Genomic DNA, 57007 nt, shown 5'->3' with positions numbered 1-57007 from the left:
TTCCCGGCAGCCGCAGCCTGACCATCGGCTACTGGGTCGCGGTCGGCTCCCGCGACGAGGAGCCCGGCCACTTCGGGTCCACCCACTTTCTGGAACACCTTCTGTTCAAGGGCACCGCCAAGCGCACCGCCCTCGACATCGCGATCGCCTTCGACTCGGTCGGCGGTGAGCACAACGCGATGACGGCCAAGGAATACACCTGCTACTACGCCAAGGTGCAAGACCGAGACCTGCCGATGGCGGTCGAGGTGCTCACCGACATGCTCACGTCGTCGCTGCTCGACCCGGTTGAGTTCGAGAACGAGCGGGGCGTCATCCTCGAAGAGCTGGCCATGGCCGACGACGACCCGGCCGACGTCGCCAATGAGCGCTTCTTCGAGGCGGTCATGGGAGATCACGCGCTCGGGCGCCCGATCGGCGGCAGTCCCGACACGATCCGTGCGGCCACCCATGCCGCCGTTCTAGAGCACTACCGGGCGAACTACCGCCCACAAGACTTGGTCGTCACCGTGGCCGGCGCGGTCGACCACGACGTGCTGGTCGCAGCAGTCACCCGGTCCCTCGCCCTCGCCGGCTGGGACCTCAGTGTTTTCGCGCCCCCGGTCGGCCGCCGGTCCGGTGCCCCCGCCGCCCTCAGCCAGGGTGATCCGGTCACCATCGTGCGCCGCCCGCTCGAACAGGCGAACATCCTGATGGGCTTCCCCGGCCTCCTGGCCACCGACGAGCGGCGCGTGACCATGAGCGTGCTCACCTCGATCTTCGGCGGGGGCATGTCCTCGCGCCTGTTCCAGGAGATCCGCGAGAAGCGCGGTCTGGCCTACTCGGTCTACTCCTTCGCGCCCGGCTACTCGGATGCGGGACTGTTCGGCATGTACGCGGGCTGCACCCCGGCGAAGTCCGGCCAGGTGGCCGAGCTGATGCTGGGCGAGCTGCACCGACTCGCCGACAACGGCGTCACGGCCGACGAGATGAAGCGGGCCGCGGGTCAGTTGTCCGGCGCATCCGCTCTCGCCCTTGAAGACTCCGATACCCGGATGTCCCGGTTGGGCCGCGCCGAGATCACCCTCGGCGAGTTCATCGACCTCGACGAGGCCCTCCGCCGGCTCGCGCGCGTCACGGCCGACGACGTTCAGAACCTCGCCGCCGAACTGGCCGCCGGCTCGCTCTCCATCTCCGCGGTCGGCGCGCTCGACGACGACGTCTTCGCCGCGATCCTGCCGACCTTCGTGCCCTCCTGAGCAGAACTGTCGAGCCCAGAAACTCGGTGCCCAGAAACTCGGAGCCCAAAAACTCAGTGCCCAGATACTCAGTGCCCAGATACTGAATGCCCAAAACCACCGAGACCCAAAGCCGGGGCCACACGCTGATGTGCGGCTCCTGACTGAGAGAGATCCCCTTGCACCATTACATTTACCTCGTTCGTCACGGTGAACAGCAGGATGCCGAGCACGGCATGCCCGACGGGCCTCTGTCCGCGCGCGGCACCCGGCAGTCTCAGCTGATCGCCGAGCGTCTCGGCGGCGTGCCGTTCACGGACGCCTGGCACTCCCCGCTGCAGCGCGCCGCCGACACGGCGAAAATCATCGCGCAGCGACTGCCGGCCCTGACCTCGGTGCCCAGCCCGCTGCTCTTCGACTGCATCCCCTCCGGCAGGGCGCCGGAGACGCCGTCGGCCTATGCGCCGTTCTTCGGTGGGGTCACTGAGGCCGACATCGAGGCCGGCAGCGCGCAGATGGGCGACGCAGTGGCCGAGTTCCTCCAGCCGCGCCGCGGCGAACGCCACGACCTGCTGATCACCCACAACTTCGTCATCGCCTGGTTCGTGCGGGAGGTACTGGGCGCCCCGGACTGGCGGTGGATCAGCATCAACCAGGCGAACTGCGGCCTCACCGTGCTGCACCAAAAACCGGGCCGCCCCTGGACGCTGCTGACCCACAACGACACCGGGCACCTCCCCGTGGAGCTGCGCACCGGTCTGCCGGACCCGCTCCTGTTCTAAATGGATAGGCGGGTTCCGGGCGGCCGGCTCTCGGCTGGCCCGGCTTCGTCCGTTTTCCGGGTGAGGCTCTTGCGATACCAGGTCGTGGCATTCGGGTTGTCGTTATACGGCGCGCAGGACTCGTAGCCCGACCGCGCGTAGAGCGCTCCGGCCGCGGTCAGGCTCGCGTTGGTGTCGAGCACGACGTCGTCGGCGCCGAACTCCCGAGCGCGTCGTTCGAGCTCGGTCAGCAGCGACTGCCCCCAGCCGCGCCCGCGCACCTGCGACTGCAGCCAGAGATGCTTGATCTCGAACCGCACATTTCCGGCCGGGGAATCCTCGAGACGACGGATGCCGCCACACCCCACAAACGCACGTTCGGCCGGTCCCATTTCCTCGCTGACCAACAGGAACACCCCGGACGGCGGCAGGAACTGGATCGGATCGGGGAACGTGGTGCGGTACCGGCCCTGCGCGGCCGGGAAGCCCGACTCCCGATCGCTGAAGTACTGGGTGAGCAGCACGATGGAGCCGGCATCCGTCACCGACACAGCGGTGAAGGCAAGGGCGGGAGAGTCAGGCATGGCCCAAGGCTAACTCGATGCCCCGCGATTGATAGATTGGACCCATGAAAACACGGGTGGCCATCGTCGGCGTATCGGGAACGATGGGCCGCTTGGTCTCGGGTCTCGTCGAGCAGTCCGAGGAGTACGATCTCGTCGCCGGCCTGAACTCGAAGAGCGACCTGTCCGAGATGATCGGCGCGGAGATCGTGATCGACCTGACCCTGCCCGGGGTCAGTCAAAGCGTGGTCGACTTCGCGGTGGACCACGGCCTGCGCGTGCTCGTGGGCACCTCCGGCTGGTCGCAGTACCGCATCGACGCCCTCTCCGCCCGCCTCGCCGGGCAGAATGAGATCGGCGTCGTCATCATCCCCAACTTCTCGATGGCGTCGGTCATCGCGACCGGCCTGTCGGTGCTCGTCGCCCGCTTCTTCGACTCGATCGAGATCGTCGAGGCCCACCGGGCCGGCAAGGTGGACTCTCCGTCGGGCACGGCCGTGCGCACCGCCGAACTGATCGGGCGGGCCAGGGCCGAAATCGGGCCGGTGTCGGCGCCGCACACCGACCAGCGCGCCCGTGGCCAGCAGGTGTCGAGCATCCCCGTGCACAGCCTGCGCCTCGACGGCATGCTCGCCCGCCAGGACGTGTTCTTCGGCGGTGCGGGGGAGACCCTCACGATCAGCCACAACACTCTGTCGGCCGCATCCTACGAACGTGGCATCCTGCTGGCCCTGGCGGCCACCCGCACGGCCGTCGGCGTCACCGTCGGGCTCGACCAGATCATCGATCTCGGACTGGGTGCGCCGACGACGGCCACAACTGCCCACCCGGGTGAGGCCGCCGTATGAAGGGCCGGCTTGCCGCCGGCCTGATGGCCCTGCTGCTGGTCTTCTACCTGGTCCTCGTCGGCTGGCGAGCGGTGTTGTTCCTGCAGAGCGGCGAAATCATCGGCATCGTGATCGGGGTGGCGCTTCTCGTGCTCCCGTTGGTCGGAGTCTGGGCGCTGGTCGCCGAACTCCGGTTCGGGCGCAACTCCGAGCGGCTTGTGCGCCGGCTGGAGGCCGAGGGCGGGCTCCCCGTCGAAGAACTGCCGATCCGGCCGAGCGGACGCCCCATGCGGGACGAGGCCGACGCCGAATTCCCGATCTTCCGGGCGGCCGTCGATGCCGCCCCCGACGACTGGCGCGCCTGGTTCAGGCTTGGCCTGGCCTACAACTCCTCGGGGGACCGCCGTCGCGCCCGCGGCGCCATCCGTACCGCGATCGCCCTCGAGCGCGCCTAGCCTCCACCGGTGCGTGAGCCCGCCGAAATGCGGTGACCCGGCCCTCGAACCAGCTCACCGGCATCCATCACCGCGCGCTAAATGTGGAGTTTTTCGCGACACGCCGCCGAAGCAACCGAAAAATGCGGCGTGTCCCGATTTTCTCCGAGTTTACGTCGCGACGGATGCCTTCGGCCCGCTGCGACCGCGCCCGAATCCCCGACCGCGCCCGAACCCCGGGCGGGGTGGTGCCTCGGCCGTCCAAGGCCGCGAACCGTCAGAACTACGGGCGGCTGAGCATCCAGGCCACGGCCTCGGCCGCGGTTTTGTGGGTGAAGACGAAACCGTCTTTGTGCAGCCTCTCCGGCACGATCTGCTGGTCGGCGAGCAGCAGTGCGCGAGCGGCATCCTGCAGTGCGAGCGTCAGCACGAATTCCGGCACCGGCACCAGGAACGGGCGGTGCAGCCCGGCTGAGACGGCCCGGATGACGTCGTTCGCGGTGGCCGGTTTCGGGCCGACCAGGTTGACCGGACCCGACAGCGTCGAGGTGAGCAGGTGCACGACGGCCGCGGCCTCGTCGTGCAGGCTGATCCACGGCCAGTGCTGGGTGCCGCGGCCGAGCGGGCCGCCCAGGCCAAGCTTGACGATCGGCAGAAGCGGCTTCAGGGCGCCGCCGCGGGCGATGACCAGCCCGGTGCGGAGGGTGACGACACGGGTCGACTCCGGCGCACGTGCGGCCTCGGCCTCCCAGTCTCTGGTGACCTTCGCCAGAAAATCGTTGCCGGCCGGGGAGTTCTCGGTGAGCACCTCGCTCGGACGGTCGCCGTAGATGCCCACGGCCGACGCATTGAGCAGCACGGCTGGCGGTGTCGCCTGCCGGCCCATGGCATCCGTCAGCGTGCGTGTGGCCTGCACCCTCGAGTCACGGATCTCCCGGCGATAGGCCTTCGTCCACGGCAGACGGGCGATGGATGCCCCCGACAGGTTGATCACGGCGTCGACGCCGTCGAGGACGCCCTTGTCCATGCTCAGCGCGGCCGGGTCCCAGCGGAATTCGTCGGCCCCGCGCGGATCGCGGCGCACCAAGCGGGCCACGGTGTGGCCGGCCGCGCGCAACTGTGCGCTCAGCTCGGTGCCGATCAGTCCAGACGCGCCGGAGACGAGAACTCGCATTGTGTGCGGGCCGCGCCTACGCCAGCTCGGCTTCGATGGTGATCGGGATGCCCGCGAGCGCCTTCGAAATCGGGCAGTTGGCCTTGGCGTCCTCGGCGTAGACCGCGAACTCCTCTTCGGTCAGGCCGGGGATCTTGGCGCTGACCAGGAGGTGGCTGCCCACCACGCCGACGCCGGCTTCGAAGGTCACGGCCGCGGTGGTCTGGATGCTGTCGGGAGTGTGTCCGCCGGCGCTGAGGCCGTTGGCCAGGGCCATCGAGAAGCAGGCCGCGTGGGCGGCTCCGAGGAGCTCTTCCGGGTTGGTGGTGTTCGGGGTGCCGACGGACCGGGCCTGCCAGGTGACCGGGAACTCGGCAGTCTTGGAGGAGTCGAGGGTGACGATACCGCTGCCGGACTTCAGATCGCCGGTCCAGACAGTTGTTGCTTCGCTGGTGAGTGCCATGGTGTTGCCTCCTGAGGTGAAGCTTCAGCCTAACTGTCGCCTCGGCTCACATGGGGTTCACTCTCAGCCAATGATCAGGGATGGAGCCGCGGCGGCCGTCAGCTCCCGGCCACCGGCGTCGGCCCGCGTCCGAGGATGCCGGCACGCATCAGGAGCAGGTACAGCTGACAGCCGAGGCAGTAATCGAACACGGCGTTCAGGAACGCCGCGACGAACGCGACGGCGGCAGCGACGCCCACAGCGGGCGTCAGCCCGGCCAGACCGAGCACCACGCCGGTCACGGTGACCAGCAGCCCTACCCCCTGCGCAAACGTCGGCGGGGCCGCTTTCTCCAGTGCGGTGGGCGGGCCGAGCCGCGGCCGCATGACGGTCTTGAACAGCACGCCGTAAGGGTGCCGCCCGGCGCCGGCGAACGCACCCCAGGCAAAGAGGGCCGCGAGGATCGTGAGGAGGACGAAGGCGGCGACGGATGCCCCGGTCAGCGACAGGAACACCACCACCAGGAGCAGAACGGCCGTGATCGCGGCGCCGAAGCGTGGTCCGCGCGGGTCGAGGTCCGGGCGGGCCCGGCGCGCGGAGGGCTGCGGCCGGGGCTCAGCGGGCGAACTGGGCATGGCTGCTCCCGGTGAGGTCGTCGAGTTGCCGGAGGACGCCGGCCCGGTTCGGAACGCCGCCGATCCGGGCGCGCACCTGACCGGTTCCGTCGAGGATGAGTGTGGTCGGGGTCTGCAGGATCCCGAACCGGTTCGCGAGGTCGCGGCGGTGGGTCAGGTCGACGTCCAGGTGCGCGACGCCGGGACGGGACCGGGCCAGGCCGGCGAGAAGCACCTGGGTGCCGGGGCAGCGGGCGCAGTGACTGGTGGAGAACTGCACGAGCGTGGCGTTCGCGCCGAACGGAACCCGGCTGCTGACATCCGCCGGCGTGAGCGCGTCCGGCACACCGAGCGCCTCCGGAGCCGCCGGGGTGACCACGATGGGGCGCCCCTGGCGGGACCGCCAGAAGAGGCCCAGCACGGTGGTGCCCGAGACGAGAACCAGCACGAGAATCAGGGCGGAGATCGGACTCATGCTGTGACGTTACAAGGATCTCGGGCCGGGCGGGTCCGTGTGACGACAGGTTACGCGTGCAGCAGGTATCGTTTAGCCGTGTCTGAAATTGAGTTCCGCTCCGATGTAACCGTCGAACTGGTGCGCGCAAGCGCCCACGACTCCGATGTGCTGTTCGCCGCACGGGTGTCGACTCAGGGGGAGCAGACCCTGACCAAGGCCCTGCTCGAGGAATCGGACGGCGACGCCGCGAGCACGGGTGACGCCGGGCTGATCAACTACCTCATGCGCGACCGCCACGGCTCGCCGTTCGAGCACAACTCGATGACCTTTTACGTGCAGGCGCCGATCTTCGTATTCCGCGAGTTCATGCGGCACCGCATCGCCTCCTATAACGAGGAATCGGGCCGCTACCGCGAGCTGAACCCGGTCTTCTACGTTCCGGCCCCGACCCGCAACCTCGTGCAGGTCGGCAAGCCCGGCGCCTACGACTTCCTGCCCGGCACGGCCGAGCAGGCCGCGCTGGTCGACCAGCTGACCCGCGAGGCCTCCGCGCACGCCTACGCGTCGTATCAACGGATGCTCGAAGCCGGCGTGGCCCGCGAGGTTGCCCGCATCGTGTTGCCGCTCAACATCTTCTCCTCGATGTACGTGACCATGAACGCCCGGTCGCTGATGAACTTTCTCAGTCTGCGTACCAAGCGCGAGGGAACCCACTTCCCGTCGTTCCCGCAGCGCGAGATCGAGATGTGCGCCGAGAAGATGGAAGACCAGTTCGCGACCTTGATGCCCCTCACCTACGCCGCCTTCAACAAGAACGGTCGCGTCGCCCCGTAACGTGACGCCGCGGCGGTGCGCGGCCGCACACTGACCGGTAGCCTGTCCCTCGTGTCTATGTCTCAGAATCCCTTCGGCCAGGTCCTCGTTGCCCTGGTGACTCCCTTCACCGCCGACGGCGAAGTCGACTGGGCGGGCGTTGCCCAGCACATCGACGACGTCATCAACGCCGGAGCGGACGGCATCGTCGTCACCGGCACCACCGGTGAGACGTCTACCCTCACCGACGCGGAGAAAATCCGCCTGGTCGAGGTCGGCAAGGATATCTCGGGCGGACGCGCGAAGATCATCACCGGCGGCGGGTCCAACGAGACCGCCCATGCCATGCAGCTTGCCAAGCAGAGCGAGAAGGCGGGCGCCGACGGCAACATGATCGTCACCCCGTACTACAACAAGCCCACCCAGGCCGGCGTGCTCACCCACTTCCGCATGATCGCGGATGCCACGGATCTGCCCGTGATCCTCTACGACATCCCCGGACGCACCGGTATCCCGATCGAATACAAGACGATCCTGCGGGCCGCGAAGCACCCGAACATCCTCGCCGTCAAAGACGCCAAGGGTGACCTGGCCCAGGTCAGCCGCGTGCTCAACCAGACCGACCTGATGTACTTCTCCGGCGACGACCCCAACGTTCTGCCGCACCTCTCGATCGGGGCGACCGGCCTGATCGGGGTCACGGCGAACATCGCCGCCACCCCGTATCGCCAGATGGTCGACGCCGTGAATGCGGGCGACCTGAAGGCGGCCACCGCCGCGCATCAGCAGCTCGAACCGCTGGTGCGGGCCTGCATGACGCACGTTCCGGGTACGGTCGCGGTCAAGTACATCCTGCACGGCCTCGGTCGAATCAACAGCCCGCGCGTGCGCCTGCCCCTCGTCGGCCCGGAGGAGTGGGAAGCCGCCCAGATCGAAGACGAAATAGACCTGGTCAAGAACATCCCCGGGGTCAACTTTTCCAACTTCCGCCCGGACCGCAATGCCGCGGCCGGCGGCGCCCTGCCGAAGGTCGCCGGAACGACACGCTAACCGCTCCACCGAACCCCGAGGAGGGCCTGTGCCCATCGATGTGTACGACCCGGCCCCGCTCACGGCGGGAACCCTCCGCATCACGCCGATCGGTGGCCTCGGCGAAATCGGCCGCAACATGACCACGTTCGAGATCGACGGCAAGCTGCTGATCGTCGACTGCGGGGTGCTGTTTCCCGAGGAGCACCAGCCGGGCGTGGACCTGATCCTCCCCGACTTCAGCCCCATCCGGAACCGCCTCGACGACATCCTCGCGGTCGTGCTCACGCACGGCCACGAGGACCACATCGGCGCCGTCCCCTACCTTCTGAAGCTGCGTGCGGACATCCCGCTGATCGGTTCGGGCCTGACCCTCGCCTTTATCGAGGCAAAGCTCAAGGAACACAAGATCACGCCGTACACGCTGCAGGTCAAAGAGGGCCAGACGGAACGGCTCGGCCCGTTCAACCTCGAGTTCGTCGCCGTCAACCACTCCATCCCCGACGCCCTGGCTGTGGCCATCAAGACCGCCGGCGGCACCGTGCTGCACACCGGCGACTTCAAGATGGACCAGCTGCCGCTCGACAACCGCCTCACCGACCTGCGCGAATTCGCGCGCCTCGGCACCGAGGGCGTCGACCTGTTCCTGGTCGATTCCACCAACGCGGATGTCCCGGGCTTCACACCCACGGAACGCTCCATCGGCCCCGTCCTCGACGACGTCATCGCCCGGGCTCCCCGACGGGTGATCGTGGCCAGCTTCTCCAGCCACGTGCACCGGGTGCAGCAGGTGCTCGACGCCGCCCACGCGAACGGTCGCCGCGTCGCGCTCCTGGGCCGCTCGATGGTGCGCAACATGACCATCGCCGCCGACCTCGGCCACCTGCGGGTGCCGGAGGGTGTGCTGGTGGACTTCAAGAAGGCCGGCAACATCCAGGGCGACAAGATCGTCTACATGTCCACGGGCTCGCAGGGGGAGCCGATGGCCGTGCTCAGCCGGATGGTCAACCAGGACCACCAGATCGAAGTCGGCCACGGCGACACCGTCATCCTGGCGTCCAGCCTGATTCCCGGCAACGAGAACGCGGTCTACCGGATCATCGACGGCCTGACCAAGCTGGGCGCCACAGTGGTGCACAAAGGTAATGCGAAGGTGCACGTCTCCGGGCACGCCGCCGCCGGGGAACTGACCTACTGTTACAACATCCTGAAGCCGAAGAATGTGCTGCCCGTGCACGGCGAATACCGGCACCTGGTCGCCAATGCCAAGCTCGCGGTGCAGACCGGCGTGCCGGAGGCGAACGTGCTCCTTGCCGAGGACGGCACGGTCATCGACCTGCGGGACGGTGTGGCCACCAAGGTCGGCCAGCTGGACCTCGGCTACGTCTACGTCGACGGCTCCACCGTCGGCGAGATCACCGAGGCCGACCTCAAGGACCGCCGAACCCTCGCCGAGGAGGGATTCATCTCGATTATCATCGTGGTCGACGCCGCCACCGGCAAGGTGATCGTCGGGCCCGAGATCCACGCGAAGGGCTTCGCCGAAGACGCCTCGGTGTTCGACGCCGTGCGCCCGAAAATCGAGGCGGCCCTGGCGGAAGCCGCCGAGCACGGGGTGCGCGACCCGTTCGCGCTGCAGCAGATCGTGCGCCGCACGGTCGGCCGCTGGGTGAATACCGCCTTCCGTCGCCGCCCGATGATCGTCCCTCTGGTGATCGAGGCCTGATCCCGCCGAGGGCGACGGATGCCGCGCGTCCGCCCAGCCCTGATGTCGCGGTCGCTGATCGCCGCCCGCAGGCGTTTTGGCGTGCCTAAGCCCCAATGTCGGGGGATCGAAGTACCGTGGTTGCATGGCTACGAGCACTAAGTCGAACGGTCGCGCCCGCAGCACGCCTGCGCGCGGCACCCCGGCGCGCAAGCCCGCAGCCCGCACCGCCGCTCAGAAGACGGTCAAGTTCACCGCGGTCGAGGTCAAGCCGAGCCTGTTCGTGCGGTCGTGGATGGCCCTGGCCCACGTGACCGGCGGGGCTGCCCGCGCGCTCGGCCCGGAGAAGCTCTCCAAAGAAGAGCGCCGCGACGGCCTGCCCTTCTTCCTCGTGCTGCTGTCGGTCGCCGGAGCCGTGATCGAGTGGTTCCTGATCAACAACGCGGTCGCCCAGACCCTCGACGCCTGGACCTTCGGCGGACTGTTCGGCCGCGTCGCGTTCGCCCTGCCCGTGATCATGCTGCTCTTCTCCGTCTGGCTGTTCCGCAAACCCAGTTCGGTGCACGACAACGGCCGCATCGGCATCGGACTATCCGTGCTACTCGTTTCGGTGTCGGGTCTCTGCCACATCTTCGGTGGCCAGCCTGCCCCCAGCGACGGCATGGAGACCCTCGCACTGGCCGGCGGCGTCATCGGCTGGATGATCGCTGCCCCCCTGATCTACCTGACCACGGCGATCGGCGCCACCATCGTCGTCATCCTGCTTCTCGCCCTGAGCCTCTTCATCATCACCAAGACCCCGCCCAACCGCATTGGTGAACGCAGCCGGGAGCTCTATGCCTGGCTGTTCGGGGCCCAGCTCCCCGATCCCGAGGAGCGCGCCGCCGCCCGGGAAGCGAAGCATGAGAAGGCCGTTCAGGTCGAACTGGACGGGGTCGACGATGACGACGGAGATGCCGGAGCGCTGCCCTGGTGGCGGCGCAACACGAGCAAGCGCGAGGAGGACCCTGACTTTGGCGGGCCGCTCGGCCCGAACGGCGCCGGTACCCCCGCCGACGATCCGAACGCCGCAGGCCCGCACGGCGCCGACCCGCTGCGCACCCTGCTCGGCGGCGACAAACGAGGCAGCTTCGACACCGCGCTGGAGACGACGCCGACGACCCCTGGTCCCAACCAGGACCATTACGGCACCGAGGTGCTCGAAGACCTGCTCCGAGCCGAAGACGCCCTCAAACGTTTCACGGGCGCGATCGACCTGCCGCAGGGCTCGTCGACCGGGCTCCAGGCCGACGACCAGACGGGCCTGACCGAGGTTCTTCCCGGTTTGACCGGAACAGGATTCGACGCGCTCGACCCGGCCGCGGCCGGTGGGGCCGCCGGTTCCGCCGACACGCCCCTGTCCCTGGTGCCGGGCCCGGTTCCGCCGGCATCAGACCAGCCCGCCGCGCCCTACCTGCTGCCCTCGGACACGACCCTCACCAAGGGCCCGCCGGCCAAGGCCCGCTCGGCGGCCAACGACGAGATCGTCAAGTCCATCACCGAGGTGCTCCGCCAGTTCCAGGTCGACGCGAAGGTGACCGGGTTCTCCCGCGGCCCCACCGTCACCCAGTACGAGATCCAGCTCGGCCCCGGAGTCAAGGTGGAGCGCGTCACCGCGCTGAGCAAAAACCTCTCCTACGCCGTCGCCTCAAACGAGGTGCGCATCCTGTCGCCGATCCCGGGCAAGAGCGCGATCGGCATCGAGATCCCCAACACCGACCGCGAAATCGTCACCCTCGGTGACGTGCTCCGCTCCCCGGCGGCCTCGAACAGCACCCACCCGATGACCATCGGCGTCGGGAAAGACGTCGGCGGCGGCTTCGTGCTCGCCAACCTCGCCAAGATGCCTCACCTCCTGGTCGCCGGTTCCACCGGTTCCGGCAAGTCCAGCTTCGTCAACTCCATGATCACGAGCCTGCTCATGCGGGCCAAGCCGAGCGACGTGCGCATGGTGCTGATCGACCCGAAGCGGGTCGAGCTGGCTGCCTACGCGGGGGTTCCACACCTGATCACGCCCATCATCACCAGTCCGAAAAAGGCCGCCGAGGCGCTGCAGTGGGTGGTGAAGGAGATGGACATGCGTTACGACGACCTGGCCAGCTTCGGATTCCGCCACATCGACGACTTCAACAAGGCCGTCGTCAACGACGAGATCGTGCTGCCCGCCGGCAGCCTGCGCAGCCTCAAGCCGTACCCCTACCTCCTGGTCGTCGTCGACGAGCTCGCCGACCTGATGATGGTCGCACCGCGCGACGTCGAAGACTCGATCGTGCGCATCACCCAGCTGGCCCGCGCGTCGGGCATCCATCTCGTGCTCGCCACCCAGCGCCCCAGCGTCGACGTCGTCACGGGCCTGATCAAAGCCAACGTGCCCTCCCGCCTCGCCTTCGCCGTGACCAGCGTCACCGATTCCCGGGTCATCCTCGACCAGCCGGGCGCCGACAAGCTGATCGGGCAGGGCGACGCCCTGTTCCTGCCGATGGGAGCCTCCAAGGCCATCCGCGTTCAGGGGGCCTGGGTGAACGAGGCCGAGATCGAACGCGTCGTCAAGCACGTCACTCTGCAGGCCCGCCCCGACTACCGGCCGGATGTCTCCATGGTCGCCCCCCGCAAAGAAATCGACTCCGACATCGGAGACGACCTCGAGGTGCTCCTCGCAGCGGCGGAACTGGTCGTGTCGACCCAGTTCGGGTCCACGTCGATGCTGCAGCGCAAGCTCCGGGTCGGCTTCGCCAAGGCGGGCCGCCTGATGGACCTGCTCGAGTCCCGCGAAATCGTCGGTCCCTCCGAGGGATCGAAAGCGCGCGACGTGCTCGTCTCCGTGGAGCAGCTGCCCGGCGTGCTGGCCCTGCTGCGCGGCTCCGACGCCGAACACCACGCCGCCACGGCCACCGCTCAGGCCGCCGCAGCTCACCAGTCCGCGGCCCAGCACACGCCCGGCCCGCCCGATCCGCGCTACGCCGACGACCCGGTCGCCAAAATGTCGGAGGGGTACCGTGAAGAAGACGCATCTCCCGATGAAGACGCCTGGCAACTGACCGACAGGGACTGACCCATGGCCACACCATCCACGCCGGTCGTCCGGCCCAGCAACTGGAATCTCCCGAATCTGATCACGATCGTGCGCATCCTGCTCGCGCCTGTGTTCATCTATATGCTCCTCGCCGACGCCGGCCAGGACGGCGCGCTGCGCTGGTGGGCGGCCGCCCTATTCATCGTGGCCATCGCCACCGACGGGATCGACGGGGCCATCGCCCGTCGGCACAACCTGGTCACCGACCTCGGCAAGATCCTCGATCCGATCGCCGACAAGGTGCTCACCGGCGGAGCCCTGGTCTGCCTCTCCATCCTCGGCGAACTGTGGTGGTGGGTGACCATCGTCATCCTCGTGCGCGAAGTCGGCATCACGGTGTTCCGGTTCGTCATGCTGAAGGACCGGGTCATCCCGGCGTCACGGGGTGGCAAGCTCAAGACCGTGTTGCAGTCCGTGGCGATCTCCCTCGCCCTCGTGCCCCTCTGGCTGCTGCTGGGCGACTGGATTTACTGGGTCAACTGGACGGCCATGGCCCTCGCCCTCATCGTTACCGTCGTCACCGGCTTCGACTACCTCGTGGCCGCGCGGCGCGAGAACCGGCTCCAGCACGACCATGGCTGATCCGATTCCCCCGGCATTCGACGCGGCCCTGTCACCTGCTGACATACCCGGAGCGACGGATGCCACCGCGCGCCTCGTCGCCGAGCTCACCCGCCGCGGCCTCACTATCGCCGTGGCCGAGTCCCTTACCGGCGGGGCGCTGACAGCCGAACTCATCCGCATCCCCGGCGCATCCGTCGTCGTCAACGGGGGAGTGGTGGCGTACCAGAGTGCGCTCAAGCACACCCTCCTCGGCGTCGACGCGGCTCTGCTCGAGGAGCACGGCCCGGTGCACCCGCAGGTTGCCCTGCAGATGGCAGAGGGCGTGCGTACGCGCCTCGCCGTCGACGGCCGGCCCGCCGACATCGGCATCGCCACGACGGGTGTGGCAGGGCCCGACGGCCAGGGTGGCCACGAGCCGGGAACGGTGTTCCTCGGGCTGGCTCGTGGAGGAGAAATATCGGTCATCCCGCTCCGGCTGCACGGAGACCGTGCCCTCATTCGAGCGGCCTCCGTGGCCGCGGCCGTCGAAGCTGTGTGGCAGCTGTTAGCCCGTGACGCGGTGGAATAGTTCCCCGAATTCCGTGGTTACAACGAGCGTATTCACAAGAAAAGCCCAGTCGATATCGGTAGTGTCAGGGTGTTCAAGGTTGTAGTACTCTTGCGATCCAACACACGCAACCACCCGGCTGAGTGGGCGCCAGAAGTATTAAACGGTACTCGATAAGCAACACATAATCAGTACGAGAAGGAGGTTCCGATGATTCTTGTTCGACAGGAAATCGGCGATGTGCTCAGGGACTTCCGCCTGCAGAAAGGGCGCACACTCCGTCAGGTAGCCAGTAAGGCCAGCGTGGCCCTCGGGTATCTGAGCGAGGTGGAGCGTGGCCAGAAAGAAGCGTCTTCCGAGATTCTGGCTTCCGTTGCAGAAGCGTTGGAGACCCCGATCTCGGTCATCATGCGGGAAGTCGGCGACCGACTGGCCATCATCGAGGGAACCGACAGGTTCCCCGACACTGTGCCCGACGAGCTCGTGGCCAACTACGACGACATGATGGTGCGCTAGTTCCATCCCATGCGACTCAGTGAGTTCCGTCAGGCTCTGAGCAACGAGTTCGGCGAAGGCTACGGCCGCGTCCTCACTCGCGATCTCATCCTGACCCCGTTTGGATGCACCGCCGACCAGGCCCTGGCCGGCGGTGCTTCGGCGCGCGACGTCTGGCTTGCCCTCTGCGCCGAGACGGATGTCCCGAAGGCCCGTTGGTACGGTGCGGGACTGCCCGCCGCCCGCAGCTAGGTTTCGCTCGACACGCCCCGGATTCCGTGGAATTCTCGAATGCGTGTTCGCATTTTGATATGCTCCTCCACAGCAGGAGTCGAAGACGGCTTATCCACTGCCGCTCCCCGTTCCCGGCTCTGTCGGACGTGCCGCGTACAGTCGGTTTGTGTCAGCGACAGAGAGCACATGCCTTGTTGAGAGCGGGTGTCGGGGTCTTCCCGGTGGCCAAACGCGACAGCCTATAGGCGCCGGAATGCACGACCGAAGGAGATCACTCATGGCATCATCAGCAGATCGCGAAAAAGCGCTCGACACCGCTCTTGCAGCAATCGACCGCCAGTTCGGCAAGGGTTCGATCATGCGTTTGGGCAGCGACGAGCGCGCCCCCGTCGAGACGATCTCCACGGGGTCGATCGCGCTAGACGTGGCCCTCGGCATAGGTGGCCTGCCCCGAGGTCGCATCGTGGAGATCTACGGTCCGGAATCGTCGGGAAAGACCACGCTCACCCTGCACGCCATCGCGAACGCGCAGAAGAACGGCGGCATCGCCGCCTTCATCGACGCCGAGCACGCTCTGGACCCTGAGTATGCCCGCAAGCTCGGAGTCGACATCGACGCGCTCCTCGTCTCCCAGCCCGATACGGGTGAGCAGGCGCTGGAAATCGCCGACATGCTCGTGCGAAGCGGGTCCATCGACCTGATCGTGATTGACTCCGTCGCCGCGCTGGTTCCCCGCGCCGAGATCGAGGGCGAGATGGGTGACTCGCACGTGGGCCTGCAGGCCCGTCTGATGTCCCAGGCCCTGCGCAAGCTCACCGGTGGCCTCAGTCAGACCAACACCACCATGATCTTCATCAACCAGTTGCGCGAGAAGATCGGGGTCTTCTTCGGCAGCCCCGAGACCACCGCCGGTGGCAAGGCGCTCAAGTTCTACGCGTCGGTGCGTCTCGACATCCGCCGTATCGAGACCCTGAAAGACGGCACCGAGGCCGTCGGTAACCGCACGCGGGTCAAGGTCGTCAAGAACAAGATGGCACCGCCCTTCAAGCAGGCGGAATTCGACATCATCTACGGCATCGGCATCTCCCGGGAAGGCAGCCTGATCGACTTCGGTGTCGAGCACGGCATCGTCAAGAAGTCCGGCGCCTGGTACACCTACGACGGCGACCAGCTGGGCCAGGGCAAGGAGAACTCGCGCAACTTCCTGCTGCGTGAAGCGGAGATGGCCAACGAGATCGAGAACAAGATCCTCTTCAAGCTCGGGATCAGCCCCGAGGGTGCGGCCGCCAAGAAGGCTCAGGCCGCAATCGACGCCGCGGCCGCCCTGGTCGCCGCAGCCGCAGCCAAGGAGGCCGCAGCCGCCAAGGCGGAGTCCCTCCAGGCCAAGCTCGCCGCCCGCAAGGGGGCGTAGCGCATGGTCCACTTCGAGCCGGCCGACGAGGTCGCGTCGCTGAGTGCGGCACGTCGCAAGAGCGCGGCCCGCGGCACCGCCGCGACCCGGCCGGTCGAGCTCGAGACGGCGCCGATCGCCGACGAACAACTGGCGCCGGTCACGTATCTCGGAGACGGTGGTCCGGCGGCGTCGAGCGGCCCCGCAGTCGACAGCGGTGCCGGTGCCGGTGCCGGTGCCGACGCTGGTGTCGGTGCCGACGACGGGGACGACACCCCCGAGGGCGTGGCGTCCCGGGCCGCCGCCGATCGCGAGCACGCCGAGGGGGTGCTGCGCCAGCGGCTGCGCGGCCGGTCCCTGTCGGCGGCCGAGGCCCGCACAGTTCTTGGCGGTACGGAGGTCGCTGAGCACGAGATCGAAGAGATCATCGAGCGCTTCATCGAGTTGTCCTACATCGACGAGGGCCGCCTCGCCGATCAGATCGTGCACAGCCACCACGAGCGCAAAGGCCTGGGGCGCTCCGGTGTGCAGGCGGAGATGCGCCGCCGCGGGCTCGATCAGGACCTCATCCTGGAAAAGCTCGACGAAATGCCCGACGACGAGACGGAACGGGCCATCGAAATAGCCGTCAAGCGGGTGGGGCAGCTCGGGCGGCTCGACGACCAGACCATCGACCGTCGACTCAACGCGTTCCTGATGCGCAAGGGCTATTCCTCGTCCATCGTGCGCGTGGCGGTGAAGGCCGCCCTTGCCTCCCGCGGTGGTTCGCCATCGCGGGTGCGGTTCCAGTAGGGAGCGGGTCGGGGCAACCCGGCCCGGTTTCGGAGGTGCCACGCGTAAGCTGGTACCCACTATGACCAGCAGCACCGCTACGCCCCCATTCTCCAGCGCCGAGACGCTGGACCCGCAGCAGTCGGCCCTGCGCACCTCGGCCCTGCGCACCTCGGCCCTGCGCACCTCGGCCCTGCGCACCTCGGCCCTGAGCGCGCCGACTCTGATTGCTCCAAGCCAGGCGGCGCACGATGCTGAGGGCCGGGCCCGCACCTACGAGGTGCGCACCTTCGGCTGTCAGATGAACGTGCATGACTCCGAACGGCTCAGCGGGTCGCTCGAAGCGGCCGGCTACGTGTCGGCCGGCGGGGAGGAAGCCGACATCGTCGTGCTCAACACCTGTGCCGTACGCGAGAACGCCGACAACAAGCTCTACGGCAACCTGGGGCAGCTGGCCTCGGTCAAGCGCCGCCACGACGGCATGCAGATCGCCGTCGGCGGCTGCCTGGCCCAGAAAGACAAGGACGTCATCCTCAAGAAGGCACCCTGGGTCGACGTCGTCTTCGGGACGCACAACATGGGGTCGCTGCCGAGCATGCTCGAGCGTGCACGGCACAACGGCGAGGCCCAGCTCGAAATCCTCGACTCCCTCGAGACCTTCCCCTCGACCCTGCCCACGAAGCGCGATTCGAGCTACAGCGGCTGGGTCTCCATCTCCGTCGGCTGCAACAACACCTGCACGTTCTGCATCGTGCCCGCGCTGCGCGGTAAGGAGAAGGACCGCCGTCCCGGCGAGATCCTCGCCGAAATCCAGGCCCTCGTCGACGACGGGGCAATCGAGGTCACCCTGCTCGGCCAAAACGTCAACTCCTACGGGGTTGAGTTCGGCGACCGTCTCGCCTTCGGCAAGCTGCTGCGCGCGGCCGGCAAGATCGAGGGGCTGGAACGCATCCGTTTCACCAGCCCGCACCCGGCTGCCTTTACCGACGACGTGATCGACGCCATGGCCGAGACGCCGTCGGTCATGCCGCAGTTGCACATGCCGTTGCAGTCCGGCTCGGACCGTATCCTCAAGGCCATGCGCCGCTCCTACCGGTCGGCGCGGTTCCTCGGCATCCTCGACCGCGTGCGCGCGCGGATGCCGCACGCGGCCATCAGCACGGACGTCATCGTCGGCTTCCCCGGCGAGACCGAGGAGGACTTCCAGGAGACCCTGCGGGTCGTGGAGCTGGCCCGGTTCGCCACCGCCTTCACCTTCCAGTACTCCATCCGGCCCGGGACCCCCGCCGCGACGCTGCCCGACCAGGTCCCCAAGGAGATCGTGCAGGATCGTTACGAGCGCCTCGCCGCCCTGCAAGAGCGGATTTCCTGGGAGGAGAACCAGGCTGTGGTCGGTCGAGAGGTCGAACTGCTCGTCGCCAACGGCGAGGGCCGCAAGGACGCCGACACCCGTCGACTCAGCGGCCGCGCCCTTGACAGCCGGCTCGTGCACTTCGACGTGCCGGAAGGCTCGGAACTGCCCCGTCCGGGCGACCTCGTGACCGTCACGGTCACCCAGGCGGCCCCCTTCCACCTGATCGCTGACTCCGTCGACGGGGCTCCGCTGCGCATCCGGCGCACCATCGCCGGCGACGCCTGGGACCGCCTCGAAGCCGAGTCCTGCGGCGTGCCCGGTCACGGCGGAGCAGTCGGCGGGTCTGGCTCGGTCTCCCTCGGCCTGCCGACCCTGCGCCTACCCGACCGGGCCGTGGGCTCGCCCGCGGTGACCAGTTACAGCACCACGCCGATCTACGACGTCACCGACGGGGAGCGCTAGGCAGGTGCCCGGCCCGAACCCGGTGACCGGCGCCGACCCGACGCTGATCGTTGTCGTCGGACCCACCGGCACCGGCAAGTCCGACCTCTCGCTCGACCTCGCCGAACGTCTGGCCGAGGCCGGTCGGGGGGCGGAGATCGTCAACGCCGACGCCATGCAGCTGTACCGCGGCATGGACATCGGCACCGCCAAGCTCACCGTGCTGGAGCGCCGCGGCATCCCGCACCACCTGCTCGACGTGCTGTCGGTCACCGACGAGGCCACCGTCGCCCGCTACCAGACGGAGGCTCGCGCCGCGATCACCGACATCGTGGCGCGCGGCAACGTGCCCATCCTGGTCGGCGGCTCCGGGCTCTACGTGTCCGCCGTGGTCTACGACTTCCAGTTTCCCGGCACGGATGCCGTGCTGCGCGCCCGACTCGAAGCCGACCTGATCGAGCAGGGGCCTGGCGCCCTGTACACCCGGTTGAAGGCCGTGGACCCGGTCGCCGCCGCCCGCATCGGCGCCGGCAACGGTCGGCGCCTCGTGCGCGCCCTCGAGGTCGTTGAGCTGACCGGGGGGCCGCACACCGCCGCCCTGCCCGACGAGCCGGTCTACTGGATGCCCGCGGTCACAGTGGGCCTCCGCGCCCAGCGCGCGGAGCTCACCCCCCGCCTCGACGCCCGGGTGGAGGGCATGTGGGCCCGCGGGCTCGTCGAGGAGGTGCGCGGGCTGATCCCGAGCGGAATCGAGACCGGTGTCACGGCCAGCCGGGCCATCGGCTACGCCCAGGCCCTTGGGCAGCTGACGGGCAGCCTCCGCCGGGCGGAGGCCATCCAGGAGACGCAGCAGTTCACCCGCCGTTACGCGAGACGGCAGGTGAGCTGGTTCAAGCGTTCCCCGCACACCCACTGGATCGACTTTGACGCGCCGGATCGGGTTGACCGGGCGCTGACCCGCCTGGCCGACCCGGAGCAGCCGGCCGAGCACTGGGCGGCCGACCCGGCCTCCTAAACTGGACGGCATGGGTATTGATCTGAACTTCACCAAGGGCCACGGCACCGGGAACGACTTCGTGCTTTTCTCTGATCCCGACGGGCAGATCGACCTCACCCCGAGCCAGATCCGGGCCATCTGCGACCGCCGATTCGGCATCGGTTCCGACGGTATCATCCGCGCGGTGCGCTCCACGAGCCTGGCCGCCGGTGCGATCGCCCTCGCCGAGGACGACGCGGCCGAATGGTTCATGGACTACTGGAACGCCGACGGCACGGTGTCCGAGATGTGCGGCAACGGCATCCGCGTCTACACCCGCTTCCTGGTGGAGCAGGGCCTGACCACGCTCGACCGCGGCGACACGCTCTGCATCGGCACCCGCGGGGGAGTGCGCGACGTGCAGCGCGGCGCAACCGGCTACCAGGTCGACCTCGGCCGGTGGCGCCTCGACGGTATCGAACCGCTCGTTCGGGCGAAGGACCTGCCCGTGGCCCGCCCCGGTCTCGGTATCAACGTGGGCAACCCGCACGTGGTCGTGGCCCTGGCCGACGACGACGAGCTCGCAGGCGTCGACCTCACCTTCGTGCCGCAGCTCGACCCTGACCCGGCGGCCGGGGCGAACATCGAGTTCGTGCTTCCGGGCGATCCGCTCGTCGTGAACGGTGTCGGCCGCATCCGGATGCGCGTGCACGAGCGCGGCAGCGGCGAAACACTCTCCTGCGGTACGGGGGCGGCCGCGGCGGCCCTCGCCACCCGGCACTGGGCCGGCGCGGGTGCCCCGAACCAGTGGCAGGTCGAGGTCACCGGCGGCACGCTCGGCGTGCGCATGTTCCCGACCGAGGACGGCGAGCACGTCTCACTGTCGGGTCCGGCGGAACTCGTGTTCGACGGGGTCTTCCGCCTCGGCTGAGTATTAGCTCGGGGCGATGGGCCGCGACGCGGTCTAGTCCTGGCGTTTCACCCGCAGGACCCGGAAGCCCTTACTGATGGAGTGCCGTGAGGTGCTGAATTCGGCGGGCAGGTCGCCGTCGAGCCAGCGCTGCAGGGAGTCGGAGCCGAGGTTGCGCTGCACGACGAGCCAGGCATCCGAACCCGGCTCCAGGCGCGGCAGCCAGGTACGCAGCATGGTGTGCAGTTCGGTTTTGCCGACCCGGATCGGGGGATTCGACCAGATGGTGCGGAACGTCACGTGGGCGGGCATCTGATCGGGCAGCACCGCGGTGATGTTGGTGAGGCCGAGCTTCTCCGCGTTCAGCCGCACCAGGTCGAGCGCCCGCTCGTTAACGTCGACGGCCCAGATCGTGGCGCGGGGTGAGGCGAGGGCCAAGTGCAGGCTGATCGGACCCCAGCCGCAGCCCAGGTCGAGGAAATCGCCGCCGGGCGGCGGGGTCGGCGCGTTGTTCAAGAGCACCTGGGTGCCGGTGTCGATGTGCTCCGGGCTGAAGACCGAATTGGCTGTGGTCAGCTCGCGTTCTTGGCCTCCCAATCGAACGGTCACCTGGCGGAGTTTCAGGGTGCTGTCGGGTGCCGGGGTGAAGTAGTGGTCGGAAGGCATAGAGGGAACTTACCGTGCATCGAGGAAGTATTGTTAAAGGAATGACTGAGTCACATCTGCCCGACGACACCGACGACGTGGTCGCCCGCGTTCTTGCCAGCGCTGATAGCAAGGCTGCCGGCTATTCGCTGTTCCGCAGCGGCTCCGCGCAGGCTCTGCAGGCCGAATCCGGCCCGTCGCACGACGACGAGGGTCACGACGGCGTGCAGCAGGACCGCGAGGACCGCAACGCGCTGCGCCGCGTGCCCAGCCTCTCCACCGAACTCGAGGACGTCACCGAGGTCGAGTACCGCCAGCTCCGGCTGGAGAACGTCGTTCTGATCGGCCTGTACACGCACGGGACCGTCGCGGACGCCGAGAACTCCATGCGCGAACTCGCCGCGCTGGCCGAGACCGCCGGCGCCACCGTTCTCGACGGCCTCATGCAGCGCCGGGCGAAGCCCGACGCCAGCACCTACCTCGGCAAGGGCAAGGCCGAAGAGGTGGCCGGCATCGTCAAGGCGATGGGCGCCGACACCGTCATCGCCGACACCGAGCTGGCGCCCAGCCAGCGGCGCGCCCTCGAGGACGTCGTCAAGGTGAAGGTCATCGACCGCACCGCCGTGATCCTCGACATCTTCAGTCAGCACGCCAAGAGCCGCGAGGGCAAGGCCCAGGTCGAACTCGCCCAACTCGAATACCTGCTTCCCCGCCTGCGCGGCTGGGGCGACTCGATGTCCCGCCAGGCCGGAGGCCAGGTGGGCGGCGCCGGTGCAGGCATGGGTTCGCGCGGCCCCGGCGAGACCAAGATCGAGCTGGACCGCCGGCGCATCCACACCCGGATGTCCCGCCTCCGCAAGCAGATCCTCGAGATGAAACCTGCTCGTGAGGCCAAGCGGGCCAACCGCAAGCGCAACGCCGTGCCATCCGTCGCCATCGTCGGTTACACCAACGCCGGCAAGTCGAGCCTGCTCAACCGCATCACCCGGGCCGGCGTACTCGTTGAGAACTCCCTGTTCGCCACCCTGGACGCCACGGTGCGCAAGTCGACGACGGCCGACGGGCTGCTCTACACGCTGACGGACACCGTCGGGTTCGTGCGGAACCTGCCCCACCAGCTGGTGGAGGCGTTCCGGTCCACCCTCGAGGAGGTCGCCGACGCCAACGTCATCGTGCACGTCGTCGACGGCTCGCACCCTGACCCGGCGAGCCAGCTTGCCACAGTGCGCGAGGTCATCGCCGAGGTCGGCGCCCGGGAGATCCCGGAGGTCGTCGTCTTCAACAAGAGCGACCTGATCAGCGATGATGACGGGCTCGTGCTGCGCGGACTCTGGCCGAAGGGCATTTTCGTCTCGGCCCGCACCGGCGAGGGCATCCAGGAACTGCTCGCGACCATCTCGGACCTGCTGCCGCGGCCGTCGATCAGGCTCGAGTTGCTCATCCCCTACGAGCGGGGAGACCTGATCGCGGTGCTGCACGATCAGGGCACGGTGCTGTCCACCGAGTACGCCGAGACCGGCACCCGGGTTACTGCTCTGGTGACTGATGAGATCCGGGCGCTGTTCGAGCCGTTCGCCGTGCCGCCGGCCGTCACCGGCTGACCGCCGCCGGCTTCGCTCCGCGTACCTTGGCAGGCGTTCGCCTGCCGATGTCCGCACTCCTCCGGCCTGCCTGAGCCGCTCCGGCGCCAGCTGATGACATATTCGGTCACAGACCTGCTGGGCACCGGGCGTGCTTGTTAGAGTCTTCTCAATCGTTGCCGCCGGTCTCCTGACCGGCGGCATGGAGCGACAGCCGAGCCCGGCACCCGCCCGCGAACGTCCGCCTGGCTTGCCGGGCGGTCCGCGGCCGCCCGGCCCCCGGTGACTGACACTGGCAACTGTCGAATGAGGAGCAATGCCCCACACCTCGGATCCTGCGTGCCGGAAAATCCCGTTCTCATTCGAGTTGTATCCGCCCACCTCGGATGCCGCCACCTCCGTGCTGCACGCCACTATCGAGCGGCTGGCCGCGGCCGGCCCGGAATTCATCTCGGTCACCTACGGTGCGAACGGCTCCTCCCGGCGCTCCTCCCTGGACGTGCTCACCCACATCCTGCGCACCACCACCGTGGACCCGCTGGCCCACCTCACCTGCGTGGGCTCGTCCAACGCGGAAGCGAGCCAGCTGATCCGGGAGTTTCTGGACGCCGGGGTGCGGAGCTTCCTGGCCCTGCGTGGCGACCCGCCGGAAGGCATTCGGGAGGGTGAGGCCTTCCTCGGCGACCTGGGCAGCGCCGCGGAACTGGTGCAGCTGATCCACCGGGTGCAGGCCGAGCGGGTGCCGTACCGCGAGGCCGTGATCCCTGGACTCCCTGCCGCCCGCACGATCAAGCGGGAACGGGAGAAGGTACGCATCGCCGTGGCCGCCTTCCCGAACGGCCACCCGCGCTCCCGGTCGGCCACCCAGGACATCGACGCGCTCCTGGCCAAGCAGGCCGCCGGCGCCAACCTGGCGATCACGCAACTCTTCTTTCACGCCGACCACTACCTCAGCTTCATCCTGCGAGCCCGTGCCGCCGGGGTCGAATTCCCGATCCTGCCCGGGATCATGCCGGTCACGAGCCCGGCCCGCCTGCGCCGCATCCTCGAGTTGTCCGGTGAGGAACTGCCGTCCGAGCTGGCGATCGCGCTCGAGGTGGAGCCGACGAAGGAAGGCCAGCGTGAGATCGGCATCCGTCAGGCCACCGAACTGGCCCGGGAACTCATCGCCGGCGGTGCCCCCGGGCTGCACCTCTACGCCTTCAACCAGCACGAGACCGTGCTCGCCGTGCTCGACGGCTGCGGTCTGCTCACCCCCACCCTGCCTGCTTCCGCACAGCCTGCCCCTCACCCCGTCAAGGAGAACCGATGACCCACTCTTCCGCCTTTTCCGCCTTTCCCGCCGGCACCATCCTGGGCTACCCGCGCATCGGGCCGCGCCGCCAACTGAAGAAGGCCGTCGAAGCGTTCTGGACCGGATCGGTCAGCGCCGACGAGCTCGAGGCGACCGCGGCCGCCCTGCGTCAGAGCACCAGGGAGCGCCTCGTGCTGCTGGGACTCGGCCGGGACGACTCGTCCATCCCGGAATCGTTCTCCTACTACGACCAGATGTTGGATGCCCTGTGCACGGTGGGCGCCGTCCCCGCCCGGTTCGCGCATCTGCGGGGCGCGGACGGCCACCTCGACCTGGCCGGCTACTTCACCCTCGCCCGCGGCGAAGGGGAGAATCCGCCGTTGGAGATGACCAAATGGTTCGACACCAACTACCACTACCTGGTGCCGGAAATCGGCCCCGAGACCGAGTTTACCCTCGCCGGCACCCGCCTGGTGCGCGAGTTCGAGGAGGCGAAGGCGGCCGGATTCCTGACCCGGCCCGTCATCGTCGGCCCGGTCACCTTCCTGCTGCTGAGCAAGCCCAGCGACGAGGCCCCGGCCGGATTCAGTCCGCTTGACCGCCTCGACGACCTTGTGCCGGTCTACGCCGCCCTCCTGCAGCGGCTGCGCGCCGCCGGAGCCGAATGGGTGCAGCTCGACGAGCCTGCCCTGGTCAGCGAGAGCATCGACACCCCGAGAACGGATGCCCTCGCCGGCCTCCGCTTCGCCTACAACACCCTCGGCGCCCTCGCCGAGCGTCCCGCCCTGTTCGTCGCCGCGCCGTACGGCAGCCTCGACGACGCCCTACCCGTTCTTGCCATCACCCCGGTGGAAGCCATTGGGCTTGACCTCGTGCGGGGAAGCGTGCCGGCGGAGACCCCCGGACTGGACACGACCACTCTCGTGGCCGGCATCATTGACGGCCACAATATCTGGCGCGGCGACCTGGCCGCCGCCTTCGACACGGCGGCCGGCCTGGTCCGCCTCTCGCCGCGGATCTCGGTTTCCACCTCAACCTCGCTGCTGCACGTTCCCCACGACGTCGACGATGAATCGGCGCTGGACGACGACCTGAAGAGCTGGCTGGCCTTTGCGGATCAGAAGGTCGCGCAGGTTGCCACACTCGCCCGCGGCCTCAGTCTGGGTCGCCGTGCCATCGAGACCGACCTCTCTGCGGCCTCCGCGGCCCTCGACGCGCGGGGGGTGGCTCCCGGAGTCCACGATGGCGCCGTTCGGGTGCGCGCCGACGCGCTCGCTCCGGGCGACTTCACCCGGGGCGCCTACGCAGACCGAGTGGCAGCCCAGGAGATGGCCCTCGGGCTGCCGTTCCTGCCGACGACCACGATCGGATCCTTCCCGCAGACCGGGGACATCCGTCGGGCCAGGGCGCAGCTGGTACGGGGGGTGCTGAGCACCGAGGAATACCGGGACCTGATGCGCGCCGAAATCCGTCGGGTCGTCGCGTTGCAGGAAGACATCGGCCTCGACGTGATCGTGCACGGGGAGCCGGAACGCAACGACATGGTGCAGTACTTCGCCGAGAACCTGGACGGCTTCGCGGTCACCGAGAACGGCTGGGTGCAGTCCTACGGCAGCCGGTGCGTGCGCCCGTCGATCCTCTGGGGTGACGTGTCCCGACCGCGGCCCATCACGGTCGAGTGGTCGGCGTTCACGCAGGGGCTGACGCCCAAGCCCGTCAAGGGGATGCTCACCGGTCCGGTCACGATCCTCGCGTGGTCGTTCGTGCGCGACGACCAGCCGCTGGGCGAGACGGCCAGGCAGGTGGCCCTGGCCCTCCGGGACGAGATCGCCGACCTGGAGACGGCCGGCATCCAGATCGTCCAGGTCGACGAGCCCGCGCTGCGGGAGCTGCTGCCGTTGAAGCAGAAGGACCAGGCGGAATACCTCGACTGGTCGGTGGGGTCCTTCCGCCTGGCGACGGCCGGTGCGGCCGTGGCCACCCAGATCCACACCCACCTCTGCTACTCGGAGTTCGGGGTGGTCATCGACGCGATCCGCAACCTGGACGCCGATGTGACCAGCATCGAGGCGGCACGCTCTCGCATGGAGGTGGTGGGCGATATCCGGTCCCAGGGCTTCGACCACGGTATCGGCCCGGGAGTGTGGGACATCCACTCGCCGCGTGTGCCGAGCGTATCCGAACTCACCGACCTGCTCGAGCGCGCCGCGGCAGCCATCCCGGCCACCCGGCTCTGGGTGAACCCCGACTGCGGCCTCAAAACCCGCGGCTACGCCGAAACCGTCCAGTCCCTGCACAACATGCTCGCCGCCACCCGCATCCTCCGCGCCCGCCTGACCTCCTCCGTCTCCGCCTGACCCCGCCTCCACCCACACAAAAGCCGGGCACGACACCAAAAACAGTGTTCGTGCCCGGCCCACACGACCCGGATCACAAGACCCGACCGAAATAACCATGGTGACTCAACGCACGCGCGTCTCCACGACGCTGGTCGAAACCGTCGAGACCAAGAGTCGGACTGAAGTGCTGAAGTGCTGAAGTGCTGATGTGCTGTAGTGCTGATGCCCTAAACCGACCGCAGCACTGCCACAACCTTCCCCAGAATCTCGGCGTGATCGCCGACGATGGGTTCGAAGTTGGTGTTGCGGGGCAGTAGCCAGGTGTGCCCGTCGCGCTGGCGGAAGACCTTGACGGTTGCCTCGTTGTCGAGCATGGCTGCAACGATTTCACCGTTTTCGGCGGTCTTCTGCTGCCGCACGACGACCCAGTCGCCGTCCATTATCGCGGCGTCGATCATCGATTCGCCCGACACCTTGAGCATGAACAGGTCGCCCTTGCCCACCAGCTGGCGGGGTAGCGGGAAGATCTCGTCGATCTGCTGTTCGGCGGTGATCGGGATGCCGGCGGCGATTCGACCGACAAGCGGAACCATGGCGGCGTCGCCGACCTGCACTCCGGTGTGGAAACTCTCCGAGGCTCCGGCCGTCGTGTCTTCGGGCGACTGCGGAATCTCGATGAGCACCTCCAGTGCTCGGGGACGGTTCGGGTCTCGGCGGAGGTAACCGCTCAGTTCCAGCTGGTTGAGCTGGTGGGTGACGCTCGACAGTGACGACAGGCCGACGGCGTCGCCGATCTCGCGCATGCTCGGCGGATAGCCGCGTTGGCTGACCGAGCGCTGGATGACGTCGAGGATGGCGAGCTGCTTCTCGCTGAGGCTCTTGCGCCGTCTGGTGCCGCCCTTGTCGCGGGGACCGCTGGTGTTCTGTGCCACGTTCGTCGCTCCTCGTTTTGATTGATGCGCTGGCGGCAAACAGCGAATGCCGCCGATTCACGCGAATGTCGGGGGTGCCTGATTGAGTGTCAATCAACAATCGAAACTGTATCCGCGTTGAGCCCATTAAACAAACATGTATTCGAGTGGGTCGGAGTAAATATTTCAGAAACTACCGAATAAAGCTTGATTGTTCGAATAATCGAATATACATTCGGAACATAAGTTCGCATCCGGCTCTCCCGGCCGAGAGTCGGATGCGTCTTCTCACAGGAGGTATGACATGAGCACTGCACTTGAACGAGGCGCCCCCATCGCGACCGGACGCACCCGGCTCCGACTCACCCGGCGCGGTCGCGTCGTTTTCACGTCCCTGGCTGCCTTTCCGCTCGTAGCCGTGGCCCTGGTCGTCACCCTCAACGGAGGCATCGCCGCCGCCGAGAACTCGACCGTCGCTCGCGTGGCCACGGCCTTCGACCACGTCACTATCAAGTCGGGGCAGTCGCTCTGGCAACTTGCCGAGACAATCGCGCCCACGTCCGATCCGCGCGAGGTGATCGCCGAGATTGTGAGCCTCAACCAGCTGCCGTCCGACAGCGTGCAGCCCGGTCAGCGGCTGGCGCTTCCGAACGACCTGTGAACTACCCGCGGCGAGCCCCCGCCGGTTTCACCCCGGTAACATGGGGGGAGTGACCAGTCTCAACGATCTTCCCCTTCGCGATAATCTGCGCGGACTCACTCCCTATGGGGCGCCGCAGTTGCACGTGCCGGTGGCTCTCAACGTGAACGAGAACACCCACGGCATCCCGGCTGAGGTGGCGCAGGACATCGTGGCGGCGTTGGCTCTGGCGGTCACGACCGTGAACCGATACCCCGATCGGGAGTTCACCGAGCTGCGGGATTCCCTCGCCCGTTATCTTGGTCACGGCCTCACCCGAAAGAACATTTGGGCCGCCAACGGTTCCAACGAGGTTCTTCAGCAGGTGCTGCAGGCTTTCGGCGGCCCGGGTCGGTCCGTGCTCGGCTTCGCGCCGACCTACTCCATGTACCCTCTGCTCGCCTCCGGCACCGGCACCCGCTGGATCGCGGGTGGTCGTGACGCAAAGTTCGAACTCTCCCCGGCCACGGCGCTCGAGTGGGTCGACCGGGTTGCCCCTGACGTCGTCTTCCTCTGCTCGCCGAACAACCCCACCGGCACGCCCCTGTCCCTGGAAACGATCGAGGCCGTCTACGATGCGAGCGACGGCATCGTCGTCGTCGACGAGGCGTACGCCGAGTTCGGGACGGATGACGCGCCAACCGCCCTGAGCCTGCTTCCCGGCCGGGAGCGCCTGCTGGTGTCCCGCACCATGAGCAAGGCGTTCGCCTTCGCCGGTGTGCGCGTCGGCTATCTGGCCGCCGATCCCGCTGTGACGGATGCCCTCCGCCTGGTTCGTCTGCCCTACCACCTGTCCGCGCTCACGCAGGCTGCCGCGGTCGCCGCGCTCGTCCACACGCCCGCGATGCTTGCCATGGTCGACGACATCCGCGGGCAGCGGGACCGCATCGTGAGCGAACTGGCCCGGCTTGGCTACACTCCGCTGCGCAGTGCGAGCAACTTCGTGCTGTTCGGCGGCGTTGAGGACCCTCGGGCCACCTTCGAGGCGCTGCTGGCGGAAGGCATCCTTGTGCGCGACGTCGGCATCCCGGGCCACCTGCGGGTCAGCGCCGGCACCGAGGCCGAGACCACGGCGTTCCTCGACGCCCTCGAGGCGCTTGGGCGGTCGTGAACGGCTCGGGCCAATAAACTAGCCGTATGAGCTTCTCTTTCGCGACCACCTCGCCCCGTTTCGCCCACCTGCAGCGCGAGACCAGCGAGTCGAGCATCGACCTGTCGCTCAATCTCGACGGCACCGGTGAGTCGGACATCCAGACGTCGGTCCCGTTCTTCGATCACCTGCTCACGGCCTTCGCGAAACACTCGTTGACCGACCTCACCGTGCGCGCCCGCGGCGATATCGAGATCGATGTGCACCACACGGTCGAGGACGTCGGCATCCTGCTCGGCCAGGCGATCAAGCAGGCTCTCGGGGACAAATCCGGCATCTCCCGCTACGGTGACGCCGTCGTGCCGCTCGACGAGGCCCTCGTACAGGCCGTCGTCGACATTTCCGGGCGCCCCTACCTCGTGCACCAGGGCGAGCCGGCCGGTTTCGAGTTCCACCTGATCGGCGGCCACTTCACCGGCTCCATGGTGCGCCACGTGTTTGAGGCTATCGCCTTCAACGGCGGCCTCACGGTGCACGTCACCGTGCAGGGCGGCCGCGACCCGCACCACATCGCCGAAGCCGAATTCAAGGCGTTCGCCCGCGCGTTCCGCCAGGCGAAGGCGCTCGACCCGCTGGTGTCCGGCGTCCCCTCGACCAAGGGTGCGCTGTGACCAGCGTCGTTGTCCTCGACTACGGCACCGGAAACGTGCACTCCGCCGTCAAGGCACTCGAACTCGCCGGGGCCGAGGTGACGCTGACCAGCGACCGCCGTCAGGCGCTTGAGGCCGACGGGCTCGTCGTGCCCGGCGTGGGCGCGTTCAGCGCCGTCATGCAGGCCCTGAAGGCGGTGCACGGCGACGAGATCATCGACCGCCGGATCGCGGGCGGACGCCCGGTGCTGGGCATCTGCGTGGGCATGCAGATCATGTTCGAGCACGGCGTCGAACGCGGCGTGGACACGGAGGGGCTGGGCGAATGGCCCGGCACCGTGACGCAGCTGACGGCGCCGGTGCTGCCGCACATGGGCTGGGACACGGTCACGCCGGGGGAGGGCTCGACGCTGTTCCATGGCCTCGAGCAGGAGCGCTTCTACTTCGTGCACTCCTACGCCGCCCAGGAATGGTCCCTCGACGTCATGCCGCCGTTCCCGAAACCGATTCTCACCTGGTCCGAGCACGGACAACCTTTCCTGGCCGCCATCGAGAACGGACCGCTTACCGCCACCCAGTTCCACCCGGAGAAATCCGGTGAGGCAGGCATCCGTCTGCTCCATAACTGGCTCGGCACAGTCAAGAACTGACTTTGACTTTTCCCTGACTGACCTGGTCGCCGCGACCATTCCCAACCGAGGACACCCATGACTGTGAATACCCCTTCCCTCCGTCTTGTTCTGCTGCCCGCCGTGGATGTGGCCGACGGCAAGGCCGTTCGCTTGACCCAGGGCGAAGCCGGCACCGAGACCAACTATGGCGACCCCGTCGACGCGGCACTTGACTGGGCCCGCCAGGGCGCCGAGTGGATCCACCTCGTCGACCTCGACGCGGCCTTCGGTCGCGGCAACAACACGGATGTCATCCGCACTGTGATCCGCGAGGTCACGGGCGTGAAGATCGAGCTCTCCGGCGGGATCCGCGACGACGCGTCGCTGGACGCGGCCCTGAACGCGGGCGTCAGCCGGATCAACCTGGGCACCGCGGCACTGGAGAACCCGGAGTGGGCGGCGCAGGTCATCGCCCGGCACGGTGACGCCGTCGCCGTCGGGCTCGACGTGCGCGGAACCACCCTCGCCGCCCGCGGCTGGACCAGGGAGGGAGGGGACCTCTGGGAGGTGCTCGCCCGTCTCGAGGAGGCTGGCTGCAAGCGCTACGTCGTCACCGATGTGACCAAGGACGGCACGTTGCAAGGCCCCAACATCGACCTGCTCCGCCAGATGATGGAGCGCACTGACCGACCGGTCGTCGCCTCCGGCGGCATCTCCAGCCTCGACGACCTCCGCGCATTGCGCGAACTTGTACCGCTCGGACTCGAGGGCGCGATCGTCGGAAAAGCCCTCTACGCGGGGGCGTTCACCCTGGGCGAGGCGCTGGATGTCGCGGGCGCGTAACCTCGGCTCCACCGGCCTTCCCGGCGGACCCGGAGGGGGCGACTCCGCCGGGCAACCGTGGGAGGGACGACAGTTTGAGCCCAACATGCACAGCGACGACGACGGGCTCGCGCCCGAGCCGCTGCTGGCGGCCGTGCGCCGCTTCCAGGCTCGGGAGGCCGGCGAAGAGACGGTGGTCGACGCCATCCGTGGCTCACGGCTGCTCGTTCCCCTGGTGACCGAACTCGGCCAATCGGGGCCTACCGAAGTTGGCCTCCGCGTCGACAAGACCCAGGAACTGTCGATCATCACCGTGGCCGGGCCTGACGGCCGCACGGTGCTTCCCGTGTTCTCCTCGGTCGCGGCGATGACGGCGTGGAACACGCAGGCCCGGCCGGTCCCGGCCGACGGCGTGCGCGTCGCGCTGGCCGCGGCTCAGGAGAACACCGATCTGGTCGTGCTCGATCCGACCGCGCCCACCGAGTTCGTGGTGCGGCGCCCGGCCCTGTGGGCCATCGCCCAGTCCCTGCCCTGGACCCCCAGCTATGCCAGTCGCGACGTCGCGGATGCCTTTGCCGACTCCGTGGCCACCGAACTGAGTGTGCTCGGGGTTGAGCTGGCCCCCGGCGACCCGGCCGCCCGCCTCGCCGGACCGGAACTAATTGTGCGTCTCGAGCTCGTGGACGGCCTGACCCGCATCGAGCTCGACGCGACCCTCGCCCGGCTCGCGGCTCGCTGGTCATCGAGCGACGTCATCGCCACCCAGGTGGACTCCCTCACCGTGCAGCTGCTGCCCTCCGCCTAGGCGGCCTCTATCATCGTCGGCGGTTCCGGGCCCCGGGCCCCGGGCCCCGGGTTCCGGGCTCCGGGCCCCGGGCTCCGCGCTCCGCGTTCCGCCCCCGCCCCCGCCCCCGCCACGGACGAATTCGACGGAGATTGTGGCAAAATCGGTCCTGGATGTCCGGGAAAGCCCGTTTTAGCTCAGAATCTCCGTCGAATTGGTTCGAGTGGCCCGGCTCAGGCGGATCGACGAGGATAGTCGTATGAACGAGGTTCTGCACCGATTCACCCCGGCCACCCGCGCCTGGTTCGCGCAGGCCTTCGCCGCACCCACCGAGGCCCAGCTCGGGGCGTGGGACGCCATCTCTCGGGGCTCGCACGCGCTGGTGGTGGCCCCCACCGGGTCAGGTAAGACCCTCGCCGCGTTCCTCTGGGCCATCGACCGCCTGGCCGCGGATACTGCAGAGGCCGCAGATGTCTCGGAAGCCTCGGCGCGTCCTGACCGGGTCACCGCGCCGGGAACCCGCGTGCTCTACATCTCGCCGCTCAAGGCGCTCGGCGTCGACGTGGAACGCAATCTGCGGGCCCCGCTGGTGGGCATCGTCCAGGCTGCCGAGCGCCTCGGGTTCGCCCCGCCCCGGGTGACCGTCGGCGTGCGGTCGGGGGATACCCCGGCCACGGAACGCCGAAGCCTGGTCAAAACGCCGCCGGACATCCTGATCACCACGCCAGAATCGCTGTTCCTCATGCTCACCTCGGCGGCGCGGGAATCGTTGCGCGCCGTGGACACGGTCATCATCGACGAGGTGCACGCGGTCGCGGCGAGCAAGCGCGGCGCGCACCTGGCCGTCTCACTGGAACGGCTCGACGACCTGCTCGCCCGCCCGGCCCAGCGCATCGGACTGTCGGCTACCGTGCGACCGGCCGCCGAGGTCGCCCGGTTCCTCGGAGGGTCCGCACCGGTGGAGATCGTCGCACCGGTGTCGACCAAACGATTCGACCTCAGCGTGGTCGTTCCCGTCGACGACATGAGCCAGGTCGGCACGGTACCGGTGCGGGAGGGTTCGACGGCCGCCGCCGCCCCACAGACCGGGTCCATCTGGCCGCATGTGGAAGAGGCAATCGTCGACGAGGTGCTGGCGCACACCTCCTCGATCGTGTTCGCCAACTCCCGCCGTCTGGCCGAACGGCTGACCGCGCGCTTCAACGAGATCTACGCCCAACGCCTCGAGGACGAGCTCGTGCCCGCCGCGATGCCGGCCGTGATGACCGAGCGGATGCCTGCCCTCGTGCCCGTCCGCACTGCGGCACCCGGCCCGCCGGCCGCGCTCATGGGCGCCAGCGGCCAGAGCGCCGGGGCCGAGCCGCTGCTTGCCCGCGCCCACCACGGCTCCGTCAGCAAGGAGCAGCGCGCACTGATCGAAGACGACCTGAAAGCCGGGCGGCTGCGCTGCGTGGTGGCGACGTCCAGCCTCGAACTCGGCATCGACATGGGCGCCGTCGACCTGGTCGTGCAGGTGGAGTCGCCGCCGTCCGTGGCCAGCGGGCTGCAGCGAATCGGCCGGGCCGGGCACCAGGTGGGCGAGGTCTCCCGGGGCGTGATCTTCCCCAAACACCGGGCCGATCTCATCCATGCGGCCGTCGCCGCCGAGCGCATGGCCGCCGGCCTGATCGAATCCCTGCAGGTGCCGTCCAACCCACTCGACATCCTCGCCCAGCAGACCGTGGCGGCGACCGCCCTCGAACCCATCCACGCGGAGGAGTGGTTCGACACCGTGCGCCGCAGCGCCCCCTTCCACACCCTCCCGCGGTCGGCCTACGAGGCCACCCTCGACCTGCTTGCCGGCCGGTATCCCTCCGACCAGTTCGCCGAGCTGCGCCCCCGCATCGTCTGGGACCGGGAGACGGGCATCCTCACCGGGCGCCCGGGCGCGCAACGGCTCGCGGTGACCAGCGGCGGCACGATCCCCGACCGCGGCCTGTTCGGCGTCTTCATGGTCGGCGGCGACCAGGCCACCGGCCGCCGGGTGGGGGAGCTCGACGAGGAGATGGTCTACGAGTCCCGGGTCGGCGACGTCTTCGCCCTCGGTACGACGAGCTGGCGTATCCAGGAGATCACCCACGACCGGGTGCTCGTGCTGCCCGCCTTCGGTGAACCGGGGCGGCTGCCGTTCTGGAAGGGCGACGGCCTCGGCCGGCCTGCCGAGCTCGGTGAGGCGATCGGCGCGTTCCTGCGCGAGGTCTCGGCGCTCCCCGACGCGGAGGCCCGGGTGCGCTGCCGGGCCGGCGGCCTCGACGAGCGGGCCGTTGACAACCTCCTGGCCTTCCTCGCCGAGCAGCGCGCCGCGACCGGTCAGGTCCCGACCGATCGCACCCTCCTCGTCGAGCGGTTCCGAGACGAGCTCGGCGACTGGCGGGTGGTGCTGCACTCCCCGTTCGGCCTGCAGGTGCACGCGCCCTGGGCCCTCGCCGTGGGCGCCCGGGTGCGGGAGCGCTACGGGCTCGACGGGGCCTGCGTGGCCAGTGACGACGGCATCGTCGTGCGCATCCCCGACACCGAGTCCGACCCACCCGGAAGCTCCCTCTTCGTCTTCGACCCGACCGAGCTCGAACAGATGGTCACCGACGAAGTCGGCGGGTCGGCCCTGTTCGCCGCCCGGTTCCGCGAGTGCGCCGCGCGGGCACTGCTGCTCCCGCGCTACAACCCGGGCCGGCGGTCGCCGCTCTGGCAGCAGCGCCAGAAGGCCGCGCAGCTGCTCGACGTGGCCCGCACCTTCCCGACCTTCCCGATCATCCTCGAAACCGTGCGCGAGTGCCTGCAGGACGTCTACGACCTGCCCGCCCTCTTGGCCCTCACCCGCCGCATCGACAGTCGCGCCCTGCGCCTGGTCGAGACCCAGACGGATGCCGCGAGCCCGTTCGCGAGCACCCTCCTCTTCGGCTACGTGGCCGCGTTCATGTACGAGGGAGATTCCCCGCTCGCCGAGCGGCGCGCCACCGCCCTCTCGCTCGATTCCAGCTTGCTGGCCGAGTTGCTCGGTCGGGTGGAGCTGCGCGAGCTGCTCGACCCGGCCGTGATCGAGCAGACCGACCTGGAACTGCAGCGGCTGCCGGCCGACCGGAAGGCGCGCGGAGTCGAGGGCATCGCCGACCTGCTCCGCGGCCTCGGACCGCTCACCACCGCGGAGGTGGCCGCCCGCCTCGACCCCGCCGTGTCACCGGGCGCCGCCGAGGGCCTGCAGGTGCTTTTCGACGCCCGGCGCATCATCCCGGTCGGTTTCGCCGGGCAGCAGTGGTGGGCGGCCATCGAAGACGCCGCCCGGCTTCGCGACGCCCTCGGCGTCCCCCTGCCGCAGGGGGTCCCGGCCGTGTTCACCGAGCCGGTGCCGGACCCGCTCGGCGACCTGGTCAGCCGGTACGCCCGCACCCACGGCCCGTTCACTCTCACCGACGTGGCCGCGCGCTTCGGGCTCGGTCCGGCCGTGGCGCTCGTCGCCCTCCGGCGGCTGGCCGGGGCCCGCCGCCTCCTCGAGGGCGAGTTCCGGCCGCACGGCACCGGCAGCGAGTGGTGCGACGCCGAGGTGCTGAGGCGCCTCCGCCGCCGCTCCCTGGCCGCGCTCCGGCACGAGGTCGAGCCGGTCGACCAGGTCACAATGGGCCGGTTCCTGCCGGCCTGGCAGCATGTGGGCGGGCGCCTGCGCGGGATCGACGGGGTCGCATCCGTGATCGAACAGTTGGAGGGGGCGCGCATCCCGGCATCCGCCTGGGAGACGCTTGTGCTGCCTTCCCGCGTCGCAGACTACCGGCCGGGCATGCTCGACGAGCTCACCAATACGGGCGAGGTGCTCTGGGCCGGCGCCGGCACGCTGGCCGGCAACGACGGCTGGATCAGCCTGCACCTGCGCGACACGGCGCCGCTCACCCTGCCGCTGCCCACCCCGCTGGAGACCACTGCGCTCCAGCAGGAGATTCTGACCACCCTGGCCGGCGGCGGGGCCTTCTTCTTCCGTCAACTCGCGGATGCCGTCGGCAGCCAGGACGACGCCGGCCTCGCCGCCGCCCTCTGGGACCTGGTCTGGGCGGGACTGGTGGGCAACGACACCTTCGCCCCCGTACGCGCCCTGCTCTCCGGCGGGCGCGCGGCGCACAGCACCCGCCGGGCCGCCCCGCGAGCCCGGCTGCACGGCGGCCGCATCCCCGCGCGTAGCACCCTCCCGTCCCGCACCGGGCCACCTACCGTATCCGGGCGCTGGTCGATCGTTCCGGTCGCCGATGACTCGCCCACCCGTCGGGCGCACGCCCTCGGCGAGACCCTGCTCGAACGCTACGGCGTCGTCACCCGGGGCGCGGTGATGGGGGAGGGCGTGACGGGCGGCTTCGCCCTCGTCTACCGCACCCTCAGCGGCTTCGAGGAGATGGGGCGGTGCCGGCGCGGCTACTTCATCGAGGGTCTCGGGGCCGCCCAGTTCGCCACGGTCGGCACGATCGACCGGCTGCGCTCCTACGTCGCCGAGGCACAGCATCCGGAACCGGTGGCGATCACCCTCGCCGCCACCGACCCGGCGAACCCCTACGGCTCGGTGCTGCCCTGGCCTCCGCTGCCCGAGGGCACCGGGCACCGCCCCGGACGGAAGGCCGGCGCGCTGGTCGTGCTCGTCGACGGGGCCTTGGTGCTCTACGTCGAACGCGGCGGCAAGACCGTGCTCGCGTTCGACGGAGCGGCCGGGAACGGAGTGGCCGGGAACGGAGCGGCTGGGAATGGTGCCGACGGGAACGGTGCCGACGGGAACCGTGAACCCGCCGTCGAAAATGGCGGACCGACTGCGGTCCTGACCCTCGCCGCCGCGACCCTTGCCGGCACGGTCACCGCCGGGCGGGTTCCGAAGCTCGGCGTGGAGACCGTCAACGGCGTGTTCGTGATCGGAACAGCGGTGGGCACCGCCCTGCTCGCGGCCGGATTCGGTGTCACCCCGCGGGGAGTGAAGCTGCATGCCTGAGGGTGACACCGTCTACCGCACCGCGTGGAACCTTGACCAGGCCCTGCACGGAGCCCGGCTCACCCGCTGCGACGTGCGGGTGCCGGCGTTCGCCACCGTCGACCTGACCGGGCAGACCGTGCACGAGGTTCTCAGCCGCGGGAAGCACCTGCTGATGCGCGTGGGGGAGGCCAGCATCCACTCTCACCTGAAAATGGAGGGGTCGTGGCACCTCTACCGTCATGGGAGCGCCTGGCGCCGCCCCGCGTTCCAGGCGCGCATCGTTCTCGAGACGGTGGAGTGGGTGGCTGTGGGCTTCGAACTCGGGCTGCTCGAGGTGGTGCCGCTCAATCAGGAGGCCGCGCTCCTCGACTACCTCGGACCTGACCTCCTCGGCCCCGACTGGGATGCGGCCGAAGCCGTGCGTCGCCTCGAATCACGTCCCGCGCAACCCATCGCGGTGGCGCTCGCCGACCAGGGCAACCTCGCCGGGCTCGGCAACGTTTACGTGAACGAGCTGGGTTTCCTTCGCGGCCTGCTGCCGTCCCGGCCGGTGGCCGAGGTGACGGATGTCCTGGGCCTCGTCGCTCTCGCCCGCCGCCTGATCCTGGCGAACCGTGACCGCACCGAGCGGATCACGACCGGCAATGCCCGGCGCGGCATGCAGAGCTGGGTCTACGGCCGCGCCGGCCAGCCCTGCCGGCGCTGCGGTACCGCGGTCGAGCAGGGCCGGCTCGGCCGCACCGAGCTCGAATTGCGGGTCACCTACTGGTGCCCGCGCTGCCAGACCTGAGCTCGTGGCCCCGTAGCGGCTCTGGCCCGAACCAATTCGACCGCAGAAACCCCCGCCGGAGTCGACGGGGTTTTCCACGGTGCTAGGTCACTTCAGGGAGCCGCACCGCGACCCATCCGAGCCGGCTGTTCGTCCCTAGTTGACCGGCCCGGTAAACTTTTCGCCCGGACCCTGGCCGATCGCGTCGGGGATGGCCGAGGCCTCCCGGAACGCCAGCTGCAGCGATCGCAGACCGTCGCGCAGGCTGCGCGCGTGCATGTCGGCGATGTCGGGGGCCGCGGCGGTGATCAGGCCGGCGAGGGCCGTGATCAGCTTGCGCGCCTCGTCAAGGTCGGTCTGGTTCTCCGGGTCGTCGGCCAGGCCCACCTTGACCGCGGCGGCGCTCATCAGGTGAACGGATGCCGTCGTGATGATCTCCACGGCCGGCACGTCGGCGATATCGCGTGTTGCCTGGGCTGCATCCTGCTCGTTGCTGTTGGTCACTGCATTCCTCTGTTAGACTCGACCGGGCTCCGAGATGCAAGTCTCGGTACGAAAGTGGATAATCTCCCACCCGCGCATACCGCTTCATAAAGGTTACCGGGTAGTTGCACTCCGCCTTCGCGGCGCTGGACTCCAACAGGAATCCGGTCCACGTGGGTAGACAGGGTGTCGTCTGTGATATTCGGGCAGTTTTCTCCGACTATCCAGACGCGTTTTTCCTCTCTTCGTCTCCGGGCGACATCCGTCTCCTGGCTGTAGCCACGATGCATGAGAAGAGGAGAGACGCATCAGCGATCCCCGTACAAATGACCGTATCCGCGTCCCCGAAGTCCGTCTCGTTGGTCCTAACGGCGAGCAGGTAGGGGTCGTGGCCATCGATGTTGCGCTGCGCCTTGCACAGGAGGCCGATCTTGACCTCGTCGAGGTTGCACCGACCTCGAAGCCGCCCGTTGCCAAGATCATGGACTACGGCAAGTTCAAGTACGAGGCTGCGCAGAAGGCCAAGGAGGCCCGGCGCAACCAGGCGAACACGATCCTGAAAGAGGTTCGTTTCCGTCTCAAGATTGATAAGCACGACTACGAGACCAAGCGCAAGCGCGCCGAGGGCTTCCTGAAGGCCGGTGACAAGGTCAAGGCCATGATTCTGTTCCGTGGCCGCGAACAGTCCCGTCCCGACCAGGGCGTACGTCTGCTCCAAAAATTTGCCGAGGATGTCGCCGAGTTTGGTTCCGTGGAATCGAGCCCGACCATTGACGGTCGAAACATGGTCATGGTCGTTGGCCCGCTGAAGAACAAAGCGGAAGCCAAGGCCGAGATCAACGCACACAAGGCTGCCGATCGGGCAGAAAAGGTTGCCGACAAGGCTGACAAAGTTGCTGATAAGGCAGCGAAACTGGAGGAAAAAGATGCCTAAGATGAAGACCCACTCCGGGACGAAGAAACGCTTCAAGGTCACCGGTTCCGGCAAGATCATGAAGCAGCAGGCCGGCCTGCGCCACAACCTCGAGGTCAAGAGCACCCAGCGCAAGTCCCGCCTGAACCACGACCAGGTGCTGGCCAAGGCCGACACCAAGGTCATCAAGAAGCTTCTCGGTCGCTAGACCCGTACCCCGTAAGGAACTAAGAAAATGGCAAGAGTCAAGAGGGCCGTAAACGCCCATAAGAGCCGTCGCGTTATTCTCGAGCGCGCCAAGGGTTACCGCGGTCAGCGCTCGCGTCTGGTCACCAAGGCCAAGGAGCAGCTCACTCACTCCTTTACCTATAGCTACCGTGACCGTCGTGCACGCAAGGGTGACTTCCGTCGCCTATGGATCCAGCGGATCAACGCTGCGTCCCGCGCGAACGGCCTGACCTACAACCGTCTGATCCAGGGTCTCGCCCTGGCCGGCATTCAGGTCGACCGTCGCATCCTGGCCGAGCTGGCCGTCAACGAGCCCGCCACGTTCGCGGCCATCGTCGAGAGCGCCAAGGCAGCACTGCCCGCCGACACGTCGGCACCCCGGGTCGCCGCGTAGCTGTCAGCCGGCACCAGCACTATCACGCACTCTCCACGGGAGCGGGCCCCGCGCCCGCTCCCGTTTTGCGTGCCCGGGGCCGGTTCGCCGGGTCACCGCGTGTGCCCCGAGCGGGAACACAGCCGCCCCGCCCCGGCAAGTAAGCTGGAGGCATGCTAGATAATCCCCGTTCTCCGCGCGTGCGGGCTGTCGCGAAACTGGCGAATCGAGCCGCTCGCTCCGAGGCGGGGCTGTTCCTCCTGGAAGGACCCCAGTCGGTCTCCGAGGCCCTCAACTTCCGGCCCGACCTTGTTGTGGAGCTCTTCGTGACCCCCACCGCCCTCGAGCGGCACCCCGAGATCGCCCAGGTCGCCCAAGAGGTGGGCGCCGAGCTCGAATTCGTCACCGAGCAGGTGCTCGAAACGATGGCCGACACGGTCACGCCGCAGGGTTTCATCGCGGTGTGCCGTCAGTTTCCCACCTCGGTCAAGGACATCTTCGCCAACGAGCCCAAGCTCATCGCCATCCTCGAAGAGGTGCGCGACCCCGGAAACGCCGGCACCATCATCCGTGCCGCGGATGCCGCCGGCGCCGACGCCGTGATCCTCACCGGCCGCAGCGTGGACCTGTACAACCCGAAGGTCGTGCGCTCCTCGACCGGCTCGATCTTCCACCTCCCCGTCGCCGTCAGCGCGACGCTCTCGGACGTGCGCGAACGGGCCCGGTTCGCCGGCCTGCAGATCTTCGCCGCCGACGTCAAGGGCACCGATTTGCTCGCTGCCCGCACCGAGGGGCTTCTGGTCGCTCCGACGGCGTGGCTGTTCGGCAACGAAGCCCGCGGACTGACCGACGAAGATCTCGCCGTGGTCGACCGGTCCATTTCTGTTCCCATCTACGGTCACGCCGAATCGATGAACCTGGCGACGGCCGCCAGTGTTTGCCTGTATGAAAGCGCGTTTGCTCAGCGCAGCTGATTATCACAGCTCGGTAACCACCGGCTTGGTGGTTCTGAGAAACCCTGTTCTAGCCTAGATTTGGGACATGGAGCCTACAGAATCTGCGCCGGCGACGTCCAACATCACGGTGTTGCGCGGTGAGCCTCTCGTCGTGATCAGCGACGTGGACAAGCACTACGGTGACCTTCACGTGCTGAAGAAGATCAACGCCGTGGTCAACCGCGGCGAGGTCGTGGTGGTGATCGGGCCGAGTGGCTCCGGCAAGTCCACCCTCTGCCGGGCCATCAACCGGCTTGAGACCATCGACGCGGGCGTCATCACGATCGACGGCGTCAAGCTGCCGGCCGAGGGCAAGGCGCTGGCCAAGCTGCGCGCGGACGTCGGAATGGTGTTCCAGGCGTTCAACCTCTTTGCCCACAAGACCGTCCTCGAGAACGTCACCCTCGGACCGATCAAGGTGCGCGGCCTGTCGAAGGCCGAGGCCGAGAAAAAGGCCATGGTCCTCCTCGAGCGCGTCGGCGTGGCCAACCAGGCCAAGAAGATGCCCGCCCAGCTCTCCGGTGGACAGCAGCAGCGGGTCGCGATCGCACGGGCCCTCGCCATGGACCCGAAGGTCATCCTGCTCGACGAGCCCACCAGTGCGCTCGACCCCGAGATGATCAACGAGGTGCTCGAGGTCATGATCAACCTGGCCAACGACGGCATGACCATGATCGTCGTCACGCATGAGATGGGCTTCGCCCGCCGCGCCGCCGACCGGGTCATCTTCATGGCCGAGGGCGAGATCGTCGAGGAGACCACGCCCGAACAGTTCTTCACCAACCCCCAGAGCTCGAGAGCGAAGGACTTCCTCTCCAAAATACTTGCCCACTAACCGGTGTGCAGGACGACACAGCAATCAGGAGATACCCATGAGACTCACTAAAGGTCTAATGATTTCGGCCATTGCCCTCGCGAGCGTTCTCACGTTGAGCGGATGTACCGATTCCGCCCAGACGCCCGAGGCCGCACCGGTCGAGGAAACGGTTGAGTTCGAAGCCGGCACCTCCATGGCCGCGTTGAACGAGGCCGGGGCGATCACCATCGGCACCAAGTTCGACCAGCCGCTGTTCGGCCTCAAGGGCCCGGACAACAACCCGGTCGGCTTCGACGTCGAGATCGGCAAGCTCATCGCCGCAAAACTCGGCATCTCCGCCGACAAGATCAAGTGGACCGAGACCGTCTCGGCCAACCGCGAGCCCTTCCTCCAGAACGGCCAGGTTGACCTTGTCGTCGCGACCTACACGATCAACGACACCCGCAAGGAGGTCGTCGACTTCGCCGGACCGTACTACCAGGCCGGCCAGGACCTGCTTGTGCTCGCCGGCAACCCCGACAAGATCACCGGCCCGGAAGACCTCGCCGGCAAGCCCGTCTGCACCGTAAGCGGCTCGACGTCGGAGAAGAACATCGCCGCGTACACCGACAACGTGATCGCGACCGACACCTACTCCAACTGCTTGGGCCCGCTCCGCAGCGGCGAGGTTGTCGCCGTGACCACGGACAACGTTATCCTGGCCGGCCTCGCCGACCAGAACGCCGGTGAGTTCGAGGTTGTCGACAACCCCTTCACCAAGGAGCCCTACGGCATCGGCGTGAAGAAGGACGACACCGAGTTCCGCACCTTCATCAACGATGTGCTCGATGAGGCGTACGAGGATGGCACGTGGGCCGAAGCCTGGGAAGCGACCGCCGGTACCGTGCTCGAGACCCCGACCCCGCCGGCAGTCGACCGGTACTAGTCGCCGAAAGCAGCACCTGCTGATCGGGGCGGCCGCGCCGCACGGGAGGCCGCCTCGACCAGCACCTTTTTCCCGGAACCCGCACGACCCAACCGCACGACATCCAGATAGTCACTACAGAAGAGGAGGTGAGTTGTGGACGCAGTCATCGAAAACCTGCCCCTGTTTCTGGAGGGCTTCAGAAATACGTTGGGCCTTCTGCTTCTGGCCGGCACGGGAGCGCTCGTGTTCGGCATCATCATCGCTGCCATGCGCATCTCGCCCGTCGCATCCCTGCGCGGATTCGCCACCGTCTACACCGAGATCGTGCGCAACACCCCGCTCACGCTGGTGCTGTTCTTCTGCGCCTACATCCTGCCCTACCTCCAGTTCAGCCCAGGCTACTTCGTGCTCGCCACGATCGGACTCACCGTCTACACCTCGCCGTTCGTCGCCGAAGCCCTGCGCTCGGGCGTCAACGGTGTGCACGTGGGTCAGGCCGAGGCCGCCCGCAGCGTGGGTCTGACCTTCACGCAGACCCTCTCGTTCGTCGTCATGCCCCAGGCGGTGCGCATGGTCATCCCGCCGCTCATCAATGTGTTCATCGCCTTGACGAAGAACACCTCGGTCGCCGGCGCCTTCTTCGTCTTCGAACTCTTCGGCGCCGCCCGTAAGATCACCAACGATCGCGGCGATGAGGTGCTCGCGATCTTGCTCGCCGTGGCAGTCTTCTACCTCCTGGTCACCATCTCGCTCGGCCTGATCGCCGGTCGGGTCGAGAAGAAGGTGGCGGTTCTCCGATGACTTCCGTGCTTTACGACGCTCCGGGCCCCAAGACCATCTTCCGTTCCCGGCTGTTCTCCGTGGTGGCCGGCCTCGTCATCGCCGCCGGCCTGGTCTGGCTGATCCTGGCGCTGGGTGCGCCCAAGACCAGCGCCAACGGCGCCGTTCAGCCGGGCCTCTGGGACGTCTCCCGGTGGGACGTCTTCGCCGACCGCGAGGTCTGGCGCACGCTGGGCCGCGGAGCGCTGAACACCCTCCGAATGGCCGGCGTCGCCGCCGCGTTCGCCCTGGTACTCGGTGTGCTGTTCTCCTTCGGGCGCGTCTCCGACACTAAATGGATTCGGATCCCGACCACGGTCGTGCTCGAATTCGTGCGCGGCATGCCCGTACTGCTGATGATGCTTTTCATCCTCCTCGTCTTCTCCACCGGCTCCTTCTGGGCCGGTGTCGCCGCCCTCTCCGTCTATAACGGCGCGATCATCGGCGAGGCGCTGCGGGCCGGCATCAAAAGCCTGCCTCGCGGCCAGCGCGAGGCTGGGCTGGCCATCGGGCTCACGCCCGTGGCAACCCGGTTCCGGATCGAGTTCCCGCAGGCGTTCCGGCAGATGCTGCCGATCATCATCGCGCAGCTCGTCGTGCTTCTCAAGGACACGTCCCTGGCGTTCGTGGTCGGCTACGAGGAGCTCCTCCGCAGCGGGCTGTACAACCTGACGAACTTTTTCGGCAGCCGGTACTCCTTCTCCTTCTTCCTCGTCGTGCTCGCGATCTACCTGACGATGAACCTACTGCTCTCCTGGCTGGCCCGCGTCATCGCCCGCCGCACCGGCTCCAAGTCCGGCGGCGTCACCACGGACACGAAGGCGCCGCCTGAGAAGCCCCTCGATCCAGAGGTGGTCTACCCCGCTGCGCTCGGCAACCAGATGGGCGCCCGGGGTCTTTAGCGGCACTAAACTTGTGCCTTGTGTCTGACCCCACTGAGATCTCTGAACCAGTCGTGAGCGCGGCCGTCGACGCCGCACTCGCCGCCATTGATGCCGCGAACGACTCCGCGGCCCTGAAAACCGTGCGCACCGAGCACACCGGCGAGGCCTCCCCGCTGGCCCGGCTCAACGCGCTGATGCGCGGCGTGCCGAACAACCAGAAGGCCGCCGCCGGCAAGCTCCTCGGCCAGGCCCGAGGTGCCGTCGCCCAGGCGTTCGCCGCCCGCGAGGCCGCGATCACCGAGGCTGAGGCAACCGCTCAGCTCGCGGCCGAAACGGTCGACGTGACCGCGGCGGCCTCCACCTGGAAGCCCGGAGCGCGGCATCCGCTCACCCTGTTGCAGGAGCGCGTCGCGGATGTCTTCGTCGGCATGGGCTGGGAGGTCGCCGAGGGCCCCGAGCTCGAGAGCGAGTGGTTCAACTTCGACGCCCTCAATTTCGACGAGGACCACCCGGCCCGTGCCATGCAGGACACGTTCTTCATCGACCCACCCGAGGCACACCTGGTACTGCGCACCCACACCTCGCCGGTACAGCTGCGTGCCCTGTTGTCGCGCGAACTTCCCGTTTACGTCGTCGCGCCCGGCCGGGTGTTCCGCACCGACGAACTTGACGCCACGCACACGCCCGTGTTCCACCAGATCGAGGGCATCGCCGTCGACAAGGGCCTGACCATGGCGCACCTGCGCGGCACCCTCGACCACTTCGTGCAGGCCATGTTCGGCCCCGAGGCGAAGGTGCGCCTGCGCCCCAACTACTTCCCGTTCACCGAGCCGAGCGCCGAAGTCGACCTGTGGCACCCGACCTTCAAGGACGGCGCCCGCTGGATCGAGTGGGGCGGCTGCGGCATGGTCAACGCCAATGTGTTGCGTTCCGCCGGGATCGACCCGGAGGTCTACTCCGGATTCGCGTTCGGCGTCGGCGTCGAACGGGCATTGATGTTCCGAAATGATGTGAAGGATATGCACGACATGGTCGAAGGCGACGTCCGGTTCAGCCAGCAGTACGGGATGACCGTCTGATGCGCGTACCACTGAGCTGGCTGGCTGAGTTCGTCGACCTGGCCCCGGGCACCACGCCCGAGGACGTGCACGCCGCCCTGGTGAGCGTGGGCCTCGAAGAGGAGGAGATCCACCGCTTCGAGCTGACCGGGCCGATCGTGGTCGGCCAGGTGCTCGAGTTCGTCGGCGAGGAGCAGACCAACGGCAAGACCATCAACTGGTGCCAGGTGCGCGTCGCCGCTGACGGCGAGCTCGCGGCCGACGGCGGCCCGGCCGTGCACGGCATTGTCTGCGGCGCCCACAACTTCGTCGTCGGCGACAAGGTCGTCGTGACCCTGCCCGGCGCCGTGCTGCCAGGTCCGTTCCCGATCGCGCCCCGCAAGACCTACGGCCACGTGTCCGACGGCATGATCGCCTCGGCCCGCGAACTCGGCCTCGGCGACGAGCACGACGGCATCCTGGTGCTCGGCAGCCTCGGCCTCGACCCCGAGATCGGCACGGATGCGATCAGCCTGCTGGGCCTGGACGACACCGCCGTCGAGATCAACGTCACGCCCGACCGGGGCTACGCCTTCTCGATCCGTGGCGTCGCTCGCGAGTACGCGCACGCCACCGGGGCTGCCTTCCGCGACCCGGCGCTCTCCGTCACCGCGGACGCGTCCACGGTCGCCTTCCCGGTCACCATCGCCGATCAGGCCCCGATCCGCGGTCGCGTCGGCGCGAGCGTGTTCGTCACCCGCGCGGTGCGCTTCGTGGACCCCACCCGACCGTCTCCGGCGTGGCTGATCGCCCGCCTGAAGCTGGCCGGCATCCGTTCGATCTCGCTGATCGTCGACGTCACCAACTACGTGATGATCGAGCTCGGCCAGCCGATCCACGGCTACGACCTTGACAAGCTGGCCGGCGGTATCACCGTGCGTCGCGCAGAACCGGGCGAGAAGCTCGTCACCCTCGACGACGTCACCCGCATCCTCAACGCCGAAGACTTGCTGATCACCGACGAGTCCGGACCGATCGGCCTGGCCGGCGTAATGGGCGGTCAGAGCACCGAGATCGGTTCCGCGACCACGAATGTGCTGATCGAGGCCGCGAACTTCGACCCGGTATCGATCGCGCGCACGGCCCGCCGGCACAAGCTTCCCAGCGAGGCATCCCGCAGGTTCGAGCGCGGGGTGGACCCGGCCGTGGCCGAGGTCGCCGCCGCCCGCGTCGTTCAGTTGCTGGTCGAGCTCTCCGGGGGAGAAGCCGACGGCCTCGGCTCCCTGCACGACGCCACGCCCGACGCCGAGCCGATCTTCCTGCCGACCGGCTTCATCTCCGGCCTGATCGGACTCGACTACACCCGCGAGGAGGTGCGCACCTCGCTGGCCGAGATCGGCGCCTCGATCGAGGAGACCGAGACCGGGATGAACGTCACCGCCCCGAGCTGGCGCCCCGACCTGACGGACAAGTGGACCCTGGCCGAGGAAGTCGCCCGCATCGTCGGTTACGACCGCATCCCCTCGGTGCTGCCCGTCGCCCCGCCCGGGCGCGGCCTCACCCACGCCCAGACCCTGCGCCGCCAGGTGGCGCAGACCCTGGCGGCCACCGGCCACACCGAGGTGCTCGCGTACCCGTTCGTGGCGGAGAAGTCGAACAACCTGTTCGGGCTGCCCATCGGCCCTGCTGTTCCGCAGATCCGGGTTGCCAACCCGCTCGACGGAGAGGCGCCGTTCCTGCGCACGTCGATCCTGCCCGGGCTGCTGCAGATCGCACACCGCAACCGCTCGCGCGGCCTCACCGACCTGGCCGTCTTCGAACTGGGCCTGGTGTTCCGGCCGGTGGCGGGCATCCGTTACGGCGGCTCCGTCGTGCCGCCCGGCGCGGTGCGCCCGAGCGCGCAGCTGGAGGCCGAGCTCAACGCGGGCATCCCGCCGCAGCCTCTGTCGGTGGCGGTCGTGCTGACCGGCTTCGTCGTGCGGCACCAGCCGGGGCAGCCCGCCGTGGCCGCAAGCTGGCAGCACGCCCTCGCCGCGGTGCAGCAGGTCGCGCTGGCCGCCGGCGTTCCGATCACGGTTCGCCAGGGTTCGCACCAGGCCATGCACCCCGGCCGCACCGCCGAGCTGTTCGTGACGACGGATGCCGGCACGACCTCGGTCGGCTACGCCGGCGAACTGCTGCCCAGCATCGCCCGCGACGCGGACCTGCCCGCGGTCGTCGCGGTTGCCGAGATCGACCTGACCGCCGTGTTCGCGGAGGCCGGCGCCGAGCTGCGCGCCACACCGATCGCCACGATGCCGGCCGCCACACAGGACCTGTCCCTCGTGGTCGACGCCGGCGTGCCGGCCGGCGACGTGCTCCGCACGCTGCTCGAGGGCTGCGGGCCGCTGCTCGACCACGCCGAACTCGTCGACGATTACCGCGGCACGGGCGTGCCGTCCGGGCGCAAGTCACTGACGTTCGCGCTGCGGTTCCGGGCGCCGGAGCGCACCCTCACCGCCGCGGAGGCCAGCGACGCCAAACTCGCCGGCGTCGCGGTGGCCGCCGCCCGCTTCGGGGCCACTCTCCGCGAGTAGCGCGAGTAGGGCGAGTGGCGCGAGTAGCGCGAGCAGCGCGAGTAGCGCGGGCTGGCGCGGGCTGGCGCCCGCTCCGCGCGCCGAGTGTCGCCCGTTTTGCCGAGAGTCACCGCCCGGGCGGCGATTATCGGCGCGAACGGCGATTCTCGGCGCGCGGGGCGGCGCGCTAGGTTGGGAACATGTCTTTTTCGGTGGCGGTGGCAGGTGCGAGTGGCTACGCGGGCGGTGAATTGTTGCGTCTGTTGGCCGGGCACCCCGACTTCGAGGTGCGCACGGTCACGGCGCACAGCACTGCCGGGCAGCGTCTGATCGACGCGCAGCCGCACCTGCGCTCGCTCGCGCACCTCACCCTGGTCGACACGACGCCCGAAACCCTCGCCGGGCACGATGTGGTGTTCCTCGCCCTGCCCCACGGGGCATCCGGTGCCCTCACCGCGCACCTTTCCGCCGACACGCTCGTCGTGGACTGCGGTGCCGACCATCGGCTCGAAAGTGAGAGCGACTGGGCGGCGTTCTACGGGGGCGACTACTTCGGCGCCTGGACCTACGGCGTGCCCGAGCTCCCGGTGGTCGGCGGCACGCAGCGCTCCCGGTTGGCCGGCTCCCGCCGCGTCGCCGCCCCCGGCTGCAACGCGAGCACGGTGGCGTTGGCGCTGGCGCCGGGCATCCGTGCCGGGGTGATCGAGCCCGAAGACTTGGCCGCGGTGCTCGCGGTCGGACCCTCCGGCGCCGGCAAGAGCCTGACGCTGCAGAACCTCGCAAGCGAGATCCTCGGCTCCGCGAACCCCTACGCGGTCGGCGGCGTGCACCGCCACATCCCCGAAATCCAGCAGAGCCTGCGCTGGGCAGGGGCCTCGAACCCGACCATCTCATTCACCACGGTGATCGTGCCGATGTCGCGGGGCATCCTCTGCACCGCGACGGCCCGTCTCGTGCCCGGTACATCCGGCGCCGCGGTGCGCGCCGCCTGGGAGGCGACCTACGCCGACGAACCGTTCGTGCATGTGCTGCCGGAGGGCCGATTCCCGCGCACTGGCGACGTGCTCGGCGCCAACACCGCGCTGATCGGCCTCGCCGTCGACGAGGCCGTGGGCCGCGTCGTGACGATCACCGCCGTCGACAATCTCACCAAGGGCACCGCCGGTGCCGCCATCCAGTCCGCCAACCTGGCGTTGGGACTGCCCGAAACCACGGGCCTGAGCACGAATGGAGTTGCCCCATGAGTGTCACCGCCCCCGCCGGGTTCGCCGCCGCCGGAGTCACCGCCGGCCTGAAACAGTCCGGCGGGCTCGACCTCGCCGTCGTGCAGAACCTCGGCCCGCTCACCAGCGCGGCCAGCGTTTTCACCAGCAACCGGTGCAAGGCGAACCCGGTGCTCTGGAGCGAGCAGGTCATGAAGGGCGGCCGAGTCAAGGCCATCGTGCTCAACTCGGGCGGCGCGAACTGCTACACCGGCAGCATCGGCTTCCAGACCACGCACGCCACCGCCGAGGCCATCGCCGACCGCTTGGAGATCTCCGCCGGCGAGGTGCTGGTCTGTTCCACCGGCCTGATCGGCGAACAGCTCGACCTGGGCAAGATCACCGCCGGCGTGTGGGACGCGACCCTCGCGCTGCAGGGTGAGAAGGCCACCTCCGACGCCGCCGGCCTGGCCGCGGCGCAGGCGATCATGACCACCGACACCACACCCAAGCAGACCATGCTCGTTTCCGACACCGGCTGGACCATCGGCGGCATGGCCAAGGGCGCGGGCATGCTCGCGCCTGGCCTGGCCACCATGCTCGTGGTGCTGACCACCGATGCCGTGCTCGACTCCGAGCAGCTGGACGTGGCCCTCCGCCAGGCCACCCGGGTCACGTTCGACCGCCTCGACTCCGACGGCTGCATGTCCACCAACGACACTGTCACCCTCCTCGGCTCCGGGGCGAGCGGGGTCACCGCCGACCTGGCCGAATTCACGGATGCCCTCATCGCCATCTGCCAGGACCTCACCCTGCAGCTGCAGGCCGACGCCGAGGGGTCTGCCCACGACGTCGCCATCACGGTGCGGCACGCCGGCACCGAGGCCGACGCCGTCACGGTCGCCCGCGCGGTCTCCCGCAGCAACCTGTTCAAGACCGCGATCTTCGGCAACGACCCGAACTGGGGCCGCGTGCTCGCGGCGGTCGGTACGACGGATGCCGCCTTCGACCCCTACGGCATCGACGTCGCCATCAACGGCGTGCAGGTCTGCACCGCGGGGGAACCCGACCAGCCGCGCGAGCTCGTCGACCTGACCCCCCGCTCGGTCTCCGTGCTGATCGACCTGCACGAGGGCGACGAGACGGCCACCATCTGGACCAACGACCTCACCCACGCCTACGTCGAAGAGAACAGCGCGTACTCGAGTTGAACCCGGTCCACGAAACCCCCGGCGACGAGACGACCCCAGGCGACGAGACGAACAGCCGGGCGGAGGCAGCCGTCAAGGCCGCCACGCTGATTGAGTCGCTGCCCTGGCTCAAGCGGTTCCACGACCAGATCATCGTGGTCAAGTTCGGCGGCAACGCCATGGTCAGCGAGGAACTGCAGCGCGCGTTCGCCGAAGACATGGTGTACCTGCGTTATGCCGGCATCCGCCCCGTCGTCGTGCACGGCGGCGGCCCGCAGATCTCCGCGATGCTCGACCGCCTCGGCATCGCGAGCGAGTTCCGCGGAGGCTACCGGGTGACCACGCCCGAGGCGATGGACGTCGTGCGGATGGTGCTCACCGGCCAGATCAACCGCGAGCTGGTCAGCCGCATCAACCAGCACGGCCCACTGTCGGCCGGGCTGTCCGGCGAGGACGCCGGACTGTTCCAGGGCCGTCGCCGCGGCACCGTCATCGACGGCCTCGGGGTTGACCTCGGCCTCGTCGGCGACGTGATCGGCGTCGACCCCGAGGCCGTGCTCGCCCAGCTCGCCGCCGGCCGCATACCGGTCGTCTCCTCGATCGCACCCGACACGGATGTCCCGGGGCAGTCCCTGAACATCAACGCCGACGCCGCCGCCGCGGCCCTCGCGGTCGCGCTCGGCGCCGCCAAACTGGTCATCCTGACCGATGTCGCGGGGCTGTACAGCGACTGGCCCAACCGCGACTCGCTGGTGTCGGTCATCGACGTGGACTCGCTTCGCTCCCTGCTGCCGGGCCTCGAGTCGGGAATGATCCCCAAGATGACGGCCTGCCTCGACGCGGTCGAGGGTGGCGTCGCGAAGGCGGCCATCATCGACGGCCGGGTACCACACTCGATCCTGCTCGAGGTCTTCACCGGCAGCGGGATCGGAACCGAAGTGGTCCCGGCATGAGGAATACGCACCCAGAATCGAGCACTGCACAGATGGCCGACTCCGGAACCCCCGACTGGCGCGAGCGTTTCAGCGCCGCCATGATGCACACGATCGCACCGCCGCTGGCGATGCTCGTGCGCGGGAAGGGGTGCTACGTCTGGGACGACGAGGGCACGAAGTACCTCGACTTCCTCGCCGGAATCGCCGTGAACTCGCTCGGCCACGCGCATCCGGCTCTCGTCGCCGCGGTCACCGACCAGGTCGGCCGGCTTGCCCACGTCTCGAACTACTTCGCGTCGCCACCGCAGCTGGAACTGGCCGAACGGCTCAAGCGCCTCACCGGTGCGGGACAGGCCGGCCGGGTCTACTTCTGCAATTCCGGCGCCGAGGCCAACGAAGCCGCATTCAAGCTGGCCCGGCTGAACACCGGCGGTGGCAACCGAACCCGCATTCTCTCCCTGCACGACTCGTTCCACGGCCGCACGATGGGGGCGCTCGCCCTCTCCGGCAAGCCGGCCATGCGCGAGCCGTTCCTGCCCGTCCCCGAGGGGGTCGAGCACATCCACGCCACGCTCGAGGGGCTGGATGCCGCGATCGACGAGACCGTCGCCGCCCTCTTCCTCGAGCCCGTGCAGGGCGAGGCCGGGGTGGTCGACCTGCCCGCAGGGTTCCTGCGCCGCGCCCGCGAACTGTGCACCCGAAACGGCGTGCTGCTCATCCTCGACGAGGTGCAGACCGGCGCCGGCCGCACCGGCGAGTGGTTCGCCTACCAGCACGACGGTATCCAGCCGGATGCGCTCACGCTGGCGAAGGGGATCGGCGGCGGCCTGCCCATCGGCGCCCTCGTCACCTTCGGGGCGGCGTCGGAGCTGTTCCAGCGCGGCCAGCACGGCTCGACCTATGCCGGCAACCCGCTCGTCACGGCCGCCGCCAACGCCGTGCTCGGCGCCATCGAGGCCGACGGCCTGGTCGCCAACGCCGCGCGGCGCGGCGAGCAGCTGCGGGAAATCCTCGCCGGGTTCGGCTCCCCCCTCATCGGCGAGGTGCGCGGCCGCGGGCTCCTACTCGGTGTCGGGCTGACCGAACCGGTCGCCACCCGCCTGGCGGCCGCGGCCCAGAGCAACGGCTTGATCGTGAACGCCGCAAACGAGTCCACCATCCGTCTGGCCCCGCCCCTCATCGTCGGCGACGACGAACTGGCCGATTTCGAGTGCCGATTCGGGCTCGCTCTGGCCAGCCTCTAGAGTTGAACGATCTATTCCCCAGAAGCGAAAGTGACGCCGTGACCCGCCATTTCCTGCGCGACGACGACATCTCACCGGACGAACAGGCCGAGATCCTCGACCTTGCCCTGGAACTCAAGCGTGACCGATTCGCGGTCAAACCTCTGGCCGGCCCGCAGACCGTGGCTGTCATCTTCGACAAGTCATCGACCCGCACCCGGGTCTCCTTCGCCGTGGGGATCGCCGACCTCGGCGGCAGCCCGTTGATCATCAGCACCGCGAACAGCCAGCTCGGTGGCAAGGAAACCGCTTCCGACACGGCCCGCGTGCTCGAACGCCAGGTGGCCGCGATCGTCTGGCGCACCTACGGCCAGGCCGGACTCGAGGAGATGGCCCTCGGCACCACGGTGCCCGTCGTCAATGCGCTGTCGGACGACTTCCACCCCTGCCAGTTGCTCGCCGACCTGCTCACCATCCGTGAGCACCGCGGCGACCTGGCCGGTCAGACCCTCGCGTTCCTCGGCGACGGCGCCTGCAACATGGGCCAGTCCTACCTGCTCGCCGGCGCGACCGCGGGCATGCACGTGCGCATCGCCTCCCCGGTCGGGTACACGCCCACCGACGAGGTCGTCGCGGATGCCGCGGCGATCGCCCTGCGCACCGGCGGCTCCGTGGAGCTCTTCACCGACCCGGTCGCGGCTGTCACCGGCGTCGACGTGGTCGTCACCGACACCTGGGTGTCGATGGGCAAGGAAGAGGAGAAGGCCACCCGCCTGGGCGACCTCGGTCGCTACCGTGTGGACGCCGCCCTGATGGCCCTCGCCAAGCCCGACGCGCACTTCCTGCACTGTCTGCCGGCTGATCGCGGTTACGAGGTGACCGCCGACGTCATCGACGGCGCGCAGAGCATCATCTGGGACGAGGCCGAAAACCGCCTGCATGCCCAGAAGGCGCTGCTCGTCTGGCTGCTCACCCAGAACAGCGCCTGAACGCCCCGGCGGGCGTCACAGCGTGACCGTAAACTTGAACAGATCGAATTTTTAGGGAGAACCATGGCTGAACGCGTTGTGCTGGCATATTCGGGCGGTCTCGATACCTCGGTTGGCATCGGCTGGCTGAAGGATGCGACCGGCAAAGAGGTCGTGGCCCTCGCCATCGACGTGGGACAGAGCGGCGAGGATATGGACGTCATCCGCCAGCGCGCCCTGGACTGCGGCGCCGTCGAGTCCATCGTCGTCGACGCGAAGGACGAGTTCGCCAGCGACTACGTCGTGCCGGCCCTCAAGGCCAACGCGCTCTACCAGAAGCGTTATCCGCTCGTCTCCGCGCTCAGCCGCCCGCTGATCGCCAAGTACCTCGCCTCGACGGCCAAGGAGCTCGGAGCGAACAGCGTCGCGCACGGCTGCACCGGCAAGGGCAACGACCAGGTGCGCTTCGAGGCCGCCGTCGCCGCCCTCGCGCCCGAGCTCACCTCGCTCGCCCCGGTGCGCGATTTCGCCCTCACCCGGGACAAAGCCATCGAATACGCGGCGCTGCACAACCTGCCCATCGCACAGTCGAAGAAGAGCCCCTACTCGATCGACCAGAACGTCTACGGCCGTGCGGTCGAAACCGGCTTCCTCGAAGACCCGTGGAACGCCCCGATCGAAGACCTCTACACGTACACGCAGGACCCGGCCGTGACTCGCGAGCCCACCGAGGTCGTCATCAGCTTCGACCAGGGTGTTCCCGTCGCGATCGACGGCGTCGCCGTCACCCCGCTTCAGGCCATCGAAATGATGAACCTGCTCGCCGGCAACCAGGGCGTCGGACGGATCGACATCGTCGAGGACCGCCTCGTCGGCATCAAGAGCCGCGAGGTCTATGAGGCGCCCGCCGGCATCGCCCTGATCGCCGCGCACGAAGAGCTCGAGAATATGACCGTGGAACGTGACCTGGCCCGCTACAAGCGCACGGTCGAGTCCAAGTGGGCCGAACTCGTCTACGACGGCCTCTGGTTCTCCGGCCTGAAACGCGCACTCGACGTGTTCATCGACGAGACGCAGAAGCACGTGACCGGCGACATCCGTCTGAAGATGCATGCCGGCACCGCCGTCGTCACCGGCCGCAAGTCCACTCGGAGCCTCTACGACTTCAACCTCGCCACCTACGACACCGGGGACACCTTCGACCAGTCCATGGCCAAGGGTTTCATCGAGCTGTGGTCGCTGCCGAGCAAGATCTCGGCCCGCCGCGACCTCGCCGGCAAGTAGGGCTGACGTGGCTGGCGACACGGACACGCACGAGAACCGCGCGGGCAAGGCGGGCGCCCTCTGGGGTGGCCGCTTCGCCGGGGGACCGTCGCCGGAACTGGCGAAGCTGAGCAAGTCGACCCAGTTCGACTGGCCGCTGGCTCCCTACGACATCCGTGGTTCCCAGGCCCACGCGCGGGCCCTGGCCGCGGCCGGTTACCTGACCGCCCCGGAACTCGTCGCCATGATCGCCAGCCTCGACACCCTGATGCAGGCCGTGGTCGACGAGAGCTTCCTGCCCGCGGAATCCGACGAGGATGTGCATTCGGCCCTGGAACGCGGCCTGATCGACATCGTCGGCGTCGAACTGGGCGGCAAGCTGCGCGCCGGCCGCAGCCGCAACGACCAGGTCGCCACCCTGGTGCGGATGCTGCTGCGCGACAAGGCGAAGGGCATCTCCGCCCACGTCATCGACCTGATCGACGCCCTGGCGTCGCAGGCCGAGGCGAACGACGATGCCATCATGCCGGGCCGCACGCATCTGCAGCACGCCCAGCCGGTGCTGCTCGCCCACCACCTGTTCGCGCACTGCTGGCCGCTCGTGCGCGACCTCGAGCGGTTCACCGACTGGAACACGCGCGCCGACTACTCGCCCTATGGGTCGGGTGCCCTGGCCGGCAACACGCTCGGCCTCGACGCCAACCTGGTGGCGGCCGACCTCGGCTTCAGCGCCGTGGTCGAGAACTCGATCGACGGCACCGCGAGCCGCGACCTGGTCGCCGAGTTCGCGTACATCACCGCCCAGATCGGTATCGACCTGTCCCGTCTGGCCGAGGAGATCATCCTCTGGAACACCCGCGAGTTCGGTTTCGTCACCCTCGACGACTCCTACTCCACCGGGTCGTCGATCATGCCGCAGAAGAAGAACCCGGACATCGCCGAGCTGGCCCGCGGCAAGTCGGGGCGCCTGATCGGCAACCTGACCGGTCTGCTGACCACTCTCAAGGGGTTGCCGCTCGCCTACAACCGCGACCTGCAGGAAGACAAGGAGCCCGTCTTCGACTCGATCGAGACGCTCGAGGTGCTCCTGCCGGCCTTCAGCGGAATGATCGCGACCCTGACCTTTCACACCGAACGGATGGCCGAGCTCGCCCCCCAGGGATTCTCCCTGGCCACCGACGTCGCCGAGTGGCTCGTCAAGCAGCAGGTCACGTTCCGGGACGCGCACGAAATCACCGGTTCGCTGGTGAAGTTCGCGGAGCGAAACGGGCTCGACCTGCACGAGGTGGACGACGCCGCGCTGCTCGCGCTGTCGCCGCACCTCACGCCGGACGTGCGCGAGGTACTCACCATCACCGGTTCGGTGTCCCGCCGCGACGGCCAGGGCGGGACCGCCCCGGTGCGCGTGGCCGAGCAGCGCGCGGCGCTCGTCACCCGGGTGCGCGCGCTGACGGCTGCACTCGGCATGTGACACTCGTCGACGGCATTCTGGCGCGACCGGCGGTTGAGGTCGCGCCACAGTTGCTGGGCGCGCTGCTCGACCGCGCCGGGGTGCGGCTGCGCATCACCGAGGTGGAGGCCTACCTCGGGCCAGGGCTCGACCCCGGCTCGCACGCCTTCTGTGGCCAGACCCGGCGGAACGCGTCGATGTTCGGCCCGAGCGGCCACGTCTACGCGTACTTCAGCTACGGCATGCACGTCTGTGCGAACATCGTCTGCTCGCCGGGCGGCGAGGCGTCCGCCGTGCTGCTGCGCGCCGGCGAGATCGTCGACGGTGTCGCCGAGGCACGGATGCGCCGCCCCACCTCACGCAGCGACCGCGACCTGGCGCGCGGCCCGGCCCGGCTCACGCTGGCGCTCGGCATCGGGCTGGGAGACGACGGTGCGGACCTCGGTGAGGCGCCGTTCACGCTGACCCTGCCTCCCGAACCGGTCGCTTTCCGCAGCGGACCCCGCACCGGAGTGGGCGGCGCCGGCGGGAGAGCGGAGTATCCGTGGCGATTCTGGATCCCGGGCGACGCGTCGGTGTCGCCGTACCGGCGACATCCGAAGCTGGGCGCTGAGCCCGACTCTCGCTAGGCGCGCGTCGTCGACAGGCTCGTGCCGTGACCGGGACCCGCGCTGGGGCATCCGGCGTCACGCAAATACGGAGATTTTCGGGAAACGCGGGCTTCGGTGGCTGGGGTGACCCGGTCTTTTCGGACGGGGTCCTTGGTTTCATTTTAGGCGGCGAGTGTGAGTTTGATGAGGCGTTCGG

General features: G+C 68.5%; 54 protein-coding genes (1 of these 54 cut by a window edge). 46 read left to right on the top strand and 8 right to left on the bottom strand.

Annotated elements, in window-relative coordinates; genetic code table 11:
• Together CXY82_RS06085 and CXY82_RS06080 are read left to right on the top strand one after the other, a co-directional pair.
• A protein-coding gene (locus CXY82_RS06085; RefSeq protein WP_104170125.1) for a pitrilysin family protein crosses the window boundary here: on the top strand, window positions 1–1238 show its 3' portion. It extends 118 nt beyond the left edge of the window; 1238 of the gene's 1356 nt are visible here — the last part of the coding sequence; its start codon lies beyond the left edge, outside the window; its stop codon occupies window positions 1236–1238.
• A gap of 158 nt (window positions 1239–1396) precedes the next feature.
• Window positions 1397–1999, top strand: coding sequence for a histidine phosphatase family protein (locus CXY82_RS06080; protein WP_104170124.1), 603 nt, complete (start codon window positions 1397–1399; stop codon window positions 1997–1999).
• Here the strand turns inward: CXY82_RS06080 and CXY82_RS06075 are convergent.
• Window positions 1996–2562, bottom strand: coding sequence for a GNAT family N-acetyltransferase (locus CXY82_RS06075; RefSeq protein ID WP_104170123.1), 567 nt, complete (start codon window positions 2560–2562; stop codon window positions 1996–1998). The two genes, CXY82_RS06080 and CXY82_RS06075, sit on opposite strands and share 4 nt — an antisense overlap.
• Window positions 2563–2606: 44 nt before the next feature.
• Here CXY82_RS06075 and dapB point away from each other — a divergent pair, with 44 nt between their 5' ends.
• Complete coding sequence (dapB, locus tag CXY82_RS06070) at window positions 2607–3389, top strand: 4-hydroxy-tetrahydrodipicolinate reductase (RefSeq protein WP_104170122.1); 783 nt, start codon at window positions 2607–2609, stop codon at window positions 3387–3389.
• Window positions 3386–3823: a hypothetical protein gene (locus CXY82_RS06065; protein ID WP_104170121.1), complete on the top strand. Its 438-nt coding sequence runs from the start codon at window positions 3386–3388 to the stop codon at window positions 3821–3823. Before dapB ends, CXY82_RS06065 begins: the two co-directional genes overlap by 4 nt.
• A gap of 262 nt (window positions 3824–4085) precedes the next feature.
• On the opposite strand, the gene CXY82_RS06060 is transcribed toward CXY82_RS06065, so the two are convergent.
• The 4 genes from CXY82_RS06060 to CXY82_RS06045 form a co-directional block, all read right to left on the bottom strand.
• Window positions 4086–4976: a TIGR01777 family oxidoreductase gene (locus tag CXY82_RS06060; RefSeq protein WP_104170120.1), complete on the bottom strand. Its 891-nt coding sequence runs from the start codon at window positions 4974–4976 to the stop codon at window positions 4086–4088.
• Between the two features lie 16 nt (window positions 4977–4992).
• Window positions 4993–5418: an OsmC family peroxiredoxin gene (locus CXY82_RS06055; protein WP_104170119.1), complete on the bottom strand. Its 426-nt coding sequence runs from the start codon at window positions 5416–5418 to the stop codon at window positions 4993–4995.
• A 98-nt stretch (window positions 5419–5516) separates the two neighbouring features.
• On the bottom strand, window positions 5517–6032 hold the full coding sequence (locus CXY82_RS06050; RefSeq protein ID WP_104170118.1) for a DUF4395 domain-containing protein: 516 nt from the start codon (window positions 6030–6032) through the stop codon (window positions 5517–5519).
• Complete coding sequence (locus CXY82_RS06045) at window positions 6013–6486, bottom strand: thioredoxin family protein (protein WP_104170117.1); 474 nt, start codon at window positions 6484–6486, stop codon at window positions 6013–6015. Before CXY82_RS06045 ends, CXY82_RS06050 begins: the two co-directional genes overlap by 20 nt.
• A 78-nt stretch (window positions 6487–6564) precedes the next feature.
• Here CXY82_RS06045 and thyX point away from each other — a divergent pair, with 78 nt between their 5' ends.
• The 13 genes from thyX (at window position 6565) to dapF (ending at window position 20830) form a co-directional block, all read left to right on the top strand.
• Window positions 6565–7302 (top strand): FAD-dependent thymidylate synthase, encoded by a 738-nt coding sequence (gene thyX, locus CXY82_RS06040; protein WP_104170116.1) that lies wholly within the window; start codon window positions 6565–6567, stop codon window positions 7300–7302.
• A gap of 51 nt (window positions 7303–7353) precedes the next feature.
• Window positions 7354–8331, top strand: a complete 978-nt coding sequence (dapA, locus tag CXY82_RS06035) for a 4-hydroxy-tetrahydrodipicolinate synthase (protein ID WP_104101302.1) — start codon at window positions 7354–7356, stop codon at window positions 8329–8331.
• A gap of 28 nt (window positions 8332–8359) precedes the next feature.
• A complete protein-coding gene (locus CXY82_RS06030) occupies window positions 8360–10036 on the top strand; it encodes a ribonuclease J (RefSeq protein ID WP_199180889.1) in 1677 nt (558 codons plus the stop codon).
• 124 nt (window positions 10037–10160) lie between these two features.
• Window positions 10161–13106, top strand: coding sequence for a DNA translocase FtsK (locus CXY82_RS06025; protein ID WP_104170114.1), 2946 nt, complete (start codon window positions 10161–10163; stop codon window positions 13104–13106).
• 3 nt (window positions 13107–13109) lie between these two features.
• Window positions 13110–13709, top strand: a complete 600-nt coding sequence (gene pgsA, locus CXY82_RS06020; protein ID WP_104170113.1) for a CDP-diacylglycerol--glycerol-3-phosphate 3-phosphatidyltransferase — start codon at window positions 13110–13112, stop codon at window positions 13707–13709.
• Window positions 13702–14259 (top strand): CinA family protein, encoded by a 558-nt coding sequence (locus CXY82_RS06015; RefSeq protein WP_104170112.1) that lies wholly within the window; start codon window positions 13702–13704, stop codon window positions 14257–14259. Before pgsA ends, CXY82_RS06015 begins: the two co-directional genes overlap by 8 nt.
• 189 nt (window positions 14260–14448) lie before the next feature.
• Window positions 14449–14754: a helix-turn-helix domain-containing protein gene (locus tag CXY82_RS06010; RefSeq protein ID WP_104170111.1), complete on the top strand. Its 306-nt coding sequence runs from the start codon at window positions 14449–14451 to the stop codon at window positions 14752–14754.
• A 9-nt stretch (window positions 14755–14763) separates the two neighbouring features.
• Window positions 14764–14985: a DUF3046 domain-containing protein gene (locus tag CXY82_RS06005; RefSeq protein ID WP_104170110.1), complete on the top strand. Its 222-nt coding sequence runs from the start codon at window positions 14764–14766 to the stop codon at window positions 14983–14985.
• Between the two features lie 259 nt (window positions 14986–15244).
• Complete coding sequence (gene recA / locus CXY82_RS06000) at window positions 15245–16378, top strand: recombinase RecA (protein WP_104170109.1); 1134 nt, start codon at window positions 15245–15247, stop codon at window positions 16376–16378.
• 3 nt (window positions 16379–16381) lie between these two features.
• Complete coding sequence (locus CXY82_RS05995; RefSeq protein ID WP_104170108.1) at window positions 16382–17149, top strand: regulatory protein RecX; 768 nt, start codon at window positions 16382–16384, stop codon at window positions 17147–17149.
• A 61-nt stretch (window positions 17150–17210) separates the two neighbouring features.
• A complete protein-coding gene (miaB, locus tag CXY82_RS05990) occupies window positions 17211–18944 on the top strand; it encodes a tRNA (N6-isopentenyl adenosine(37)-C2)-methylthiotransferase MiaB (protein WP_104170107.1) in 1734 nt (577 codons plus the stop codon).
• Between the two features lie 4 nt (window positions 18945–18948).
• Complete coding sequence (miaA, locus tag CXY82_RS05985) at window positions 18949–19938, top strand: tRNA (adenosine(37)-N6)-dimethylallyltransferase MiaA (RefSeq protein ID WP_233194198.1); 990 nt, start codon at window positions 18949–18951, stop codon at window positions 19936–19938.
• A gap of 10 nt (window positions 19939–19948) precedes the next feature.
• The gene (gene dapF, locus CXY82_RS05980; RefSeq protein ID WP_104170106.1) at window positions 19949–20830 is read left to right on the top strand and encodes a diaminopimelate epimerase; all 882 of its coding nucleotides are present in this window, start codon (window positions 19949–19951) and stop codon (window positions 20828–20830) included.
• A 33-nt stretch (window positions 20831–20863) separates the two neighbouring features.
• On the opposite strand, the gene CXY82_RS05975 is transcribed toward dapF, so the two are convergent.
• Complete coding sequence (locus CXY82_RS05975) at window positions 20864–21475, bottom strand: class I SAM-dependent methyltransferase (protein WP_104170105.1); 612 nt, start codon at window positions 21473–21475, stop codon at window positions 20864–20866.
• A gap of 41 nt (window positions 21476–21516) precedes the next feature.
• On the opposite strand from CXY82_RS05975, the gene hflX reads away from it, so the two are divergent.
• The 3 genes from hflX to metE all read left to right on the top strand — a co-directional run bounded on the left by hflX (window position 21517) and on the right by metE (window position 26685).
• A complete protein-coding gene (gene hflX / locus CXY82_RS05970) occupies window positions 21517–23055 on the top strand; it encodes a GTPase HflX (protein ID WP_104170104.1) in 1539 nt (512 codons plus the stop codon).
• A 295-nt stretch (window positions 23056–23350) separates the two neighbouring features.
• The gene (locus CXY82_RS05965; RefSeq protein ID WP_104170103.1) at window positions 23351–24346 is read left to right on the top strand and encodes a methylenetetrahydrofolate reductase; all 996 of its coding nucleotides are present in this window, start codon (window positions 23351–23353) and stop codon (window positions 24344–24346) included.
• Window positions 24343–26685, top strand: coding sequence for a 5-methyltetrahydropteroyltriglutamate--homocysteine S-methyltransferase (metE, locus tag CXY82_RS05960; protein ID WP_104170102.1), 2343 nt, complete (start codon window positions 24343–24345; stop codon window positions 26683–26685). Before CXY82_RS05965 ends, metE begins: the two co-directional genes overlap by 4 nt.
• Window positions 26686–26894: 209 nt before the next feature.
• Here the strand turns inward: metE and lexA are convergent, their stop codons facing one another.
• A complete protein-coding gene (gene lexA, locus CXY82_RS05955; protein ID WP_104101199.1) occupies window positions 26895–27599 on the bottom strand; it encodes a transcriptional repressor LexA in 705 nt (234 codons plus the stop codon).
• 283 nt (window positions 27600–27882) lie between these two features.
• Between lexA and CXY82_RS05950 the strand changes: the two genes are divergently transcribed.
• The 8 genes from CXY82_RS05950 to CXY82_RS05915 all read left to right on the top strand — a co-directional run bounded on the left by CXY82_RS05950 (window position 27883) and on the right by CXY82_RS05915 (window position 37979).
• Window positions 27883–28239, top strand: coding sequence for a LysM peptidoglycan-binding domain-containing protein (locus tag CXY82_RS05950; protein ID WP_104170101.1), 357 nt, complete (start codon window positions 27883–27885; stop codon window positions 28237–28239).
• 49 nt (window positions 28240–28288) lie between these two features.
• Window positions 28289–29368, top strand: coding sequence for a histidinol-phosphate transaminase (locus CXY82_RS05945; protein ID WP_369828400.1), 1080 nt, complete (start codon window positions 28289–28291; stop codon window positions 29366–29368).
• Between the two features lie 26 nt (window positions 29369–29394).
• Window positions 29395–30018, top strand: coding sequence for an imidazoleglycerol-phosphate dehydratase HisB (hisB, locus tag CXY82_RS05940; protein WP_104101207.1), 624 nt, complete (start codon window positions 29395–29397; stop codon window positions 30016–30018).
• Window positions 30015–30647 (top strand): imidazole glycerol phosphate synthase subunit HisH, encoded by a 633-nt coding sequence (gene hisH, locus CXY82_RS05935; protein WP_104170099.1) that lies wholly within the window; start codon window positions 30015–30017, stop codon window positions 30645–30647. The genes hisB and hisH overlap by 4 nt, the downstream gene beginning before the upstream one ends.
• A gap of 57 nt (window positions 30648–30704) precedes the next feature.
• The gene (gene priA / locus CXY82_RS05930; protein WP_104170098.1) at window positions 30705–31451 is read left to right on the top strand and encodes a bifunctional 1-(5-phosphoribosyl)-5-((5-phosphoribosylamino)methylideneamino)imidazole-4-carboxamide isomerase/phosphoribosylanthranilate isomerase PriA; all 747 of its coding nucleotides are present in this window, start codon (window positions 30705–30707) and stop codon (window positions 31449–31451) included.
• The gene (locus CXY82_RS05925; protein ID WP_104170097.1) at window positions 31435–32235 is read left to right on the top strand and encodes an SseB family protein; all 801 of its coding nucleotides are present in this window, start codon (window positions 31435–31437) and stop codon (window positions 32233–32235) included. Before priA ends, CXY82_RS05925 begins: the two co-directional genes overlap by 17 nt.
• 238 nt (window positions 32236–32473) lie before the next feature.
• Complete coding sequence (locus tag CXY82_RS05920; RefSeq protein WP_104170096.1) at window positions 32474–37207, top strand: ATP-dependent helicase; 4734 nt, start codon at window positions 32474–32476, stop codon at window positions 37205–37207.
• Complete coding sequence (locus CXY82_RS05915) at window positions 37200–37979, top strand: DNA-formamidopyrimidine glycosylase family protein (RefSeq protein ID WP_104101222.1); 780 nt, start codon at window positions 37200–37202, stop codon at window positions 37977–37979. The genes CXY82_RS05920 and CXY82_RS05915 overlap by 8 nt, the downstream gene beginning before the upstream one ends.
• A gap of 135 nt (window positions 37980–38114) precedes the next feature.
• Here CXY82_RS05915 and CXY82_RS05910 read toward each other — a convergent pair whose 3' ends face one another.
• On the bottom strand, window positions 38115–38462 hold the full coding sequence (locus CXY82_RS05910) for a DUF1844 domain-containing protein (protein WP_104101224.1): 348 nt from the start codon (window positions 38460–38462) through the stop codon (window positions 38115–38117).
• A gap of 286 nt (window positions 38463–38748) precedes the next feature.
• Between CXY82_RS05910 and infC the strand changes: the two genes are divergently transcribed.
• From infC to CXY82_RS05820, 18 genes are all read left to right on the top strand, one after another.
• Window positions 38749–39375 (top strand): translation initiation factor IF-3, encoded by a 627-nt coding sequence (infC, locus tag CXY82_RS05905; RefSeq protein ID WP_104101226.1) that lies wholly within the window; start codon window positions 38749–38751, stop codon window positions 39373–39375.
• Window positions 39368–39562, top strand: a complete 195-nt coding sequence (gene rpmI / locus CXY82_RS05900) for a 50S ribosomal protein L35 (RefSeq protein ID WP_104101228.1) — start codon at window positions 39368–39370, stop codon at window positions 39560–39562. Before infC ends, rpmI begins: the two co-directional genes overlap by 8 nt.
• A 27-nt stretch (window positions 39563–39589) precedes the next feature.
• Window positions 39590–39976 carry a 50S ribosomal protein L20 gene (gene rplT / locus CXY82_RS05895; RefSeq protein WP_104101231.1) on the top strand — a complete coding sequence of 129 codons (387 nt, stop codon included), beginning with the start codon at window positions 39590–39592 and terminating at the stop codon, window positions 39974–39976.
• Between the two features lie 152 nt (window positions 39977–40128).
• Complete coding sequence (locus tag CXY82_RS05890) at window positions 40129–40929, top strand: RNA methyltransferase (protein ID WP_104170095.1); 801 nt, start codon at window positions 40129–40131, stop codon at window positions 40927–40929.
• 67 nt (window positions 40930–40996) lie between these two features.
• Entirely contained in the window at window positions 40997–41785 is a 789-nt protein-coding gene (locus tag CXY82_RS05885; protein WP_104101236.1) for an amino acid ABC transporter ATP-binding protein, read from the top strand.
• Between the two features lie 37 nt (window positions 41786–41822).
• On the top strand, window positions 41823–42692 hold the full coding sequence (locus CXY82_RS05880) for a glutamate ABC transporter substrate-binding protein (RefSeq protein WP_104170094.1): 870 nt from the start codon (window positions 41823–41825) through the stop codon (window positions 42690–42692).
• Between the two features lie 135 nt (window positions 42693–42827).
• Window positions 42828–43475 (top strand): amino acid ABC transporter permease, encoded by a 648-nt coding sequence (locus CXY82_RS05875; RefSeq protein ID WP_104170093.1) that lies wholly within the window; start codon window positions 42828–42830, stop codon window positions 43473–43475.
• Entirely contained in the window at window positions 43472–44395 is a 924-nt protein-coding gene (locus tag CXY82_RS05870; protein WP_104170092.1) for an amino acid ABC transporter permease, read from the top strand. Before CXY82_RS05875 ends, CXY82_RS05870 begins: the two co-directional genes overlap by 4 nt.
• A 20-nt stretch (window positions 44396–44415) precedes the next feature.
• Window positions 44416–45456, top strand: a complete 1041-nt coding sequence (gene pheS / locus CXY82_RS05865) for a phenylalanine--tRNA ligase subunit alpha (RefSeq protein WP_104170091.1) — start codon at window positions 44416–44418, stop codon at window positions 45454–45456.
• Entirely contained in the window at window positions 45456–47990 is a 2535-nt protein-coding gene (gene pheT / locus CXY82_RS05860) for a phenylalanine--tRNA ligase subunit beta (protein WP_104170090.1), read from the top strand. The genes pheS and pheT overlap by 1 nt, the downstream gene beginning before the upstream one ends.
• Window positions 47991–48169: 179 nt before the next feature.
• Complete coding sequence (argC, locus tag CXY82_RS05855; protein WP_104170089.1) at window positions 48170–49213, top strand: N-acetyl-gamma-glutamyl-phosphate reductase; 1044 nt, start codon at window positions 48170–48172, stop codon at window positions 49211–49213.
• Entirely contained in the window at window positions 49210–50382 is a 1173-nt protein-coding gene (gene argJ, locus CXY82_RS05850) for a bifunctional glutamate N-acetyltransferase/amino-acid acetyltransferase ArgJ (RefSeq protein ID WP_104170088.1), read from the top strand. The genes argC and argJ overlap by 4 nt, the downstream gene beginning before the upstream one ends.
• A complete protein-coding gene (argB, locus tag CXY82_RS05845) occupies window positions 50379–51314 on the top strand; it encodes an acetylglutamate kinase (protein ID WP_104170087.1) in 936 nt (311 codons plus the stop codon). Before argJ ends, argB begins: the two co-directional genes overlap by 4 nt.
• A 32-nt stretch (window positions 51315–51346) precedes the next feature.
• Window positions 51347–52540: an acetylornithine transaminase gene (locus tag CXY82_RS05840; protein ID WP_104170086.1), complete on the top strand. Its 1194-nt coding sequence runs from the start codon at window positions 51347–51349 to the stop codon at window positions 52538–52540.
• 38 nt (window positions 52541–52578) lie between these two features.
• Entirely contained in the window at window positions 52579–53508 is a 930-nt protein-coding gene (gene argF / locus CXY82_RS05835) for an ornithine carbamoyltransferase (RefSeq protein ID WP_104170085.1), read from the top strand.
• A gap of 63 nt (window positions 53509–53571) precedes the next feature.
• Window positions 53572–54771: an argininosuccinate synthase gene (locus CXY82_RS05830; protein WP_104170084.1), complete on the top strand. Its 1200-nt coding sequence runs from the start codon at window positions 53572–53574 to the stop codon at window positions 54769–54771.
• 7 nt (window positions 54772–54778) lie between these two features.
• Window positions 54779–56221, top strand: coding sequence for an argininosuccinate lyase (gene argH, locus CXY82_RS05825; protein ID WP_104170083.1), 1443 nt, complete (start codon window positions 54779–54781; stop codon window positions 56219–56221).
• Complete coding sequence (locus CXY82_RS05820; protein ID WP_104170082.1) at window positions 56218–56829, top strand: DNA-3-methyladenine glycosylase; 612 nt, start codon at window positions 56218–56220, stop codon at window positions 56827–56829. Before argH ends, CXY82_RS05820 begins: the two co-directional genes overlap by 4 nt.
• The last annotated feature ends 178 nt before the right edge of the window (window positions 56830–57007 follow it).

The organism is Cryobacterium sp. M23, from assembly GCF_002929655.1.
Lineage (GTDB): Bacteria > Actinomycetota > Actinomycetes > Actinomycetales > Microbacteriaceae > Cryobacterium > Cryobacterium sandaracinum.
The sequence above is the reverse complement of the archived record's forward strand: the minus strand, read 5'-3'. Positions and strand labels throughout refer to the sequence as shown.

Bases quoted from the DNA above. Each gene is read 5' to 3' on its own strand.
- CXY82_RS06075 (WP_104170123.1), bottom strand. From the start codon at position 2,562: ATGCCTGACTCTCCCGCCCTTGCCTTCACCGCTGTGTCGGTGACGGAT.
- dapB (WP_104170122.1), top strand. From the start codon at position 2,607: ATGAAAACACGGGTGGCCATCGTCGGCGTATCGGGAACGATGGGCCGC.
- CXY82_RS06065 (WP_104170121.1), top strand. From the start codon at position 3,386: ATGAAGGGCCGGCTTGCCGCCGGCCTGATGGCCCTGCTGCTGGTCTTC.
- CXY82_RS06060 (WP_104170120.1), bottom strand. From the start codon at position 4,976: ATGCGAGTTCTCGTCTCCGGCGCGTCTGGACTGATCGGCACCGAGCTG.
- CXY82_RS06055 (WP_104170119.1), bottom strand. From the start codon at position 5,418: ATGGCACTCACCAGCGAAGCAACAACTGTCTGGACCGGCGATCTGAAG.
- CXY82_RS06050 (WP_104170118.1), bottom strand. From the start codon at position 6,032: ATGCCCAGTTCGCCCGCTGAGCCCCGGCCGCAGCCCTCCGCGCGCCGG.
- CXY82_RS06045 (WP_104170117.1), bottom strand. From the start codon at position 6,486: ATGAGTCCGATCTCCGCCCTGATTCTCGTGCTGGTTCTCGTCTCGGGC.
- CXY82_RS06025 (WP_104170114.1), top strand. From the start codon at position 10,161: ATGGCTACGAGCACTAAGTCGAACGGTCGCGCCCGCAGCACGCCTGCG.
- pgsA (WP_104170113.1), top strand. From the start codon at position 13,110: ATGGCCACACCATCCACGCCGGTCGTCCGGCCCAGCAACTGGAATCTC.
- CXY82_RS06015 (WP_104170112.1), top strand. From the start codon at position 13,702: ATGGCTGATCCGATTCCCCCGGCATTCGACGCGGCCCTGTCACCTGCT.
- CXY82_RS06010 (WP_104170111.1), top strand. From the start codon at position 14,449: ATGATTCTTGTTCGACAGGAAATCGGCGATGTGCTCAGGGACTTCCGC.
- CXY82_RS06005 (WP_104170110.1), top strand. From the start codon at position 14,764: ATGCGACTCAGTGAGTTCCGTCAGGCTCTGAGCAACGAGTTCGGCGAA.
- recA (WP_104170109.1), top strand. From the start codon at position 15,245: ATGGCATCATCAGCAGATCGCGAAAAAGCGCTCGACACCGCTCTTGCA.
- CXY82_RS05995 (WP_104170108.1), top strand. From the start codon at position 16,382: ATGGTCCACTTCGAGCCGGCCGACGAGGTCGCGTCGCTGAGTGCGGCA.
- miaB (WP_104170107.1), top strand. From the start codon at position 17,211: ATGACCAGCAGCACCGCTACGCCCCCATTCTCCAGCGCCGAGACGCTG.
- dapF (WP_104170106.1), top strand. From the start codon at position 19,949: ATGGGTATTGATCTGAACTTCACCAAGGGCCACGGCACCGGGAACGAC.
- CXY82_RS05975 (WP_104170105.1), bottom strand. From the start codon at position 21,475: ATGCCTTCCGACCACTACTTCACCCCGGCACCCGACAGCACCCTGAAA.
- hflX (WP_104170104.1), top strand. From the start codon at position 21,517: ATGACTGAGTCACATCTGCCCGACGACACCGACGACGTGGTCGCCCGC.
- CXY82_RS05965 (WP_104170103.1), top strand. From the start codon at position 23,351: ATGCCCCACACCTCGGATCCTGCGTGCCGGAAAATCCCGTTCTCATTC.
- metE (WP_104170102.1), top strand. From the start codon at position 24,343: ATGACCCACTCTTCCGCCTTTTCCGCCTTTCCCGCCGGCACCATCCTG.
- CXY82_RS05950 (WP_104170101.1), top strand. From the start codon at position 27,883: ATGAGCACTGCACTTGAACGAGGCGCCCCCATCGCGACCGGACGCACC.
- hisB (WP_104101207.1), top strand. From the start codon at position 29,395: ATGAGCTTCTCTTTCGCGACCACCTCGCCCCGTTTCGCCCACCTGCAG.
- priA (WP_104170098.1), top strand. From the start codon at position 30,705: ATGACTGTGAATACCCCTTCCCTCCGTCTTGTTCTGCTGCCCGCCGTG.
- CXY82_RS05925 (WP_104170097.1), top strand. From the start codon at position 31,435: ATGTCGCGGGCGCGTAACCTCGGCTCCACCGGCCTTCCCGGCGGACCC.
- CXY82_RS05920 (WP_104170096.1), top strand. From the start codon at position 32,474: ATGAACGAGGTTCTGCACCGATTCACCCCGGCCACCCGCGCCTGGTTC.
- CXY82_RS05915 (WP_104101222.1), top strand. From the start codon at position 37,200: ATGCCTGAGGGTGACACCGTCTACCGCACCGCGTGGAACCTTGACCAG.
- rpmI (WP_104101228.1), top strand. From the start codon at position 39,368: ATGCCTAAGATGAAGACCCACTCCGGGACGAAGAAACGCTTCAAGGTC.
- rplT (WP_104101231.1), top strand. From the start codon at position 39,590: ATGGCAAGAGTCAAGAGGGCCGTAAACGCCCATAAGAGCCGTCGCGTT.
- CXY82_RS05890 (WP_104170095.1), top strand. From the start codon at position 40,129: ATGCTAGATAATCCCCGTTCTCCGCGCGTGCGGGCTGTCGCGAAACTG.
- CXY82_RS05885 (WP_104101236.1), top strand. From the start codon at position 40,997: ATGGAGCCTACAGAATCTGCGCCGGCGACGTCCAACATCACGGTGTTG.
- CXY82_RS05880 (WP_104170094.1), top strand. From the start codon at position 41,823: ATGAGACTCACTAAAGGTCTAATGATTTCGGCCATTGCCCTCGCGAGC.
- CXY82_RS05870 (WP_104170092.1), top strand. From the start codon at position 43,472: ATGACTTCCGTGCTTTACGACGCTCCGGGCCCCAAGACCATCTTCCGT.
- pheT (WP_104170090.1), top strand. From the start codon at position 45,456: ATGCGCGTACCACTGAGCTGGCTGGCTGAGTTCGTCGACCTGGCCCCG.
- argC (WP_104170089.1), top strand. From the start codon at position 48,170: ATGTCTTTTTCGGTGGCGGTGGCAGGTGCGAGTGGCTACGCGGGCGGT.
- argJ (WP_104170088.1), top strand. From the start codon at position 49,210: ATGAGTGTCACCGCCCCCGCCGGGTTCGCCGCCGCCGGAGTCACCGCC.
- CXY82_RS05840 (WP_104170086.1), top strand. From the start codon at position 51,347: ATGGCCGACTCCGGAACCCCCGACTGGCGCGAGCGTTTCAGCGCCGCC.
- CXY82_RS05830 (WP_104170084.1), top strand. From the start codon at position 53,572: ATGGCTGAACGCGTTGTGCTGGCATATTCGGGCGGTCTCGATACCTCG.